General features: G+C 37.1%; 49 protein-coding genes (1 of these 49 running past the window's edge). 14 read left to right on the top strand and 35 right to left on the bottom strand.

All coding sequences use genetic code 11. From position 1 onward, the window contains the following. Positions 1-207 carry the beginning of a bifunctional glutamate N-acetyltransferase/amino-acid acetyltransferase ArgJ gene (gene argJ, locus ACFIJS_RS02025; protein ID WP_375649425.1) on the bottom strand. The gene continues 1,026 nt to the left of window position 1, outside the view, so 207 of the gene's 1,233 nt are visible here — the first part of the coding sequence; it begins with the start codon at positions 205-207; the stop codon falls past the left edge of the window. Between the two features lie 129 nt (positions 208-336). Continuing rightward, positions 337-1,290 (bottom strand): peptidylprolyl isomerase, encoded by a 954-nt coding sequence (locus ACFIJS_RS02020; RefSeq protein WP_375649422.1) that lies wholly within the window; start codon positions 1,288-1,290, stop codon positions 337-339. 433 nt (positions 1,291-1,723) lie between these two features. On the opposite strand from ACFIJS_RS02020, the gene secA reads away from it, so the two are divergent. The 4 genes from secA (at position 1,724) to prmC (ending at position 7,026) form a co-directional block, all read left to right on the top strand. After that, positions 1,724-4,441: a preprotein translocase subunit SecA gene (gene secA / locus ACFIJS_RS02015; RefSeq protein WP_375649420.1), complete on the top strand. Its 2,718-nt coding sequence runs from the start codon at positions 1,724-1,726 to the stop codon at positions 4,439-4,441. After that, complete coding sequence (locus tag ACFIJS_RS02010) at positions 4,380-4,871, top strand: Fur family transcriptional regulator (RefSeq protein WP_375649418.1); 492 nt, start codon at positions 4,380-4,382, stop codon at positions 4,869-4,871. Before secA ends, ACFIJS_RS02010 begins: the two co-directional genes overlap by 62 nt. A gap of 215 nt (positions 4,872-5,086) precedes the next feature. Beyond that, complete coding sequence (gene prfA, locus ACFIJS_RS02005) at positions 5,087-6,163, top strand: peptide chain release factor 1 (protein WP_375649416.1); 1,077 nt, start codon at positions 5,087-5,089, stop codon at positions 6,161-6,163. Continuing rightward, positions 6,160-7,026: a peptide chain release factor N(5)-glutamine methyltransferase gene (gene prmC / locus ACFIJS_RS02000; RefSeq protein WP_375649413.1), complete on the top strand. Its 867-nt coding sequence runs from the start codon at positions 6,160-6,162 to the stop codon at positions 7,024-7,026. The genes prfA and prmC overlap by 4 nt, the downstream gene beginning before the upstream one ends. Here the strand turns inward: prmC and nrdF are convergent. The 4 genes from nrdF to nrdH are packed head-to-tail and all read right to left on the bottom strand — an operon-like array spanning position 7,023 to position 10,763. Beyond that, entirely contained in the window at positions 7,023-7,997 is a 975-nt protein-coding gene (gene nrdF, locus ACFIJS_RS01995) for a class 1b ribonucleoside-diphosphate reductase subunit beta (RefSeq protein ID WP_012754609.1), read from the bottom strand. The two genes, prmC and nrdF, sit on opposite strands and share 4 nt — an antisense overlap. A gap of 11 nt (positions 7,998-8,008) precedes the next feature. Next, positions 8,009-10,159: a class 1b ribonucleoside-diphosphate reductase subunit alpha gene (gene nrdE / locus ACFIJS_RS01990; RefSeq protein WP_375649411.1), complete on the bottom strand. Its 2,151-nt coding sequence runs from the start codon at positions 10,157-10,159 to the stop codon at positions 8,009-8,011. After that, complete coding sequence (gene nrdI / locus ACFIJS_RS01985; protein WP_375649409.1) at positions 10,141-10,539, bottom strand: class Ib ribonucleoside-diphosphate reductase assembly flavoprotein NrdI; 399 nt, start codon at positions 10,537-10,539, stop codon at positions 10,141-10,143. The genes nrdE and nrdI overlap by 19 nt, the downstream gene beginning before the upstream one ends. Next, positions 10,539-10,763, bottom strand: a complete 225-nt coding sequence (nrdH, locus tag ACFIJS_RS01980; protein WP_375649406.1) for a glutaredoxin-like protein NrdH — start codon at positions 10,761-10,763, stop codon at positions 10,539-10,541. Before nrdH ends, nrdI begins: the two co-directional genes overlap by 1 nt. Before the next feature lie 682 nt (positions 10,764-11,445). Between nrdH and ACFIJS_RS01975 the strand changes: the two genes are divergently transcribed. The 3 genes from ACFIJS_RS01975 to ACFIJS_RS01965 are packed head-to-tail and all read left to right on the top strand — an operon-like array spanning position 11,446 to position 13,999. Continuing rightward, positions 11,446-12,198, top strand: coding sequence for an ABC transporter ATP-binding protein (locus ACFIJS_RS01975; RefSeq protein WP_375649404.1), 753 nt, complete (start codon positions 11,446-11,448; stop codon positions 12,196-12,198). 3 nt (positions 12,199-12,201) lie between these two features. Next, positions 12,202-13,071, top strand: coding sequence for a metal ABC transporter permease (locus ACFIJS_RS01970; RefSeq protein ID WP_375649402.1), 870 nt, complete (start codon positions 12,202-12,204; stop codon positions 13,069-13,071). Between the two features lie 10 nt (positions 13,072-13,081). Next, the gene (locus tag ACFIJS_RS01965; RefSeq protein WP_375649400.1) at positions 13,082-13,999 is read left to right on the top strand and encodes a metal ABC transporter solute-binding protein, Zn/Mn family; all 918 of its coding nucleotides are present in this window, start codon (positions 13,082-13,084) and stop codon (positions 13,997-13,999) included. 1,665 nt (positions 14,000-15,664) lie between these two features. Here the strand turns inward: ACFIJS_RS01965 and ACFIJS_RS01960 are convergent. The 7 genes from ACFIJS_RS01960 to ACFIJS_RS01930 form a co-directional block, all read right to left on the bottom strand. After that, positions 15,665-16,711, bottom strand: a complete 1,047-nt coding sequence (locus tag ACFIJS_RS01960; RefSeq protein ID WP_375649397.1) for a sn-glycerol-3-phosphate import ATP-binding protein UgpC — start codon at positions 16,709-16,711, stop codon at positions 15,665-15,667. A gap of 2 nt (positions 16,712-16,713) precedes the next feature. After that, positions 16,714-17,565 carry a sn-glycerol-3-phosphate ABC transporter permease UgpE gene (ugpE, locus tag ACFIJS_RS01955; RefSeq protein ID WP_375649395.1) on the bottom strand — a complete coding sequence of 284 codons (852 nt, stop codon included), beginning with the start codon at positions 17,563-17,565 and terminating at the stop codon, positions 16,714-16,716. A 10-nt stretch (positions 17,566-17,575) separates the two neighbouring features. Then, positions 17,576-18,460: a sn-glycerol-3-phosphate ABC transporter permease UgpA gene (ugpA, locus tag ACFIJS_RS01950; RefSeq protein ID WP_375649392.1), complete on the bottom strand. Its 885-nt coding sequence runs from the start codon at positions 18,458-18,460 to the stop codon at positions 17,576-17,578. Positions 18,461-18,555: 95 nt separating this feature from the next. After that, positions 18,556-19,890, bottom strand: coding sequence for a sn-glycerol-3-phosphate ABC transporter substrate-binding protein UgpB (gene ugpB, locus ACFIJS_RS01945; RefSeq protein ID WP_375649390.1), 1,335 nt, complete (start codon positions 19,888-19,890; stop codon positions 18,556-18,558). A gap of 967 nt (positions 19,891-20,857) precedes the next feature. Beyond that, positions 20,858-21,580: a glycerophosphodiester phosphodiesterase gene (locus ACFIJS_RS01940; protein WP_375649388.1), complete on the bottom strand. Its 723-nt coding sequence runs from the start codon at positions 21,578-21,580 to the stop codon at positions 20,858-20,860. Between the two features lie 170 nt (positions 21,581-21,750). Next, positions 21,751-23,307 (bottom strand): glutamine-hydrolyzing GMP synthase, encoded by a 1,557-nt coding sequence (gene guaA / locus ACFIJS_RS01935; RefSeq protein WP_375649561.1) that lies wholly within the window; start codon positions 23,305-23,307, stop codon positions 21,751-21,753. A 132-nt stretch (positions 23,308-23,439) separates the two neighbouring features. After that, a complete protein-coding gene (locus ACFIJS_RS01930) occupies positions 23,440-24,726 on the bottom strand; it encodes an RsmB/NOP family class I SAM-dependent RNA methyltransferase (RefSeq protein ID WP_375649385.1) in 1,287 nt (428 codons plus the stop codon). A 514-nt stretch (positions 24,727-25,240) separates the two neighbouring features. Here ACFIJS_RS01930 and ACFIJS_RS01925 point away from each other — a divergent pair. Then, entirely contained in the window at positions 25,241-25,387 is a 147-nt protein-coding gene (locus ACFIJS_RS01925; RefSeq protein ID WP_273722522.1) for a hypothetical protein, read from the top strand. A 180-nt stretch (positions 25,388-25,567) separates the two neighbouring features. On the opposite strand, the gene guaB is transcribed toward ACFIJS_RS01925, so the two are convergent. The 3 genes from guaB to ACFIJS_RS01910 all read right to left on the bottom strand — a co-directional run bounded on the left by guaB (position 25,568) and on the right by ACFIJS_RS01910 (position 30,577). Continuing rightward, positions 25,568-27,067 (bottom strand): IMP dehydrogenase, encoded by a 1,500-nt coding sequence (guaB, locus tag ACFIJS_RS01920; RefSeq protein ID WP_375649383.1) that lies wholly within the window; start codon positions 27,065-27,067, stop codon positions 25,568-25,570. 149 nt (positions 27,068-27,216) lie between these two features. Next, positions 27,217-28,788 carry a phospholipase D family protein gene (locus ACFIJS_RS01915; RefSeq protein ID WP_375649381.1) on the bottom strand — a complete coding sequence of 524 codons (1,572 nt, stop codon included), beginning with the start codon at positions 28,786-28,788 and terminating at the stop codon, positions 27,217-27,219. A gap of 403 nt (positions 28,789-29,191) precedes the next feature. Then, positions 29,192-30,577 (bottom strand): sigma-54-dependent transcriptional regulator, encoded by a 1,386-nt coding sequence (locus tag ACFIJS_RS01910; protein WP_375649379.1) that lies wholly within the window; start codon positions 30,575-30,577, stop codon positions 29,192-29,194. 253 nt (positions 30,578-30,830) lie between these two features. On the opposite strand from ACFIJS_RS01910, the gene ACFIJS_RS01905 reads away from it, so the two are divergent. Continuing rightward, entirely contained in the window at positions 30,831-31,190 is a 360-nt protein-coding gene (locus tag ACFIJS_RS01905) for a hypothetical protein (RefSeq protein ID WP_375649377.1), read from the top strand. Positions 31,191-31,462: 272 nt separating this feature from the next. Here ACFIJS_RS01905 and ACFIJS_RS01900 read toward each other — a convergent pair whose 3' ends face one another. Next, positions 31,463-32,455 (bottom strand): SIS domain-containing protein, encoded by a 993-nt coding sequence (locus tag ACFIJS_RS01900; protein WP_375649375.1) that lies wholly within the window; start codon positions 32,453-32,455, stop codon positions 31,463-31,465. A 39-nt stretch (positions 32,456-32,494) separates the two neighbouring features. After that, on the bottom strand, positions 32,495-33,385 hold the full coding sequence (locus ACFIJS_RS01895) for a UTP--glucose-1-phosphate uridylyltransferase (RefSeq protein WP_375649372.1): 891 nt from the start codon (positions 33,383-33,385) through the stop codon (positions 32,495-32,497). Positions 33,386-33,652: 267 nt separating this feature from the next. On the opposite strand from ACFIJS_RS01895, the gene ACFIJS_RS01890 reads away from it, so the two are divergent. Then, positions 33,653-34,909 carry a lytic murein transglycosylase gene (locus ACFIJS_RS01890; protein WP_375649370.1) on the top strand — a complete coding sequence of 419 codons (1,257 nt, stop codon included), beginning with the start codon at positions 33,653-33,655 and terminating at the stop codon, positions 34,907-34,909. Between the two features lie 14 nt (positions 34,910-34,923). Next, a complete protein-coding gene (locus ACFIJS_RS01885; RefSeq protein ID WP_375649368.1) occupies positions 34,924-36,000 on the top strand; it encodes an SGNH family hydrolase in 1,077 nt (358 codons plus the stop codon). A gap of 163 nt (positions 36,001-36,163) precedes the next feature. Here the strand turns inward: ACFIJS_RS01885 and ACFIJS_RS01880 are convergent, their stop codons facing one another. Next, complete coding sequence (locus tag ACFIJS_RS01880) at positions 36,164-38,188, bottom strand: M3 family metallopeptidase (protein WP_375649365.1); 2,025 nt, start codon at positions 38,186-38,188, stop codon at positions 36,164-36,166. A gap of 384 nt (positions 38,189-38,572) precedes the next feature. On the opposite strand from ACFIJS_RS01880, the gene mgtE reads away from it, so the two are divergent. The 3 genes from mgtE (at position 38,573) to ppa (ending at position 43,643) form a co-directional block, all read left to right on the top strand. Next, complete coding sequence (gene mgtE / locus ACFIJS_RS01875; RefSeq protein ID WP_375624666.1) at positions 38,573-39,949, top strand: magnesium transporter; 1,377 nt, start codon at positions 38,573-38,575, stop codon at positions 39,947-39,949. Positions 39,950-41,217: 1,268 nt separating this feature from the next. Further along, the gene (typA, locus tag ACFIJS_RS01870) at positions 41,218-43,044 is read left to right on the top strand and encodes a translational GTPase TypA (RefSeq protein WP_375649363.1); all 1,827 of its coding nucleotides are present in this window, start codon (positions 41,218-41,220) and stop codon (positions 43,042-43,044) included. 68 nt (positions 43,045-43,112) lie between these two features. Beyond that, positions 43,113-43,643, top strand: coding sequence for an inorganic diphosphatase (gene ppa / locus ACFIJS_RS01865; RefSeq protein ID WP_375649361.1), 531 nt, complete (start codon positions 43,113-43,115; stop codon positions 43,641-43,643). Positions 43,644-43,697: 54 nt separating this feature from the next. On the opposite strand, the gene ACFIJS_RS01860 is transcribed toward ppa, so the two are convergent. From ACFIJS_RS01860 to ACFIJS_RS01785, 16 genes are all read right to left on the bottom strand, one after another. Further along, positions 43,698-44,012, bottom strand: a complete 315-nt coding sequence (locus ACFIJS_RS01860; protein WP_375649360.1) for a DUF167 domain-containing protein — start codon at positions 44,010-44,012, stop codon at positions 43,698-43,700. A 22-nt stretch (positions 44,013-44,034) separates the two neighbouring features. Beyond that, positions 44,035-44,328 carry a YggT family protein gene (locus ACFIJS_RS01855; RefSeq protein ID WP_375649358.1) on the bottom strand — a complete coding sequence of 98 codons (294 nt, stop codon included), beginning with the start codon at positions 44,326-44,328 and terminating at the stop codon, positions 44,035-44,037. A 347-nt stretch (positions 44,329-44,675) separates the two neighbouring features. Then, positions 44,676-45,236: an invasion associated locus B family protein gene (locus ACFIJS_RS01850; RefSeq protein ID WP_375649355.1), complete on the bottom strand. Its 561-nt coding sequence runs from the start codon at positions 45,234-45,236 to the stop codon at positions 44,676-44,678. Between the two features lie 100 nt (positions 45,237-45,336). Continuing rightward, positions 45,337-45,858, bottom strand: coding sequence for an RNA pyrophosphohydrolase (locus ACFIJS_RS01845; RefSeq protein WP_375649353.1), 522 nt, complete (start codon positions 45,856-45,858; stop codon positions 45,337-45,339). 39 nt (positions 45,859-45,897) lie between these two features. Then, positions 45,898-47,208, bottom strand: a complete 1,311-nt coding sequence (locus tag ACFIJS_RS01840) for a S41 family peptidase (protein ID WP_375649351.1) — start codon at positions 47,206-47,208, stop codon at positions 45,898-45,900. After that, positions 47,198-48,478, bottom strand: a complete 1,281-nt coding sequence (locus ACFIJS_RS01835; protein WP_375649348.1) for a murein hydrolase activator EnvC family protein — start codon at positions 48,476-48,478, stop codon at positions 47,198-47,200. The genes ACFIJS_RS01840 and ACFIJS_RS01835 overlap by 11 nt, the downstream gene beginning before the upstream one ends. 96 nt (positions 48,479-48,574) lie before the next feature. After that, entirely contained in the window at positions 48,575-49,057 is a 483-nt protein-coding gene (rlmH, locus tag ACFIJS_RS01830; RefSeq protein WP_375649346.1) for a 23S rRNA (pseudouridine(1915)-N(3))-methyltransferase RlmH, read from the bottom strand. A 1-nt stretch (position 49,058) separates the two neighbouring features. Then, positions 49,059-49,445 carry a ribosome silencing factor gene (gene rsfS / locus ACFIJS_RS01825; RefSeq protein WP_375649344.1) on the bottom strand — a complete coding sequence of 129 codons (387 nt, stop codon included), beginning with the start codon at positions 49,443-49,445 and terminating at the stop codon, positions 49,059-49,061. Between the two features lie 111 nt (positions 49,446-49,556). Continuing rightward, complete coding sequence (locus tag ACFIJS_RS01820) at positions 49,557-50,150, bottom strand: nicotinate-nucleotide adenylyltransferase (protein WP_375649341.1); 594 nt, start codon at positions 50,148-50,150, stop codon at positions 49,557-49,559. A gap of 29 nt (positions 50,151-50,179) precedes the next feature. Beyond that, positions 50,180-51,436 (bottom strand): glutamate-5-semialdehyde dehydrogenase, encoded by a 1,257-nt coding sequence (locus ACFIJS_RS01815; protein WP_375649339.1) that lies wholly within the window; start codon positions 51,434-51,436, stop codon positions 50,180-50,182. 45 nt (positions 51,437-51,481) lie between these two features. Then, positions 51,482-52,621, bottom strand: coding sequence for a glutamate 5-kinase (proB, locus tag ACFIJS_RS01810; protein ID WP_375649336.1), 1,140 nt, complete (start codon positions 52,619-52,621; stop codon positions 51,482-51,484). Between the two features lies 1 nt (position 52,622). After that, on the bottom strand, positions 52,623-53,648 hold the full coding sequence (obgE, locus tag ACFIJS_RS01805; protein ID WP_375649334.1) for a GTPase ObgE: 1,026 nt from the start codon (positions 53,646-53,648) through the stop codon (positions 52,623-52,625). Between the two features lie 171 nt (positions 53,649-53,819). Next, positions 53,820-54,548 carry an RlmE family RNA methyltransferase gene (locus tag ACFIJS_RS01800; protein ID WP_375649331.1) on the bottom strand — a complete coding sequence of 243 codons (729 nt, stop codon included), beginning with the start codon at positions 54,546-54,548 and terminating at the stop codon, positions 53,820-53,822. Positions 54,549-54,577: 29 nt separating this feature from the next. Next, complete coding sequence (locus ACFIJS_RS01795; protein WP_375649328.1) at positions 54,578-55,888, bottom strand: Ppx/GppA phosphatase family protein; 1,311 nt, start codon at positions 55,886-55,888, stop codon at positions 54,578-54,580. Between the two features lie 867 nt (positions 55,889-56,755). Beyond that, entirely contained in the window at positions 56,756-57,358 is a 603-nt protein-coding gene (locus tag ACFIJS_RS01790; protein ID WP_375649326.1) for an invasion associated locus B family protein, read from the bottom strand. Then, positions 57,355-57,671, bottom strand: a 317-nt coding sequence (locus tag ACFIJS_RS01785) for a YadA-like family protein (RefSeq protein WP_375649324.1), incomplete at its 5' end; no start/stop codon positions are given. The genes ACFIJS_RS01790 and ACFIJS_RS01785, both read right to left, overlap by 4 nt.

Raw genomic sequence — 57,671 nt, 5'->3', positions numbered from 1 at the left:
TGCACGACAATGCTCTACAGGGGCAGATGGACATTTTGAACGAGTAAAAACACCGGCTACACTCACTGGCTTATCGAATATGATGAAAAGAAGATCTGTACGATCTTTATATTTAATCCCAGCTTCAGCTGTCGCTATCCGTACACCAGATAAGGGAGAAAGCGCCTGGATCTTGTGAGGCGACAAAGGAGAGATTTTCAAAACCACAATATGCTTTCTATAAAAAAATGAAATGATTGCAGATCAATAACCTCTCATAGAAAACTGCTAGGCTTTTTGAACAAAACTAACCTAGCAAATTATCTATTAAAGAGGCTATCCACTTATTTTTCCTAGCTATTCCGTATCTTCTTCATCCGATGTCTCATCGGGAAGTAGCGTCCCATTTTGATGAAGCGATTCCATGATTTTTGTAACATCAGGATCAGGGTATTTCACATCTATCTTGCTACGCAAATCAACAATCAGTTCTTGATAGCGCTTTTTTATCAGCTGTGTTCGCAACATCTCTTTGACATCATCAAATGCAGGCGGTTGCTTCAAACGACGATCTTCTAATTTAATAATATGCCAACCAAAAGGACTTTCAACGGGTTGTTTAGTGTATTCGCCAATTTTTAAACCAAATGCAGCATCTTCAAAAGGCTTGACCATTTGACCATGGCTAAAATAACCAAGATCACCCCCAACGGCAGCAGAACCATCTGTTGAACTTTTCTTTGCAATCTCTTCAAAATTTTCGCCTTTATTTAAATGCTTAATGATAGCTTCTGCTTCTTTTCTCGTTTTGACCAAAATATGACGCGCTTTAACCTCGTCTTCTTTAGGTAAAGCAGCAACTTCTTGCTTATAAAGGGCTTCCAAATCAGTATCTGAGATTTTGTCAACAATCGCCTGTTTAAAATAAAGCTGTTGAAGAACATTGTCACGCATAACTGCCATACGTTTATCGTAAGCATCTGTCTTATCAAGACCTTTGCTTCTTGCTGCTTTTGCAAGTGCCTGCATATCTAAATAAGCTTTTAGGACCATCATACGGCGTTGTTCATCAGAAAAACGTGCTAAATTAGGATTTATTTCAAGCGCTAAATCATCCAATTGGCCTGCTGTAATATTTTTCCCATCAATAACCGCCATAACATGAGAAGGAGAAACGGCTTTTTCAGAAGCTTTCTCCAAAGTCTTTAAATCATTCGACGGTGAATTCAAACCTTCTTGGGCTCTCACCCCTAAACTTGTACTTGCCAATAAAGTTGATGCTAAAAAAAGCGTGATAAAGTTAAATTTCATAAATATACTCCTTAAAAATGAAGGCAGGTTCAAGATTCCAATTTTCTTTACCATAGTACTTTAATCTTTAAACATAGAGAAATAAATTAGTAATTTTATTTTAAAAAGTATAAAATTGTCCTTTTATCTCAGTTTCTCCAATCCTATCTAATGCAGATGAAGAACATGATAATAGAAAAAATGACATATTGTATCTTAAATGACTTTGTATTGTATCAGTTAAATAGCATACCTAAAGTTGACATAGGGCGCTTAGCCTCTTATCTCTACTTTACAATTAAAGTGAAAAATTGCACACCAGCAAGTATAATGGTACCATCTGCATTTCATGATGTCTCTAATGATATCAGACAGCTTGAAGAAAATGTAGAGTATGGGGAGAGCGTATGAATTACCCAACAAGAGTGACAACAATTAAAAGAAAGGGCCAGAGATGGTCAGTTTAGGTGTTTTTGCCCGTAAGTTTTTTGGTTCAGCTCATGAACGACGTCTCAAAGCGCTCCGCCAAAAAGTTGCACAAATTAATGATTTGGAAGAACAATTCGTAAAATTAAGTGATGAGCAGCTTTGCCAAAAAACAGATGCCTTTCGTAAACGTCTTAGTGAAGGTGAAAGTGTTGATTTGCTCTTACCAGAAGCTTTCGCAACTGTTCGTGAAGCCGCAAAACGTGTTTATGATATGCGTCCTTTTGACGTACAACTTATTGGTGGAATGGTCCTTCACGACTGTGGCATAGCTGAAATGCGTACTGGTGAAGGTAAAACATTAATGGCAACTCTACCAATTTATCTCAATGCATTGGAAGGTAAAGGCGTTCATGTTGTGACAGTAAACGATTATCTCGCCAGTCGTGATGCTGAAACAATGGGAAAAATTTTTAGTTTTCTAGGGCTTACAACAGGCGTGATTCTTCATGATCTCGATAGTGATGCCCGCCGAGAGGCCTATGCATGCGACATCACCTATGCCACAAATAATGAACTAGGTTTTGATTATTTGCGTGATAATATGGCCTTCGATCGTAGTCAAATGGTCCAACGTGGACATCATTACGCTATTGTTGATGAAGTTGATTCGATTCTTATTGATGAAGCCCGTACACCCCTTATTATTTCTGGTCCTCTAGAAGATCGTACTGACTTCTATAACCTTATTGATACATTTATTCCTGCCTTAACTCCAGAAGACTATGAAATAGACGAAAAACAAAAAACAACGACCTTTACCGAAGTCGGTACTGAAAAAATTGAAAAAATGCTCGAACAAGCTGGGCATCTTAAAGGTCAAAATCTTTATGACATAGAAAATGTCGCTATCGTTCATCATGTCAATAATGCTCTAAAAGCTCATAAACTGTTTGCTCGCGATAAAGATTACATTGTTCGCAATGATGAAATCGTTATTATTGACGAATTTACAGGGCGAATGATGCCAGGGCGGCGTTATTCTGAAGGACTTCATCAAGCGTTAGAAGCTAAAGAGCATGTTGCTATTCAACCAGAAAACCAGACACTTGCTTCCATCACTTTCCAAAATTACTTCCGTATGTATAGAAAGTTATCTGGAATGACTGGAACTGCAACAACAGAAGCCGAAGAATTTAGAAATATTTATGGTCTTGACGTTTTCGAAGTCCCTACAAATTTGCCTATACAACGTATTGATGAAGATGATGAAATTTATCGAACAGTAGAAGAGAAATATCGGGCAATTGTGCATGATATCCGTCAAGCACATGAAAAAGAACAGCCTATTCTTGTTGGAACAACCTCTATTGAGAAGTCAGAACAATTGGCAGAGCGTTTGCGAAAAGAAGGCATTACCGATTTTAGAGTCTTAAATGCTCGCTATCACGAACAAGAAGCATACATCATTGCGCAAGCAGGAGTTCCTAGAGCTCTCACCATCGCAACCAACATGGCAGGACGCGGTACGGATATACAGCTTGGTGGTAATGTTGAAATGCGCATCCGACAAGAGTTACAGGATATCCCCGAAGGTCCAGAGCGGACAGCTAAAATTGAAGAAATAAAAAAAGATGTTCAGCAACTTAAAGAAAAAGCTTTAGCGGCTGGGGGGCTTTACGTTATCGCTACTGAACGTCATGAAAGCCGTCGTATTGATAACCAGCTTCGTGGACGTTCTGGTCGCCAAGGCGATCCAGGTCGCTCAAAATTCTTTCTCTCTCTTCAAGATGATCTTATGCGTATCTTTGGCTCCAATCGTATGGATGGTATGCTGCAAAAACTTGGATTGAAAGAAAATGAAGCTATTATCCATCCATGGATTAATAAAGCCCTTGAAAAAGCACAAAAAAAGGTCGAAGCACGAAACTTTGAAATTCGTAAAAATCTGCTAAAATATGATGATGTCATGAATGATCAACGCAAGGTTATTTTTGAACAGCGTATGGAGGTCATGAACGCAGATGACTTATCAGAAATGATCCTTGAAATGCGTAATGAAGTCGTAGAAGATCTCGTAGAGGCTTATATTCCATCAGGGACATATTCTGAAAAATGGGATGTAAAAACTCTCGAAGAAGAGCTTCAACAACTCTTTAATCTTGAGCTTCCAGTGGAAGAATGGACAAAAGAAGATGGAATTGCCGAGGAGCAAATTTTAGAGCGTGTATCAGATGCTGTTACAAAACTTGAAAATGAGCGTACTGAACGTTATTCTCCAGAAGTTATGGCTTATTTTCACAAAGCAGTATTGCTCGAAACTATTGACACGCTATGGCGTGAACATCTAGTGAGTTTAGACCATTTGCGTTCTGTTGTTGGTTTTCGTGGTTATGCGCAGCGGGATCCGCTCAATGAATATAAGACAGAATCATTTGAACTCTTTCAAAATATGTTGAGAAATTTGCGCCGAATTGTCACTTCTAAGCTTATGCGCTTTGAAATCATTCAACAACCCACAAAACCGACCATGCCTGAGCAAACTGATGCTGCTGCTTCTGTCTTTAATAAGCAAAGTCAAGAAAATGCTCCCACCTTATTGACACGATCACAAGAAAATAGATTTGTTAATTCACAAGATCGTGATCCTAACGATATAACCACATGGGGAAAAGTTGGTCGTAATGAGCGTTGTCCTTGCGGTTCAGAGAAAAAATATAAACACTGTCATGGAGCCTTTGTTTGAAAAGCACATTATGAAAATGAATAAAAAGCGAAATTATGAGCAAGAATTGCGCACAGCTGGTTTAAGGGTAACACGTCAACGACGAGTTATTCTTGATATTTTGACTGATACAAATGATCATCCCAATGCATTTGAAATTTTTCAGCGTGCAAACAAAATAGATTCGAGTATTTCACTCTCAACTGTTTATCGAACCATGAAAACATTAGAAGGAAATGGAACAATTCATCGCCATAGCTTTAGTGGTGGTCCATCTCGTTTTGAGCAAGCAGATGGGCAACATCATGATCATCTCATCGATATAGACACAGGAAAAGTTATCGAGTTTCATTCTGATGTTATTGAAAAGCTGCAAGAAGAAATTGCAAAATCTCTTGGTTATGATATTATCCATCATCGGCTTGAACTTTACGGAAAAAAAAACTCTTAAAAAAGTGATTATATATTATTAGATAAAATACCTCAGGCAAATCAAGTTTTATAAAAATTTACCTTTAAAATATAATAGTTTTCATTGGTAAAAATTGCTTTATTACCTTTTTTTGTATGATGCTATACGGTAATTTATTGCCAGTATTATAACAAAAAGTCATTGCAACAAAATATTATAAAAATTGTATTATGAAAAATTAGGCTAATATTATCATGGTTTCTTTGCCACAAGATCGTATGAGACAGCTTGAAAAGCGCTTTGAAATAATTGAAAGCCAAATGACGACTAATCCAAATGCTGAAACATATGTAAAATTAGCTTCTGAATATGCAGAACTACAACCCGTTATTGCCTCTATACGCGCATTAAATGCTCTTTACGGAGAGATTACAGAATTAGAAACAATTATCAACGATAAACAAACAGATATAGAGATGCGTAATCTTGCCCAAGAAGAGCTACCATCGTTATATAAAAAAGTAGAGCAATTTGAAAAAGCACTCCAGATTCTGCTTTTGCCTAAAGATATTGCTGATGAAAAAAATGCTATTGTTGAAATTCGAGCAGGAACGGGTGGATCAGAAGCAGCACTTTTTTCCGGTGATCTTTTCCGCATGTATGAACGTTATGCCCATGCTCACCATTGGAAAGTAGAAGTTATTTCACTCAGTGAGGGAGAAGTTGGCGGATATAAAGAAATTATTGCTACCATCTCAGGAAAAGGTGTCTTTTCTAAATTAAAATATGAATCAGGGGTTCATCGTGTGCAACGCATCCCCGAAACAGAAACCGGTGGACGTATCCATACATCTGCTGCTACCGTTGCAGTCCTTCCAGAGGCTGAAGAAATTGATATTGATATTCGTCCTGAAGATATTCGTATCGACACAATGCGTGCATCTGGAGCAGGAGGACAGCATGTTAATACAACGGATTCAGCTGTTCGTATCATGCATATTCCAACAGGAATTATGGTCGTACAAGCAGAAAAATCACAACATCAAAACCGAGCGCGAGCCCTTCAAATTTTACGGGCACGCTTATTCGATATCGAACGACAAAAAGCGGAAAGTGAACGTTCAGCTTCTCGTAAAAGCCAAGTTGGTTCTGGTGATCGTTCAGAACGTATTCGTACCTATAATTTTCCACAAGGACGTGTCACGGATCACCGTATTAATCTAACCTTGTATAAACTTGATCGCATTCTAGAGGGAGATCTTGATGAGCTTCTTCATGCACTCATCTCAGATCATCAAACAACACTGCTGATGGAAATGGATAATAATTGAGCAAATATTCTTTTAAGAATGTCATCCAACAAATGCAAGAAAAATTGCGCACGAAAGGAATTACTGAAGCCGATCTCGATGCGAAAATACTCGTTGAATGGGTAACAGGAATAAATGCTGCTGAAAGAATTTCTAAACCAGATATGCATTTGTCTTCTGAGCATATGATACAAATAGAACAGGCTTTACAACGGCGCATTGCAGGCGAACCCGTCTACCGTATTATAGGAGTACGAGAATTTTATGGTATATCTTTTACATTGTCTCAAGAGACGTTAGAACCTCGTCCTGATACAGAAACGCTGATAGATCTTGTTCTCCCTTTTCTCCAAAAACAGGTCGAAAAATTAGGAAGAACAACATTTCTTGATATGGGAACGGGAAGTGGCGCCATTGCCATTGCACTCCTTAAACACATTCCCCAATCCTATGCGGTGGCAGTCGATATTTCTGAAGATGCCCTTAAAACAGCGAAAAAAAATGCAAAAAATGCTGAAGTAGCACACCGCTTCACACCTCTTCTTAGCGACTGGTTTGATTCTGTCACAAATCGCTTTGATTTCATTGTTTCCAATCCACCTTATATTCGCGCAAAAGATATCAAAAAACTCGCAAAAGAAGTGCGCTTACATGACCCATTGCGCGCTCTGATAGGAGGGGAAGATGGATTTGATTTTTATCGAAAACTCGCCTACGACGCAGCCAACTACTTAAAAGAAAACAGCTATGTCGGTGTTGAAATTGGTTATTCTCAAGAAAATGAAGTCTGCAATTTGTTTGAAAAAAATGGTTTTCAATGTTTAGAAGTGCGCAAAGATCTAAGTGGAATACCCCGCGCACTTCTATTTGCATGCAAACATTAAAATTCCCAATCATCATCCGTGGTAGCAACCGCCTTGCCAATGACATAAGAAGAACCTGCCCCTGAAAAAAAGTCATGATTTTCGTCAGAGTTTGGTGATAAAGCTGCCAAAATAGCAGGATTAACACGACAAACCTCAGGGGGGAAAAGAGCTTCAAAACCTAAATTCATTAAAGCCTTGTTAGCATTATAATGAAGAAAAATTTTAACATCTTCTGTCAATCCAAGTGCATCATAAAGATCTTCAGTATATTTGCACTCGATATTATAAAGATCAAAGAGCAGGTTAAAAGCAAAATCTTTAATTTCTTTCTTTTTGGCTTCATCAAGCTTTGCAAAGCCCAATTGGAATTTATAACCTATATAATAACCATGGACTGCTTCATCACGAATGATTAGTCGAATGAGATCTGCTGTATTGGTCAACTTAGCACGACTGGCCCAATACATGGGCAAATAAAAACCAGAATAAAATAAAAAGCTTTCCAGCAAAGTCGAAGCAATTTTTTTCTTAAGTGGATCATTTGCTTCATAACGCTCAAGTACTAATCTAGCCTTTTTTTGCAAATGAATATTTTCTTCTGACCATCTAAACGCATCATCAACTTCTACCGTTGAACAAAGGGTTGAAAAAATAGAGGAATAAGAACGTGCATGAACCGCTTCCATGAAGGCAATATTTGTCAAAACTGCCTCCTCATGCTCTGTTATTGCATCAGCCAGAAGCGAAATGGCTCCGACAGTGTTTTGAATGGTATCTAAAAGCGTTAGTCCTGTAAAAACACGAATTGTCAATTTACGTTCTTCATCCGTTAAGCTTGACCATGAGGGAATATCATTGGAAAGAGGAACCTTCTCAGGTAACCAAAAATTCCCAGTTAAGCGGTTCCATACTTCAAGATCCTTCTCATCATGTAATCTATTCCAATTAACAGCGCACACAACAGGATTTTTGGTTGTAATCTTGGTCATATGATGATCTCCTATAAACTGCACGAAACACAGCCATCAACTTCTGTTCCACTTAATGCCACTTGCCTTAATCGTACATAGTAAATACTCTTTATACCCTTTTTCCAGGCATAAATTTGTGCGCGGTTAATATCACGTGTGGTAGCGGTATCAGGAAAAAATAATGTTAATGAAAGACCTTGATCAACATGCTGTGTTGCAGCAGCATAGGTATCTATAATTTTTTCAGGACCAATCTCATAAGCATCTTGGTAAAAATTCAAATTCGTATTATCCATATAAGGAGCGGGATAATAAACGCGCCCAATTTTTCCCTCTTTGCGAATTTCAATTTTTGAAGCAATGGGATGAATAGAAGAAGTGGCATGATTAATATAGGAAATAGATCCCGTAGGTGGGACTGCCTGCAAATTACGGTTATAAAGCCCATACTCAATAACTAATTTTTTGAGTTCCTGCCAATCCTTTTGATCTGGGATAACAATATTATTCCGTGCAAAAAGCTCTTGCACAAGCGCAAATTGCGGCTTCCATTCTTTTTCAATATATTTTTCGAAAAAACGTCCATCTGCATAAGCTGATTTTTCAAACCCTGCAAACATTTCTTGACGTTCGTGCGCAATTAAATTGGAAGCCCGTATGGCGTGATATGTCACAATATAAAAATAGATATTGGTAAAATCAATCGCTTCTGGAGACCCATAATAGATCTGCTCACGCGCTAGAAACCCGTGCAAATTCATTTGTCCCAAACCAATCGCATGACTTTCAGCATTGCCTTTCGCAATGGAAGGCACACAGGCAATATTGCTCATATCCGAAACCGCAGTAAGAGCACGAACAGCAGATTCCACGGTCTGTCCGAAATCAGGACTTTCCATTGCTTTGGCAATATTCATGGATCCAAGATTACAGGATATATCACTTCCAATCGTGCGATAAGTTAAATCTGTCTCCAGTTCACTCGCCTCACTCACCTGCAAAATTTCTGAACATAAATTGCTCATACTTATACGCCCAGCTATCGGATTCGATCGATTAGCAGTATCCTCAAATAAAATATAGGGATAACCCGACTCAAATTGAATTTCCGCTAATGTCTGAAAAAAAACGCGTGCACTTATTTTATTTTTACGAATCTTTGCATTATCAACAAAAGAACGATAATGCTCTGTTAAAGAAATATCGCTAAACGGCTTACCTGTCACACGCTCGATATCATAAGATGAGAAGAGATACATATCCTCATTATTCCGTGCAAGCTCAAAAGTAATATCAGGAATAACGACACCAAGCGAAAGTGTTTTGATTCTAACTTTTTCATCAGCATTTTCACGCTTTGTATCCAAAAACTTCATAATATCTAAATGATGGGCATGCAAATAAACAGCTCCAGCCCCCTGTCGTGCCCCAAGCTGATTGGCGTAAGAAAAAGAATCTTCCAAGAGTTTCATCACTGGTAAGACTCCTGAGGATTGATTTTCTATTTGCTTAATTGGTGCCCCAGCTTCCCGCAAATTTGTTAAACAAAGCGCCACACCTCCACCACGTTTTGAAAGCTGCAAAGCCGAATTAACCGAACGACCTATCGATTCCATATTATCTTCAACACGTAGCAAAAAACACGAAACCAATTCACCACGTTGTTTTTTCCCAGCATTTAAAAATGTCGGTGTTGCCGGTTGAAAACGCCCTGTAATAATTTCATCCACAAAACTTTCAGCAAGAGCTTTATTCCCTTGTGCCAAATATAAAGCTACAAGACAGACGCGATCTTCATAACGTTCAAGATAACGTTTCCCATCAAAAGTCTTTAACGTATAGCTGGTATAGTACTTAAATGCGCCTAAAAAGGTAGGAAAACGAAACTTAAATGCATAAGCACGTTTAAAAAGCTTTTTAATAAAAGAAAAATCATAAAGCTCAAATAAAGCTTTTTCATAATAACCTTCTTCTATTAAGTAATCTATTTTTTCCTTCAAGTTATGAAAAAAAACTGTATTTTGATTAACATGCTGAAGAAAATATTGCCGTGCGGCAAGCCGATCCATATCAAATTGAATATGACCATTTTCATTATAAAGATTAAGCATTGCATTCAGCGCATGATAATCAGTAATCTGATCTGATTTCTGCGAGTGCCCTATACCAATTGTTTCCAAAATCTTTCCAATCCCTTTTTTACATAAATAACGTCTTCATCAGTTCCACGCAGCTCAAAACGATAAAGGCAAGGTATACAACATTTTTCAGCAATGATTTTACTTGCTAAATTATAATAGCGACCAAAATTACGATTCCCACCGCCAATGACACCACGAATTAATTTTCGGTTCTCAGCTTCATTAAGAAAATGAATAACGGCTTTCGGCACTGCTCCTCTTCCTTCACCATCTGCATATGTAGGAACAACCAGTACATAAGGTTCACCAACCAATGCAGAAGGCTTTCTTTTATCAATTTTGAAGAGTCGTTGATCAAGCTGCGAGACAAAATGTTCTGTATTACCCGTTGCACTCGAATAATAAACAATAAGCCCCATTAAGCACAAAGACCACTAATCATATCGGGTCTAAAACCAGACCAATGATTTTCACCACAAACAACGACAGGAACCTGGCGATACCCCAGAGATTGAACAAAACTGTATGCTTGTTTATCACAAGAAATATCAACAACACGATAATGAATGCCTTTTGCATCAAAAGCGCGGCGTGTAGCATCACATTGGACACAAGATGGTTTGCTATAAATAGTGATCGACATTTTCTTCAACTTTCATAATTCCAAACAATCAACCCTAAAAGGTCAATCTAATAATTTTATAGGTACTCAAGAATAACAAAAAACAGAAATCGTACGCAAAACATGTGGTTATTTTCAAATAGTACACAGCTTCCTGAACATAATAAAATTTCTCATCAAATAACTTCAAAGACTATGATGAGAATAAGCGATTATTCTATAACTTAAATGGCCAAACCACCCCAGTTATAAACAATCTTTTGCTTGCATTAAAATTCCCTCCTGCTGTCTAAAAAACTAACGTTCTAAACTACCGTTTTTCAAGAGCTCTGTTTTACTCTTTTACGGCAAAAATCAATTACAAAAACGAAAGGGAATCCTCCCAAAAGAGATCCTTCAGCAAAAATATTGCTATACCCTTGGTCAATAAACTCTTTACAATAATGGAAATAACTTAGATACCAAACGAAACACACTAACACCCTCTCTTGTGCTTATTTAGAATCACCAATCATTTTGATACTATATATAGTATATACTCTCTCTCTTTCGTCAAGGTGAATTCAATTATTATTTTTAATTTTCCACGATCTTCCCACTAAAATTTTCAGTCCTCAAAACTATGTAATAATGTAACATTTTATTGACAAACGTTATATTATTACATAATTTCCAAAATAATAAGAAACGATGGTAAAAAAATATGGATCTACACTTCAATAAGACAACATTAGGCTATAGGAATAGAATAGCAATAAAGAACTTTTCAGCAAAGTTAAAAGCTGGTTCATTGGTCGCAATAACAGGTGATAATGGCGCTGGAAAATCGACACTGCTAAAAGCCATCGCCGGATTGATTAAACCTCTTAAGGGAAAAATTACAAAACCAAAAAAAAGCCGCATTGCTTATCTTGCTCAGCAATGTGATGTAGATCAAACATTTCCAATTGATGTGAAAACGCTTGTAAAAACAGGATTGTGGTCTTTTTGTGGATTATGGAAAAACCAGCGCCCTTATGATTCTAAGATTCAAAATGCGCTTGAAATGGTTGGGCTTACAGAACTGGCGCCCCGTTCGCTTGAAACATTATCAGGTGGACAATTACAACGCGCTCTTTTTGCACGTATCATTGTGCAAGATGCCAATATTATTTTGCTTGATGAACCTTTCAATGGTGTAGATAATAATACCCAAAAAGACCTTCTTGCACTGATCACATACTGGCAACAGCAAGGACGCACAGTTCTCACAGCACTCCATAATCCTTTCATCGTACAAGAATTTTTCCCCCAAATGATTCAAATTAATCAACAAAACGCCTTTTATAGAGAAACAACACAGTTTTTAAACAACACCATTCATCACGTTATGCCACCTCTCACATTCAATTCTTTTCCTATTAGCGCACAAAAACAAAATCTTCCCATCAATGATCCTCTCTTTCTTAGGTTATAAGACGTGTATGCATTTTTTCTTGCTCCCTTTGTTGATTTCCAATTTATGCAAAACGCCCTTATCGGTTCTATTTTCCTGTCTATTAGCGCTTGTCCTGTTGGTGTGTTTTTGATGCTCCGTGGAATGAGCTTGACAGGGGATGCTATCTCTCATGCCATTCTTCCTGGTGTTGCAACTGCTTTTCTGATTTGTGGCTTTTCCCTCATATCTATGACACTTGGGGGCATCTTCGCTGGTATTATTGTTGCTTTAGCAACCATTTTAATTTCACGAAATAGCTTTCAGAAAGAAGATGCATCTATGACTGTCTTTTATCTTATTGCACTCGCAGTAGGTGTCATTATTATCTCATTGAAAGACTCAACAATTGAGCTGCTTCATCTCTTATTCGGATCGGTTCTTGCACTTGATGCACAAGCCCTTTGGTTAATCACTACTATAATGCTGATTACACTATGCAGCCTTTGTATTTTTTGGCGTGCACTCGTTTTAGAAAGCTTTGACCCCCTCTTTTTTAAATCACTCTCTCCATTGAGTAAATATATTCATATTTCATTGCTTGGACTTGTGGTGTTGAATCTGGTTGGAGGCTTTCAATCACTAGGAACATTACTTTCCGTTGGCATTATGATGATTCCAGCTATTACAGCCCGTTTTTGGTTTTCACGCCTAGTCCCTATTTGCGCGCTTTCCACACTTTTTGGAATCATTTCTAGCGTATGTGGTCTCCTGCTTTCTTTTCATCTTTCACTTCCCTCCGGTCCTGCTATCATCATTGCCGCAGGATTTATTTATCTTTTTTCCTGCTTGATAAGTCCACGTGGCTTTATTGTAACATGGTTTCCTCACCTCTTTTATACCTCCTCACTTTAAGGAAAAAAATGTGCCTAAGTTTGCTCAAAAATTTGTTCTTCTTGGAGCTTTATTGCTTGCCCTTTCTCCATTTTCTGCTTCTGCACACAATAAAATCAAAGTTGTTGCGAGCTTTTCTATTCTCGCAGATCTCGTAAAAAATGTAGGAGACAACCATATTTCTATGACCACTTTTGTAGGTCCCAATGCGAATACCCACGCTTATGAACCTACCCCCCATGATGCTCAAGCTCTTAGGAATGCTCAAATTATTTTCATCAACGGACTTCATTTGGAAGGATTCATTGATCGCCTCATTACAGCAAGCGGTACAAAAGCACTTCTTGTCGAAGTTAGCGCTAACATTCCCTCCCTCAAAATGAAAAATCAAGAACATAATACCCTTCACCACAACAGCGTTATTGATCCACACGCTTGGCAAACAATTCCCAATGTCAAAATCTATGTCAAAAATATCGCTGCTGCTTTTTGTAAAATCGATCCACAATCCTGCACCAGCTACAAAAAAAATGCTGAAACCTACATCCAAAAGCTTAAAATAGCACAAGATATCCTGAAAACAAAAATTGCTACCATTCCTAAAGATAAACGTATCATTATCACATCTCATGATGCCTTTGGCTATTTTGCCAAGGAATATGGCTTTACTATCCTTGCCCCTCAAAGTGCTTCAAAAGAAGCTGAAGCAACCGCAGCCGATATTGCTAAACTTATCAAACAAATTAAAGCGAATAAAGCAGCTGCACTATTCGTTGAAAATATCTCTAATCCCCGTCTCATAAAACAGATTGCAAAAGAAACAGGTTTAAAAATTGGTGGAACACTTTATTCTGATGCATTGTCAAACAAAAATGGCCCTGCAGCAACTTATCTTGATATGATGGAACATAATGTGAATACCATCATTGATGCCATCACAAAACATTAAGATCTTCTACAAAAGAGATAAAAAAGAGTTCATAAAATCGTAAGTCTATGATTATGTTACTAATGATACCTAACATCTATAATTGATAACACTGATATGAAATAAAGTTACTTTTACAGAGAGGCTTATACTCAATAGATGCTAAGATAGATAAAATATGACTTATTGCCTTATGGTGCCCAAACCGTCAGCGGCATCATTCTATTTTCTTATGATGATGGCCCCAGCTTGCGTTTTTATAAGCATAAAGATAGCGATCCACAATGGATTTTATGTTATACTACTCATAAACAACTGCGTGAAAAAATAGTTGGAATAACCTTACAAAATATTTTCTGTTTTGTATGAGAGATACAATTCTATTCAAAGAACGCAATAAAAAATGTATCCGGCAATGCGTAATCTCCATTATGTAAGAGACATTGGCTCAGATGTTTTTGAAAATCGCAATACTAAATTAAAAGATGATGCTAAAGATAGAAACTATTTTTATCTTTATGCTTTCATATTCCTCCTAAATTAAGCTATCTCCTCATTTTAGAAATTACATAAGAAGATAAGTTTATTCTACTCTGATATACAAAAACTCAATAGAGCACTGAACCGTCTTCATATTTGTCTCAAATATACTGCTGTATACAGTTTAGGTTGATTTATAAGCAACAAAAAAGCACGCGCTTTATAAGAAAGCAATATCATAAAACCATTAATAGACTGGCAATATATTGAAAAAATAACCAGCTTTTATAAAATACTTTGCAAAACAATAATAAACCGTCTTTGTCCCTGCTGATTCTTATAGGTGTTTGCACCAATCCCTTATATCATATTCATAAAGATCTGTTTGAGGATGATCTATAGGCAATTTTAAACTCAAGAATATAGAAAGCGATGGAATGTTACAGATGTGTTTCATCTGCTTTTGTCATTAAAAGTAATAAAATTGTAAAATAAGCGCACCTCCTATCTTTCAATGATTTCTTTTGCAATTGATCGGATACCCTCGCTGAGAATTGCACAGTGATTTACATGAGAAAAAATAAACTTGCAGCATACGCGCATAGGTTTCTCTTTAATTTATGTGATTGATAGAAAAAACAAATACTTCTCTATAGGAGCTCTAAAACCATTTTAGATCATATGGGCAGCGGTAAAATAGAATGTGCCTATTCTCGTACAGACTATTTAGAATAACGTCGTATTTTGTGGAACAAATAGATTTTTTATGTTAGGGATCAAAGCTAAGATATGGAGCCCGTTTCCCCTCATCTGTGAATCATTTTTCTTTCTATTCCTCTCATTTACTTTTTATAAAATACATAAATTATTACATCAAGAAATATATGATAATATATTGTTTTTTATAAAAAATTACAAATGAGAAAAATATAGTTAATAAATGGTTATTCTATATTGATATTTTTATAATGAAAATAATGTTTGAAAATAATATTCTTCTTACAGATCGTGAAAATGCAAATTTTCTTCACATAAATGTTTTGATATTCTCAGCGTCATAGGACAATGGATCATTACCAAAACTTTTAAAATTTTGTTTTTAAACCCATCGGTTACAACCTGATTTTGCAAATGTAATCGAGAAAATCAAAACGCAACATTATCATGACACAGCATAAAAGAAAGTCTTGTCACATCAATTAATGCTTACTTATTATTTGAGCGCTTTCCAGTGTTTTTGTTAAAAGTATGAAAATTCTGATGAGCGACAGTGAAACTTAGTTTTTGACCATAGTCGTGTGTTAAGCGTTCTTTTATTTCAATCGTAAAGATGATACCATTCCAACGCGTTAAAACATGGCAACCTGTTCCAATAGGCTTGATAAGCTCAATTTTTGTGTGAAAGACAGGTCCTTTATCTGGATGTTCGCCCAATAAGATTATTTCAGGTCTGAATGCTAAAAGATCAGTTTCTTCGCCATAAGAAAATGAATGCCCTAAGTTTTGTTCTAAGATATGGCGATCAAGAAAATTCATAGGAGGAGAACCAATAAAATCAGCAACAAATGTTGTTGCTGGAGTGTCGTAAATTTCCATTGGTGTTCCAATTTGCTCGATAGCTCCTTTATTCAAAACGACTATTCTATCAGCTAATGTCATAGCTTCTAGTTGATCATGAGTAACATAGAGACTAGTTATTCCTAATGAACGCTGTAGTGTTTTTATTTCAATACACATTTGCGCCCGTAATTTTGCATCAAGATTTGAAAGAGGTTCATCAAAGAGAAAAACACGGGGTTGACGTACAATCACACGCCCCATTGCAACACGCTGACGTTGTCCTCCTGATAATTGTCGTGGCTTACGATCAAGAAACGATTCTATCTCCAAAAGTTTTGCAGCATGTGCAATGCGTTTTTTAATTTCTTCTTTAGGGGTTTTCCGATTTTTAAGACCATATTCTAAGTTTCCACGAACTGTCATATGGGGATAAAGGGCATAATTTTGAAAAACCATAGCAATATCACGATCAGCTGGTTCACAATCATTGATACGTTCGTTATCAATACATAATTCACCTGAGGTAACTTGTTCAAGTCCTGCTATAATACGTAATAAGGTTGATTTTCCGCACCCTGAAGGACCGACAAGAACAAGAAGTTCTTTATCAACAACAGTTAAGTTTAAATCATCAATGACCAGAATGCCGTTGTCATACCGTTTTTTTATATTTGATAACTGGATTATGGCCATAATTACTTCTCCGTTTCAATAAGGCCTTTAATAAAAAGCCGCTGCATGAAGATAACAACAAGAACAGGGGGAACCATGGCAACAACCGATACTGCCATGAGTATATTCCATTGAGGATCATGTTGAAGTGATTCGACAATAAGCTGTTTTAAAATAATAAGAATCGTTTGATGATTTTGATCCGTTGTGATGATAAGAGGCCAGAGATATTGTATCCATCCATAAATGAACATAATGATAAATAAAGCAGCGATATTGCTTTTACTAAGAGGAAGAAGAATATCCTTAAAAAATTTAACTGGGCCTGCACCATCAACACGTGCCGCCTCTAAGAGTTCATCTGGAATAGTCAAAAAAAACTGGCGGAATAAAAATGTAGCGGTTGCAGATGCAATAAGTGGAATAATCATTCCACTATAGGTGTTGATCATCCCCAATTTCGCAACAACCTCAAAGGTTGGAAGAATACGAACTTCGACAGGGAGCATCAATGTAACAAAAATAAGAACAAAAGCAGTTTTTCGGAAGGGAAAACGCATGTACACAATTGCATAAGCAGACAAAAGTGAAATAATAATTTTTCCAATACTAATCCCAAGGGCCATAATAAGTGAATTCATTAAGAGTGGCCAGAGGTTGGGCAGACCGAGTTGTGCAAGGCCATCACCAAAGATTGTTTTATAATTTTCCAAAGCATATTTCCCAGGTAAAAGAGGAAGTGTTCCTGAGTTGAATGCTGCTGAACTATGGGTTGATGCAATGATAGCAACATAAACTGGAAAGCAAATAATGATAATGCCAACAATGAGAGTAATATGGGTTAGAAATTTCAAAACAGGGCGATTTTCAACCATAATTTTCTTCCTAATATTGTACCCGGCGCTCAATCCAGCGAAACTGGATAAAGGTTAAGACAATAACCATCAGCATCAATATTGTTGATTGTGCTGCTGATGCACCGATTATTTGATTTCTAAAGCCATCGTCATATATTTTATAGACGAGGATACTCGTTGCACGCGCAGGACCTCCAGAAGTTGTATTATCAATAATACCAAAAGTATCAAACATAACATAATTGACATTGACAATAAGAAGGAAAAACGTCGTTGGTGAAATTTGCGGAAAGACCACAGTCCAAAATCGTTTAAAGGGACCAGCACCATCAATGGCAGCTGCTTCTATTTGAGACCGCGGAACAGACTGAAGACCTGTAAGAAAAAAGAGAAAATTGTAAGAAATTTGTTTCCAACTAGCCGCAATGACAATAAGAATCATTGCGTGAGTGCCGTTAATACGATAATTCCATAGCACCCCTATTTTTTCGAGAAGAAAAGGGATAATTCCGATGGTGGGATGAAAGATAAACAGCCATAATATACCTGCCAATACTGGAGCAACAGCATAGGGCCAGAGCAAAAGCATTATATAAGCCTTTTTTGCACGGATGACACGATCAACACAGACAGCTAAGAGAAGTGATATTGTCATTGAAACGACAGTAACGGAGATAGAAAATACTGCGGTTGTAAGAAGTGATTGCAGATAAGTAGGATCAGAAAGAACGGTTAGATAATTTTCAAAACCAATAAAGGTTGTTGTAAAACCAAAAGGGTCTTCGCGCTCAAAAGATGATTTTATTGCTTGAGCAGCAGGCCAAAAGAAAAACAAAAAAGTCACAAGAAGCTGAGGGAAAAGCAGTCCGTAAGAAAGTAGACTATTTTTAAAATATGCATGTTTTTCTTGCATTCGTAGGGCTCTTTAAATGTCGAGACTTTAAAAAGATAAACAAAAAGGACTCAACTGTTTTTGTTGAGTCTTTAATGTTGAACAATAAAACGAAATTAATGATTAGATTTTTCAAATTCACGCAAGAGTCTATTTCCACGTTCAACGGTCTCATCTAAACCATCTTTCGGTGTTTTTGAACCACTAAGAACAGCTTCCAACTCTTGATCAAGAATGGCACGAATTTGTGGTAAATTACCAAATCTTATCCCTTTCGAGTTAACTGTCGGTGGATTAAGATTAATCTGTTTGATAGCTATATCCGCACCTGGCGTTTTTTCATAGAAATGTTGTTTTTTGCTCAATTCATAAGTCGCTTTTGTGGTTGGAAGATAACCTGTTTCCTGATGCCATTTTGCTTGATTTTCTGTTTTTGAAAGAAATTTAAGAAAAGCGGCTGCTCCTGCATATTCCTTTGGGCTATGTCCCTTAAACGCCCAAATAGAAGCTCCCCCAATAACTGAATTTTGTGGTGTTCCTTCTGTATCCTTATAGTATGGCAGCATACCAACTCCCACATTAAACTGAGCTTCAGAAACAATTCCAGCATGTGATCCTGAAGATTGCAAAAAAATTGCACAATTTTGTGCCATAAACATTGGTGTTGAATCTAATGCACCTGCTGGACCACCATAACGGAAAATACCTTGATCAGACCACTTTTTCAGGTCAGTCCACATACGCACTTGTAAAGGTCCATTCAATGTAAGCTCTGAATCAAGTCCTTTAAAGCCATTTTCCTTCGTTCCAAAAGGAACATTATGCAACGCTGAAAAATTTTCTATACCAATCCATTGAGCAGCATAAGCCATTGTAAAACCACAAGTCGCCGCTTTAGTCTCAAGAATTTTTTTAGAAAAGTTTTCTATATCTTGCCACGTTTTAGGAGGCTGTTCTGGATCAAGCCCTGCTTTTTTAAAGATATCTTTGTTGTAATAAAGAATAGGAGTTGAAATATTGAATGGCATAGAGACGATACGTCCCTGTTTATCGGAGTAATAACCACTAATAGCAGGGAAATAATCTGTAAGATCAAATTCTTGCTTTGTATCAGCCATAAGTTGATAAAATGGATAGATCGCGCCTTTTGCAGCCATCATAGTCCCAGTACCAACGTCATAAATTTGGGCAAGCACTGGCTGTTTCTTTCCACGAAATGCTGCAATGAGTGAAATCAACCCCTCTTCATATTCGCCGCGAAATGAAGGAACAACTTTATACTCAGATTGACTTGCATTAAAATCATTAATGAGACTTTCAGTTTGCTTCCCTAATTCACCACTCATAGAATGCCAAAAGCTGATTTTTGTCTGCGCAAAACTTGCTGTTATTCTCGCTGTGGACATTATGATAGCAACCGTGGCCGCTATGGAAAGATAAAAACGACTCATGGTTCACCCTTTCTGAAGTGATGGAATACAAACTACCCCTAAATTTATAGTATTACACATGAACATGCTATGACAGTTTTATTTCAGAAATATACTCTCTCATTTAAACAGGAACTACCAAAAGGTCAAATAAATTTGTTGAAATTTATTCGTTTTCTTCTATAAGCTTCCTTATGTATTAACTAGATACGCGTTTGTAACTATATGAAAAAAGTGAGATGGCTTAAATAAGCAAAGTCAATTGGTAAAAAGATATAGATCGTAAATGTTATTCAATGACTATTTTAATATCTGGATTTACTTTTTTTAAAAGAATTGTTTATTCTTTTGCTACTTGGCTTATAATTTTCGGCTTATAAATTTAACACGATGTTGCTACTGAATTTAACGAAGAGACAAATAGAATTTTTCTTAAAATTAAGAAAATCATTTTGAATCGCTTAATAATCTCCTTTCCTGTAGTGAGATCACGCCCCTTATGCAAAACAAAATGACATGGTATTACCAATTTCCATGCTGTTAAAAAATCTTTTAATATATCTACATTTCATGATAGCTATTATAAAATAAGCCATAAAGCCTCTCCACTAAAGTATATAAGACTTTTTGTATGCCATCATTTTTACACTTCATAAAAGTGCAAAACAACACCGCCGTATGAGACCCTAATGCTTCAACAAGTCCTGCATTTGAAATACGTTAAATAAATATTTTTATTCTTTTCTCAATAATTTTTTATCCACACACCAACCCTGCTTGTAATGTGCAAACGAATAATTTTGATTGATTCATTGCAAAAAGACTTGGAATAAGAGAATCTTACGTATTCAGGTCTCTTAGTCACATAAATAAACTATTAATTATCATTATAAATCAATGTATTATTGTTATATATTTGATAATTTTTCTTTTTTCCATTACGCTCGCTTTATGAGGATATATAGCTCCTTTTGTGTTGATGTATTTTTTACCTTTGTGCACACAATTGCAATGCGAGATCAGGTTGATCTGTCGTAATATAATTTACAGGCATATCAAGCCAATGTGATAACCGAGCTTTTCCATTAATTGTCCATACCCCTACAGTAAAACTAGCCTCAAGAGCTGATTCAATAAAGTCCTGTGAAACAATAGAGCCATCTAAACTTAGATCAGAATAACCTAATTGCTTCCATTCAGAAAAATGACGGTACATATCACCTTCAAAATTATCAACACATGGACCAGATGGTATTCCTGCTTCAATAAAAGGATGCAGGATAAAAGGATCAAAACTAATTGCAGAAACCCGTTCTGATAAATTTCGACTTTTTATTAGCGCAAGCGCTTTTTTGGATAATATTGTTTCACGTTCCACTTCACCACATGTCTTGATTTCAAGATGCAATGCAACATTCGTTGGTGCTAAAAGATCAAGCACCTCTTCTAATAAGGGAGGTGCTTCTTGGCTTCCTTTTACGCAAAGTTGTTTGCGTGTTTCATTATCAATGTCGTGAATATACCCTTTTTTTCCAACCAATTGGTCCAGACGGAAGTCGTGAAAGACAACCACTTCACCACTTTTCAGCAAATGAACGTCGCATTCAACTTCATCAACACCTAATGCTATAGCATTATTAAATGCCGAAAGGGTATTTTCAGGATAAAGATGAGCTCCACCACGGTGTGCAACAATTTTTTTCTCAGACATGCAAAATTCCACACTTCTCAATTTTAAACGATATTGACGTACAGATTGCCAGATAAAGGCTTATATCATATGAAAATACACAATCATTTTTAAATGATTTTTTCTACACTTTTCGAATATCAAACCCTAAGTCATATTTTATTCTTAAAAAGACTTATCCTTCATTTTAATTATTCCCATTCAATAGTACTAGGAGGCTTTGAAGTTACATCATATACAACACGATTAATCCCTCTAACTTCGTTAATAATACGTGCTGCCGTCTTACTTAAAAACACCATATCATAGGGATAAAAGTCAGCAGTCATTCCATCTACAGATGTGACGGCGCGAAGGGCACAAACAAATTCATAAGTGCGACCATCCCCCATCACGCCAACAGTTTGAACAGGAAGAAGAACAGCAAAAGCTTGCCAAATTTCGTCATAAAGACCGGCTTTACGGATTTCCTCAAGATAGATAGCATCTGCTTCACGTAAAATTTCTAATTTTTCACGGGTCACAATACCTGGACAACGAATTGCAAGACCGGGACCTGGAAAAGGATGGCGACCAATAAACTGCTCTGGTAATCCTAACTCTCGCCCTAGCAAGCGAACCTCATCCTTAAAGAGCTCACGCAACGGTTCTACAAGTTTCATATTCATCTGTTCTGGTAGCCCGCCCACATTATGATGGCTTTTAATGGTTACCGTCTCACCAATAGCAGACACACTCTCAATAACATCTGGATAAAGTGTTCCTTGTGCTAAAAACTCTGCACCTCCTATTTTTTTAGTTTCTTTTTCAAAAACTTCAATAAAAAGGCGACCGATTGTTTTGCGCTTTTTTTCTGGATCTATCTCACCTTCTAAAGCATTAAGAAATATATCGGCAGCATTAACGTGAATAAGCTCTATATTATAATGATCACGAAAGAGCCTGAGAACTTCTTCAGCTTCATTCTTGCGCATCAGCCCATGGTCTACCAAAATGCATGTCAGTTGATCTCCTATGGCTTCATGAAGGAGTACCGCTACAACAGATGAATCCACTCCCCCTGAAAGACCACAAATCACACGACTTTTCCCAACTTTTTGTCGTATCGTAGCAATTGCCTGCTCACGATAAGAAGCCATTGACCAACTACCTTTAATAGCAGATATTTTATGAATAAAATTTTGCAAAAGTTTTGTACCATCTGGTGTATGGATAACTTCAGGATGAAACTGTACCGCATAAAAATGTCTTTTCTCATTAGCAATAGCCGCATAGGGAGCTCCTTTTGAGGTTCCTATGACACGAAAACCTTCTGGTAAAGCTGCCACACGGTCACCATGGCTCATCCATACTTGATAACGAGAACCTTTTTCCCACACTCCATCAAAAAGGACACTCTCTTCTTGCACTTCCAAAAAAGCACGCCCAAATTCACGCTCATGTCCAGCTTCAACCTTTCCTCCAAGCTGAACACACATGACTTGTTCACCATAGCAAATACCCAGAATCGGAATACCCGCCTCAAAAATTTTCATTGGAGCACGCGGAGAGCCCTCATCAATAACGGAATAAGGACTCCCTGATAAAATAATAGCTTTAGGTTTTATGCGGCGCACAGCTTCTAAAGCCAATTGAAAAGGAGCAATTTCACAATATACCCCCATTGCTCGTACCCGTCGTGCAATAAGTTGTGTAACTTGTGAACCAAAGTCAATAATAAGAACAGTGTCTGGATGTGATATGCTCATAGAAAACCAATCAACAATTGTAAAAGAAAACTCATGGGAGTTATGATTCAATCTTTCTCTTTTCACAAGCCTGTTTTCTTAAGAAAAAGATTATTCTCGTAAAATTTATGATAAAAAATGCAAAAATATGGATCAATGTTTTTTTTGCAACACAGATAAAAAGAACCCATCTGTTTGTGTTGTGGCCGGCGACAACGTAAGTCCATAATTTGAAAAAACTGGTTGCACAGGAGAAAAACTAAAATGTTTCTGCCAAAGCGCTGGCATATCTATTGGAAAAAAATGAGAATGTTGTTGAAGAAAATGGGAAATTTGTTCTTCATTTTCATCTGTAAAAAGAGAACAGGTAATATAAACTAGGCGCCCATTTGGCTTAAGATAAGCTATTGCTTCATTCAAAATAGCCCTCTGTTCTGTTTGGCGTTTTTTCACCTGTTCTAATGTTAAACGCCATTTCGCATCTGGACGACGACGCCATGTTCCTGTCCCACTACATGGTGCATCTAGTAGAACTCTATCCATCTGACCTGTTAATGGTTTTAATTCTTCTCTTTGCACTCGTATTTGTACATTACGAACACCAGCACGTCTAAGACGATCAAAAATAGGAGCTAGGCGCACTTTATCAAAATCATAAGCATAAATTTGCCCACGATTGTTCATATCGGAAGCTAAAGCTAATGTTTTACCCCCAGCACCTGCACAATAATCTAATACCTGCATACTTTCTTGCGCTTCCACAAGGTGAGCAACAATTTGAGATCCTAAATCCTGTATTTCAAAGTATCCTTTTTGAAAAGATGGTTCCACTTGAACATTGGGATGACGGTTAAACTTTTCAATCGGTGCAATTCTTAAAGCTTGCCCAAACCATGGCAAAGATGTAAGTTTGATTTTTGCTAATTCTTTCAGCACCTTTTCTGGTGTTGCCTTTAGGTTATTTACCCGTAGGTCTAAAGAAGGACGCGTTGCTAACGCAGCCGCTTCAGTGATCCAATTATCACCAAATAGAGGACACAAATGCGCTTGACACCATTGCGGAATATCACCACGAATATAGTCTGGAGCATCCACTAATTGCTGATTTTGCCAAGATTTACGCTGTTTAGCCTCTAATAACTGCGGCGCGAACCGATCTTCTGCCAACTCACCATCAATTTGCTCTAGCGTCATTTTTCCAGAATCTAATAAGGCACCAAAAACGATATCTCGGATATCATCACTCTCCATACGCCATTGTAAAGAATAACGTCGTCTTAAAACATCATAAACGATTGTACCAATAGCTGCACGATCACCTGCTCCAGCAAAACGATGAGAAAGCCCCCAATCCTTTAAAGCTTCTCCTACTGGGCGATGCTTCATTTCTATCTCTTTGAGAACATCTATTGCTGCTTGCAAACGCCCACCTAATCGCATTCATTTCTCCCATTAAAATAAGAAAATTTTAAATCATCTAAAAAAATAATATTATCTCTTCTTGCCAGTGAAACCTTCTCAAAGGCATAAAAAATTTACATTCAGTATTAAAATGATCTGATCATACTTTTTTATAAGATCCAATTTAGAGTATCTAGATTTTTCCTTTCATCTTCTGCCCATTCGCTTTTTATCCTTCTACCTCTTATACTAAAAGATACATAGCCATCCAGAAAAAACTTATTTCCGCCATGCATTACGAAAAAACCAAACTCTTTATTATTGAGTAAAATAAAATTTACGAGGATTATCTGAATAACAGAAAAAATCAAATATCTCCCATCTTTTGATGGCTATCCTTCTGAAAAAATAGAAAAAATCTTCTCATAAAATTAAACAAGCTCATCTTACGTTCACCAAAAAATTAACTTTTTAGAAAATGCTTGGAACCACTATTTGGCATGACCGTTTTTACTCTACTGGCAACTGCCAGACAATTTAAAAGGAGAAAATAATGACTTACAATAATGGAAAAACAACTTCATCTAAAAGCCGTCATAACACAATGCCCTCAAACAACGGAAAGAAATCCGTCCAGAGTGATCAGACAAACACTCGCCAACGTGCGTCAAAAACAGGACGGAAGACAACAAAAAGTTAATTCTAATTTTATATAACTTATTTCATATAGTCTTAACAGAAAGAATTAGAGTTTTGACCTCTAATTCTTTCCTTTTTGGGATTATTTACATCAAATCACAAACAGAAAAAAGCGCGGTCTCTTTTTCTTGTTTTCGGAAGATTTTATATTTATGCGATATGACATTAGGCTCTGATATCTTTAAACTGGCCCACGATAGTTTGGACTCTCCCGTGTGATAGAAACATCATGCGTATGACTTTCATGGAGTCCCGCATTAGTAATACGTACAAATGTTGCTTTTTCACGAAACTCTACGAGATCTTTTGCTCCAACATACCCCATCGAAGCACGAAGTCCACCAGCAAGCTGATGTAGAACTGATGCTATAGAACCTTTATAAGCCACCTGCCCCTCCACACCTTCAGGAACCAACTTAAGTTCATCACGAACATCATCTTGAAAATAGCGATCTGCCGATCCTCGTGCCATAGCACCAACAGATCCCATACCACGATAAGCTTTAAAAGATCGCCCTTGATAAAGATAAACTTCACCAGGGCTTTCTTCTGTACCTGCTAAAAGAGATCCAATCATCGCTGCACAAGCCCCACCAGCTAAAGCTTTAGCAAAATCACCTGATGCTTTGATTCCACCATCTGCAATGATCGGAATACCCGCTTTTTCAGCAACTTCTGCAGCATTCATAATGGCTGCAAGTTGAGGAACACCGACACCAGCAACAATACGCGTTGTGCAAATAGAGCCAGGACCAATACCAACTTTTACCGCATCTGCACCACTGTCAATCAATGCCTGCGTTGCTTGAGCGGTTGCTACGTTCCCAGCAATAACAGCTGGAGAGGAAGCCATCTTTTTAATTCGTTCAACAGTTTCTAGCACATGTTGAGAATGTCCATGCGCTGTATCAATGACCAACACATCAACACCTGCGTCGATGAGGCGTTCAGCACGCTCAATCCCACCATTCCCAACACTACTGGCCGCTGCAGCACGCAAGCGCCCTTGAGAATCTTTAGCAGCATTTGGATTTAATTTTGCTTTTTCAATATCCTTAACTGTTATCAATCCGACACAACGATTTTGTTCATCTACAACTAATAATTTTTCAATACGATGATGATGTAAAAGATATTTTGCTTCATTAAGTTGGACATTTTCACGCACTGTGATCAAATTTTCATGCGTCATTAATTCATAAATTTTTTGTTTTGGATCCGATGCGAAACGGACATCTCTATTGGTCAAAATGCCAACAAGTCGTCCCACTGTCTCACCTTTAACGCTATTTTCAACAACCGGAATACCTGAAATACCATGAGAGCGCATCAAAGATTTCGCTTCTTCAAGTGTTGCTTCTGGTCCAATTGTGACTGGATTAACAACCATACCAGATTCAAACTTTTTTACTTGGCGGACTTCTTCTGCCTGCTCTGCAGAGGACATATTACGATGAATAACCCCAAGACCACCAGCTTGAGCCATAGCAATTGCCAAACGCGATTCTGTTACCGTATCCATTGCAGCAGAAAGCAATGGCAAATTGAGCTTAATATCCGCTGCAATGCGCGTACTGAGATCCACTTGGCTAGGCATAACAAGAGAATGACCGGGCTGTAAAAGTACATCATCAAAAGTCAGTGCCAATGCGCCTGTCCCCGTTTCAACAATCTTTGCCATAGCAAAATTCCTTTTATAATAAAACACCGCAAGGAGCTTTAAAATACAACTGCGGTTCTCATACATGGTAGATTGGCAAAAAATTATGCCATGCTACAAACAAAATGAAAAGAAAAATAAATATTTTTTTAAGTGTGGTTTATAAAAATTTACAATTGTGATTCAATAGGTAACCAACTTATTATTTTTGCAAATGCGCGACGCCAAAAATTGCTTTCTGGCTCATGGTCAATGCTATATTTTTTTTCATTTTCAATAAAATCCCAATAAATACGATTATTATCACCAAGACGCAGATGATAGCTCATTTCCCCTGTGGTTTCTTCAGAAAACAACAAATCTAATCTTGCTGTAATGGGAGCACATTCAAAAAGAATGCCCATTTCTGTATTTAATGATGCTGATCTGGGATCAAAATTTAAAGATCCAATAAAAGCTGTTTTACGATCAATTAAAAAAGCTTTGGCATGTAAACTTGCCTTACTCGATCGAAACAATCGTAACCCATGGGTGTTACCCTCCGCTTTTAATTCATAAAGCTTAACACCACTTTTCAAAAGCTCCTTACGATACGGTACATACCCACCATGCACCAATGCTACATCAGTAGCTGCTAAAGAATTCGTCAGAATTTTGACATCAACACCCTTTGAAACCAAATTACTAAAATTCTGCGTACCAACCTTACCAGGAACAAAATAAGGTGACGTAATTTGAACCGTTTTTTGGGCATTTCCAATAACCTTTGAAAGTGCCTTCATAAGCCAATTTCTTGCTTGTTTACGCAATGCTTTTTCCGGGGGGTCAGAAAGAACAACAACTTTATTTGCCAAAAATAACCGCTTTCCTGTCTCCATAAAACAATCAAAACTAATATGCTTTTTGACATAATCTAAATAAACTTTTGCAACCTTGGAATCGCGAAATTCTCGTAATTTATCCTTCCAATAGCGAAAATCGCTTGCACTTTTAGGAATAACCAAAGTATGAATCGGCAAAACCACAGCACTATTCCAAAAGTCATCAAAAATAGCTTCTACCTTTTTAACAGAGGGTCCGATTAACATCAAATCTAAATCTCGAAAATGCGATTTCTCACCAGCATCAAAATAAGAATCTGCAAGATTACGCCCTCCTACAAAAGCGATTCTCCCATCAACAATAAAAGCTTTATTATGCATTCTACGTGTAACAGTAATCGCCCGTAATATAATCTCTAAACCACGGCGTAATCCACCTTTACGCGATCGCCCTGGATTAAACATTCTTACCTCAATATAAGGATGTTTATCTAGCGCAATATAAGCTGGATCACGTGCTTGAGCGTTAATATCATCCAAAAGAAGTCGTACCCGAACACCCCGATCCGCTGCCTCAACTATTTCACTTAATAATAGACGCCCCGTTAAATCATCATCCCAAATATAATACATCAGATCAAGGCTACGCCCAGCCTCTGCAGCTCCTTTTGCACGAACACAAAACGCATCCAAATTGCTGATAATGAGGGAAAGGGCATCTTTATCAATCCCCAATCCATTTTCTTCCTCAGCTAATTGACTGACGATACGATCAAGCTTAGTTTCATCTTTCTGAAGAGGTAACGCATAAGAACATTGCCCCCTAGCACTTTTCACAAAACGCCCATAGGTGTAGATTGCCAACATAGATGCAATAAAAAAAAAGAGGACAAAACTAATAACAATCTGTAAAAGAGTCAAAGAGGACAAACTTTCTATTTTAAGCTATCACATCATCAGTAATGCAAACGATAATACTAATCACTTTATCTTAATCGTGTAGCAGATAAAATGCCACTTCTTGCTTAAGAGAGTATAAATTTAATATTGATGATACAAAAATTTTAGCGGTAGTATTTAAAAATTTTTAAAAATGCCTCTCTGCTTTAATAAATGTAAACTTAACTAAAATTGTATAAATTGAAACAAACGATTAAAATAGTCACATAAAATTTATATTTGGTTTAAATCTACAAAATCATCCTCTATAGATAAATTTTACAATAAATGATTGTTTTCTTAAGCCTCCCCCACGGACTTTATCAAAATCCACTCTATTTTTTTGAAACTCATGCTTGTCATGAAGAGATATTTGTTATGAATTTTACTTTCGTTCTTGATTTCTTATTGCTCTCAATTCTTCCATTTTTCTATAAAGTGTAGAGCGACCAATATGGAGGCGGCGTGCAATCTCACTCATATGTCCTTTATAATGTTTAACCGCTTTCTCGATAATATCATGTTCCATCTCTGCAAAAGTACGCACATGCCCATCAGTATTCAAAAATTTTATCGATTCTTGTTCATTATCTTCTTGCATATTACCCTCAATGATATTGGGAACATTCATTAATGAATTTCCCATCAATTGCGGAAAATCTCGAACAGTTAATAACGGTCCTTCACTGAGTAGAATCGCACGAAATAAAAAGTTTTCAAGCTCATTTCTATTGCCAGGCCAATCATACTGCATAAGCAAGGAAAGAGCCGATCCTGCTAAACCATGGACATGTGATCGCCCTGTTTCTGTGATAATGCGATCAATCAAACGTTGTGTGATCTCCGGAAAATCATCCCTTAATTCTCGTAAAGCAGGGACGCTAATAGATAAGTGAGAAAATTGTTCAAACAAACTATGCAAAAAAAAGTTCTCTTTAACCAAGTCCTTTAAACGCGATGTTGAAATAGCAATGATCCGGAAAGGAAAAAAATCTCCTTTTGTATCCCTTTCCCTTTCTTTAAGGTAATGAGCAAACCGTTTTTGCTGTATAGGCTCAAGTCGATCAATATCACAAAGGCAAAGTGTCCCTTTTTCAAGAGAAGAAACCAATGGTAGGAATTCTTTAAACCACTGCTGATTTTCTTCTTCTGGATCAACGATGGCTGAACATTGAAAGCGAATAAAAACACCCTCCGAGAATAATCCCTCATGATGAATAATCCGAGCTAACGTCTCACGTCCTGTTCCAACTTCCCCCTCTATCAACAAATTCTGTAAAGAAGTTGCTGCTTGTCTTGATTGTTCTAATACTATCTGCATAGCTCTACTTTTTATGCAAAGATCAGAAAACCGTAAATGATTCTCTTTTTTTCGCCGAATATCTCGAACCTCATGCTCCAAAGCAGAAATAAGAGCAAGAATATCCAAAGTAACTCTTACGCGTAATAATGTTACTGGATGGATCCAATAATCAATAGCTCCAGCTGTTAAAGCTTTCTGGAGTAAATTCTGATTCTCTTGTTGTGCTATAACGACAATAGGAACAGAAACACCAGCAACTCTAATCATTTTAATCAAATCGCTCACATTCAAATCACTCATAACGACATCAAGGAGCGCAAGAACAATGTTTTTACGCCTATGTAAAAGATCAATCGTACGGAGACCATTTTCTGCTTCAATGACACGGTAACCAAAACCTCGCAGCATAGCAGAAAGTTCTATACGTTTTCCATAATCTTCACTCGCAACAAGAATGGGACCAACCATAATGTCAATAATCTCCTTTGAGACTACTCAGCCGCTTAATATAAAAATTGTTGTAAACCATAAGAAATATCTCACCTCTTGTGTTTCACTTACGAACTTCATCAAGCTGTTAATTAAATACAACATTAAGGCATTTTTTTCCATTTTTTTGCTTTTTCATTGATTTTCATCAAATTTTTCATATTGACTTATGGGGTAATTTAATAATGTTATAGAAACTAGAGAGCAAAATAATCTAAATAGAGTGCAATAAATGAAACATACCTATCATATTTTATGTCTTACAATCACCGCCTTGCTGTTAAGTGCCTGTAGCTTTTCGCAATATTATAACTCAAATATGCCAACTGAAATTGATGGAAAATGGGTTGATGAGAATGGTATTATTTCTTCTTTCCACAATGGTATTTTTGAAACACGTGCAGCAGATACAGAAGAAAAACTATCAGAAGGAGTATATAATTATCTCAATGCCCAAAATATAGAAATTGAAATACGCTCTATTCTCCGTGGAACAATTTCTAGAGTCAATTGTACAGTGTCATACGACGCTACGCAACTTCTCTGCACCTCACATACAGGAGCACAATTTTTCCTTAAGCGAAAATCTTAAACAAAGTACAAGGGAAGCCTCTCTTAAAAACAGAGGGAGCGCATACATCAGGGGGCGACCCTTTCTCCTCCTGATAGAAAATTCTCTCTAAAATACGCAAAGAAACTGATATAATCTTCACCCTGAAAATTTTCTAAACATTATGAAATGCGTAAAATAATCATTTTCTTCCACAAAACATCAGTAAAGCCACCTCACAATAAAATTGTGACTTTGTATCATTCAATCTATTTTAACCTAAAATAACATTTTATTTGATAGGGAACTTTAATCTAAGCAGCGCCAATGCGCAAAAGATCATGAAAATGAACAATTCCTATCGGTTTTTTATCTTCAACCACGAAAAATGCACCAATATGATGATCATTAATAAAAGCTGTTGCTGCACCAACAAGTGTATTTGGCCTTACAACTTTAGGAGCTTTGGTCATCACCTCGTCAACATTAAATGTTGATAAATTAAAATGAATGTTACGTGCAAGATCACCATCGGTTACAATTCCGATTAGTTCACCTTCTTGATTCACAACACCAACACAACCAAAATGTTTTTCCACCAAAACATTCATCGCTTCAGTCATAGATGTCCCCTGCATAACCAAAGGAATATTATCACCCTCATGCATAATATCACACACGTATTTAAGGCTTGCGCCAAGAGAACCACCAGGATGATATATTTTGAAATCCGTTGCGGTAAAACCACGCATTTCTAAAAGAGAAACCGCTAATGCATCTCCCATTGCCAATTGCATAATTGTTGAAGTTGTAGGAGCTAAACCATGGGGGCAAGCCTCTTCTATCTTTGGTAATAATAAAATAATATCAGCTTGTCGTCCTAATACAGAGTACTCATTTGATGTCATCGCAATAAGAGGGATACGAAACCGCGCCGCATAACTCATAATACCACTTAACTCTTGAGTTTCACCAGACCATGATAAAGCGAGAATAACATCATCAGATCCAATCATACCAAGATCACCATGATTGGCTTCTGCAGCGTGAACGAAAAAGGCAGGCGTTCCAGTTGAGGCTAAGGTTGCTGCAATTTTTGTCCCTATATGACCACTTTTTCCAAGACCAGTAATGACCACATGTCCACGAGCCTTTCTAATAGTTTGAACAGCCGCTTCAAAAGAAGAAGAAAGAGTTCCCAGAAGAGCTTTTTCAAGGGCTTCAAGCCCCTGCTTTTCACTGGCAAGTGTTTTAAGCGCTGATGCAACAGCACCTTGCAAAGCCATATGAGGAGACGGTATTATCATAATCAAATTCGATCAATAAAATTAAACGAAAGATCTATATTATTTTTCAACATTAATGGTTTCCAGTAAATTTTTCAATGAGGCAGAAACGTGGCTGTGCATATCAGCGCGTGCCAAAGAAAATGCAACGTTGGCTTCAATGAAACCAGCTTTAGAACCGCAATCAAAAGTACGCCCTTCTACTTGCAAACCCCAAAAATCTTGTTCATTTGAAAGCCGTATCATAGCATCTGTTAATTGAATTTCATTTCCTGTTCCTCGTTCTTGAGTGGAAAGAATATTAAAAATTTCTGGCTGCAAAATATAACGTCCATTGATGTACAAATTTGATGGTGCCGTTCCTAGCACTGGTTTCTCTACCATTTTTGTGATTTTAAAACCATTTGCAATCTGTTTACCTTTGCCAACTATACCGTATTTATGTACTTCCTCAAGATCACATTCCTGAACTGCAATAATATTTCCTCCGCCCACCTTTTCATAAAGACTAATCATCTCAGAAAGACATCCCTTTTTGGCTTGAATCAGCATATCGGGTAATAACAAAGCAAAAGGTTCCCCTGCAACTAATTCACGCGCACACCAAAGAGCATGCCCTAATCCCAAAGGTTGCTGTTGTCGAGTGAAAGAAGTTGACCCTGGTAATGGCTGTAAACGGTATAAGTGTGCAAGATCTTCTTTCTTTCCACATTCAGCAAGTGTCGTGTATAATTCAACTTGCGCATCAAAATAATCCTCAATGACTGTTTTATTACGTCCAGTCACAAAAATAAAATGCTCAATACCAGCCTCCCTCGCCTCATCCACAACGTACTGAATAACAGGTTTATCAACAACTGTTAGCATTTCTTTAGGAATCGTTTTTGTCGCAGGAAGAAAACGCGTACCAAGACCTGCTACTGGAAATACTGCTTTCCGGATTTTACGCACACTCACCCTCCTCAATGAATTCATATAACTATTTTGTTTTATTTATCATATGTTTTTACGAAATGGTAAAAAAGATATCTTATTGTTTTGATTATCATCATAATGGGCAATCAAAAATATAAAAGAGAGTATGAGAATTTATTGAAAGGATTAAAACAAATTATTTATTTCAATTTTCTCCTCTTCTTGATCATATTATTGATTAAACGAAATACAAAATAAAGTTATTGCACATTTAATAAATTGAATATTAATGGGGATTTCAAAATGCAAAAAACAGAATTAAAGACTTTCTCTTTTTTAGAGAAGTCAATAACTTGGAGAACTCTTCTCACTGGCTCTGCCGTTATTTTTTCTGCTTTTTTAATGTTTTTTGTATCCCTTTCATATGCTGATAGCGGATTTAAACACTGGATTAAAGAATTTAAAAAAATAGCTATTGCTCACAATATTACCCCTTCTACGTTTCATATAGCGTTTAAAGGTGTTAATACCATTGATCCAGAAGTTCTAAAAAGCGCTGCATACCAACCGGAATTTGTTGCTCCTTCATGGAACTATTTTGATAATCGTGTCCATGATATTGCAATTGTGGAAGGACGGCGCCAAACTCAAAAATGGAACAAATGGCTTCTTCAAATTGAAAAACGTTTTGGTGTTGACCGCAATATTCTTCTTGCTATTTGGTCAATGGAAAGCAACTATGGAAAAATTTTAGCCAATAAAAGTGTAATGCGTGATACCATTCGCTCTCTTGCAACTCTAGCCTATGCTGATAAAAAACGTGCAAAATATGCATATACACAGCTGATTGCTGCTATGAAAATTCTACAAAGTGGCGAAATTAAACGCTCTCAACTCACTGGATCTTGGGCCGGTGCATTGGGGCATACACAATTTATTCCAAGCAGTTATCTCGCTTATGCAGTTGATATGGACCAAGATGGACGGCGTGATATCTGGAACTCTGTTCCAGATGCTCTGGCTACTGCTGCTAACCTTCTCCACAAAAATGGCTGGCAACCTAATCTTATTTGGGGAGTAGAGGTAAAAGTGCCGCAGGGGAAAAACCTTCCTGAAGGGTGGTATTCCTTTGAACAATGGAAAAAATTAGGTGTAAAACATGCAAATGGGCATCCTCTTCCTACATTAGCTGAACAAGCAATATTAAAATATCCAGATGGAGCAAAAGGACCTATATTTTTAGTCACAAAAAATTTCTTTGTTCTGAAACATTACAATAATGCAGATCGTTATGCGTTTGCTATTGCTCTTCTTGCTGATCGCATCGCTGGACATCCTGGATTAGTACATGATTGGCAAAGACCTTTTCACCCTCTTACTTTCCAAGAATGTAAAGAACTGCAATCTCGCTTAAGTGCACTGGGCTATTACAAAGGGAATGTTGATGGAAAAATCGGAACAGCTTCTCGCAAAGCAATTAAAGCCTTTCAACTGCGTCGCGGTCTAAAAGCAAATGGATATCCATCATCTCAAGTGCTTTTTCTCCTTCGCAAACAATAATGGAGACTAAGGTTTTGTCTTTTTTTCGCCTGATATACTTAACATTATTACTGTTTTCACTTTCTATGGTGGAGATCATACAGCCATCCCCAAGTAAAGCAACGAACTTCTTCAAATGGTTATCACAACATAACAAACAAACGCAACAACCACTGAAAATTATAGAACAAAAAATAGACAAGCCACAAAAAAAGATCGTAACACAAAAAAACATACAAAAGCTAAAAAATGAGAATGCAAAGCGCATTCTTGTCATAGGGGATTTTACAGCTTCTGCTGTTGCCGATGCACTTAAGAAGTTTTTTATAAATAATAGCGATATCGTTATCATGAACAACACAATGCCAGCTTCCGGCTTAGTTCGAACGGATTATTATTCTTGGCAAAGCAATATTTCTAAACTCATTGATCAAAATAACCCCGATGTTATTATCATGATGATCGGTGCAAATGATAATCAACCAATCACACACTCTTATAGCACAATTAACACAGATCAATCAGAATGGATGCACATCTACAAACAAAGAATTATCAAAATTATTGAAAGTCTTCATGCCTCTAGAAAATCATGGATATGGATAAGTCAACCTGCCTTTAGAAATGACCTTTTGACACAAAAAATGAAAATTTTTAATGCACTTTATAAACAAGAAACAGAAACAGCAGGAGGATATTTCCTCGATATCTGGAGCGGCTTTAGTGATGAAGAAGGGAATTTTTCTTTTTCAGGCTATGATATTAATGGAAAAATAACCAAATTACGTACCAATAATGGCATACATTTCACCTCTGAAGGAAAGAAAAAACTTGCCTCTTATTTAGAAAAACCATTGAAAAATATTTTAAATTTTTATGCCTTTTCTCATGAAAATCCTTACTCAACCGATCAAGCTATTCAAAAACTTATACAAGAATCAGAGAATAAAGAGCGGAGTAATATTATGCGTCAGCCTCCAATCAGCCTCGATGATATGGCACAACAAAATACTCACCTTTTAGGCAAAAGAAAGTCAAGTTTTATAAAAAAATCATGGTTTCCACCAAATGGGTATCAAAAAGATCGAGCTGATAATTTTTCTTTCCCCTAATGTCTATATTAAAATACAAAATCTAATTTTCTCCATAAATAAAAGCGAATAAGATAAAAAACTCTGTTTACAGAGCTATAATGATGAGAAAATTTGCATAAATCGCAACTGCATCTTTCGAATAAGAATGAAAACGGCATGGTATTAACCATACCGTTATATCTTATAGTCCACGTTTGTTAATCATTGCCTCTGGTAAAGGCATCCGTCCCCGAAAAGCTTTATAAAGCTCCTCTGGATCACGACTTCCCCCAGTAGAGTAAATAAAACGTTTCAACTTATCAGCAAGCTCTGAATTAAAAACATCTCCCGTTTCTTCAAAAGCCTGAAAAGCATCGGCATCAAGGACTTCCGACCACATATAAGAATAGTAACTAGCGGCGTAACCATCACCTGAAAATATATGCGTAAAATGTGGAGGACGATGGCGCATAATAATTGTATCAAGCATTTGCAGCTTTTCTAATTCTTGGCGTTCAAACACTGTTGGATCAGTTACCTTTTGTCCTTTATGAAAAGCCATATCTACGAGAGCTGATGAAGTAAATTCAACTGCAGCAAAACCAGCATTAAATGTCTGTGCTGACAAAACCTTATCCATTAATGCTTGCGGCATAGGATGTCCTGTTTTTACATGCGTAGCATAAGTCTGTAAAATCTCTGGGACAGTTAACCAATGTTCGTAAAGTTGAGAAGGCAGCTCAACAAAATCACGCGAAACCGATGTTCCTGACACAGATGTCCATGTGACATCAGAAAGCAAACCATGCAATGCATGCCCAAATTCGTGGAAAAGCGTACGCGCATCATCAAGTGATAAAAGAGCAACCTTCCCTTTGGGTGGTTTAGCAAAATTACAAACATTGTAGATAATAGGCTTTTGTCCGCCATCCAATTTATGTTGTGATTGCAAACTACTCATCCACGCACCGGAGCGTTTTGAAGAACGCGCAAAATAATCACCAATAAAATGCCCAAGTAAACTTCCATCAGACTTTTTTACTTCCCACAAACGTGCATCAGGATGCCAAAGTGTAACAGCATTTTTTTCTTCAAATGTAATGCCAAAGAGTTTTTCTGCTACCCCAAAAGCCGCTTTAATCATACGATCAAGCTGAAAATAATATTTAATCTCAGCGCTATCGAAAAAAAGTTTTTCAGTGCGAAATTTTTCAGCATAATAACGCCAATCCCAAGCAGCTAAAGGTTCATTGCTGCCCTGATTGTTGGCAAAATTTTGTAATTCAATTTGCTCAGTAGAAGCTTTCACTCTTGCGCGCTCCCATACAGACATAAGCAAATCCATAACGGAATCAACACTTTTAGCCATGGTGTTATCGAGTTTCAAATCTGCGAAAGATTTATATCCCAATAATTTAGCCTGCTCATCTCGAAGCGCAACAATCTCTACAATAATTGATTTATTATCATTCTTGTTATCATTTTCACCACGTTTAGCCCAAGCTTGGAATGAAACCTCACGTAAATCACGACGATTAGAGAATTTTAAAAAAGGTTCAACAATCGAACGTGCTAGTGTTAATGCATACGCTTCTTCATTACCTCTTTCACACGCAATTTCCTTCATTGAAGCAATGAGATCTTGCGGTAAACCAGACAAGTCTGTTTCGTTTAAAAACAGAATCCATTCAGCTTCATCATTTAAGACATTTTGTCCAAAAGTAGCATTTAAAAAAGCAAGTCTTTCATTAATTTCCAAAAGCCGTTTCTTAGCTTTTTCATCGAGTTTTGCCCCATGACAAACAAACTTTTTCCACCATAATTCAAGAACACGTGTTGTTTCACTCTCAAACATGCCCAGCTGCGACTGTTTATAAAGCACATCTATTTTCGCAAATATCCGCGCATCCATCATCATTTTTGAAGAATAACGAGAAAGTTTTACAACGAACTCTTGCTCTAGCTGTTGAATTAATACATTCGTATGAGCACTGGTGCGCAAGAAAAATATTGAACAAACACGATCAAGCGCTTTACCACAAAGCTCAAAAGGCTGCAAAAAATTCTCAAGCGTTGGTGGTTCTTGCACCATCGCAATCGCCTCTAGTTCTTCTTCGGCTTCTTGAAGTGCCTGTTCAAAAGCGGGTTTAAAATCTTCATCACTTATAGAAGAAAAATCAGGAAGACCTGAAAATCCCTTCCAGTCCAGCACTGCTGCTTTTGTCATAATACTTTATGTCTCCATTATAAATTTAAGCTGTAACAATTATCTTTACGACACAAATTGATAATATACTAAAACTATTTCGTGAGTTTCAAAACGCTATTGAATAAAAAACTTGGAAATCGTAAAATTACATTAAAGAAATGATGGTAAAAATCAGAACTGATTTTTATATTTACGCCTTTATATTATCCTCAAATTAAGCTGTATTCTCGTTTTAGTGATTCAGAAAATTGTTTATAAGTTATAATTTACCCTTGACTTTACTTCAAATATTAACAATTGGGAATATAGTTGGGGAGTTTTTTAATCTTCCATAAACTTTTGTTTTTATCTCATCTATTATCTAGATTTACAATTCTCCAACTCTTCAGGAGGTACTTTATCATGACTGAAATCAAAACGACCTTCGACTTCAAAAATTTTTCTCCTGAAGCTCTCGCTGAAAAGTTAAAGAACCAGCATTTTGCAGACTCTATTGATATCATCAATGACCTCGATATCATGGAACGTGTAACTATTCTTAGTCTTCTGCCTCTTGATTATGTTATCGAACTTTTTGATAAACCAGAGCTTGAGCAACCTGCTGCCATCCTAGAACTTCTCCCTATAAATCGTGCTGTTGAAATTCTTGATGGCATGTCTGCTGATGCTGCTGCAGACGTCTTTCAAGAAATGGATAAAGAAACCCGCACACGACTTTATGCCTTGCTTAAACCCTTAACGCGTGCTGAACTTAAAAAACTTACCAGTTATCCTGATCATACAGCAGGGGCACTGATGACAACAGAGTTTATAGCCGTTCCTTCAAACTGGACCATACAAAAAACTTTGGATCACATTCGTGAGGTCGAGCGGACACGTGAAACAGTTTATACCAGCTATGTAATTGACCCTAAAACAGGTATTCTTCTCAAAGCTGTTTCACTGCGTAACCTTATTCTTGCTTCACCTGATGAACAAATTCTTAATGTCCCTACCCATGACTCGCCCATTACAATATCGCCCTTCACACATCATGAAGATATCGCACGCCTTTTCCAGCGCCATGATCTTCTCTCTGTGCCTGTCGTTGATGAAAGTAACCATGTCATTGGCATTGTAACCGTCGATGACGTGCTTGATACTATGGTTGATGAGATGAATGAAGATGCCTATAAATTTGGGGGTATGGAAGCGCTTAATAAGCCCTATATGCAAATTAAATTTCCTGAAATGATGAAAAAACGTGGCGGATGGCTCGCTTTACTCTTTATCGGTGAAATGCTGACAGCAAGCGCTATGCAACATTTCGAAACAGAACTCGAAAAAGCGATTATTCTTACACTATTTATACCTCTCATTATGAGCTCAGGAGGAAATTCCGGCTCACAGGCTACATCCCTTATTATCCGTGCATTGGCTTTACGTGAACTCACCTTGAAAGACTGGTGGAAAGTGTTCATTCGTGAAATTCCAACGGGACTATCCCTTGGTCTCTTACTGGGAATTATTGGCATTACGCGCATTGCTCTTTGGCAACAATTCGGTATCTACGACTATGGGCAACATTGGATTGCTGTTTCAACAACAGTGGGTACAGCTTTAGTCGGAATCGTTACCTTTGGTTCTCTTTCTGGATCTATGCTGCCTTTTATTCTTAAAGGTTTAAAATTTGATCCAGCAAGTGCTTCTGCTCCTTTCGTGGCAACTTTAGTAGATGTCATGGGCATTATAATCTATTTTTCTGTAGCTTCCCTCATTTTGTCAGGAACTCTTCTTTAAACATGTAAAGCGAAAACTCTTTCTTCTGAAAAGATCTTATCATGTAACCTAAGATCTTTCCAGAAGAGAATAAGCTCTATTAATTTATTTTCTAGCGCACCGCTTCATAGATAATTTATTATTTTTTATTGAATAACAGCTCTGAATCTCGTAAATTTATCTCATCATAAAGCGTCTCATATTAAATCAATTAAAATCATCTTCTTGCCTATCACAAACGAGATTGGTGTATGGCTAAAAACTATTCAAGAAAAAAATTAAATACTTCTTATACTCTCTCTCATATCAAAAACTGTCGCAATATTGACAGCTGAGAAAGAATAATAATGATGATGCTCTATAGGTTTATATTTCTTCACAAAGACGTTGATAGTATACTATTCGCGTATCTTACACCATTTATGAGCCCTATTATGGAATGGATGTAATGTCCGTTAAGAAATCTCTCTTAAGTACATGAATATGCAACAACAAGTGTATTCTGTTTAAAGCGTTCTGTTTGGCATGAAAAGCATACTCCTATTAGAGAATGCGATAAACAAAATTAGTGAGGCAATGCATTATCTCCATGGTTTAAAAGATATTGCTTAGATGCTTTTGAAATCATAAAATTGGCTTAACGGCAAAGATGGGAATTTTCTTTTTATGCCTTCATATTTTTTCTAAATAAGACTGTATTCCGGTTTCATAAATAAATCACACAGATATAACTCTTGCCCCAATCTGGCATACAAACGCTAGAACTTCTTATAAAATGCTTAATCGTCTCAATATTTACCTCAAATACACGGTTGCATTAGATCTGGATTTTGATGGACAAGTTATAGAATAAGAAACAGCTTTATTCGAATAAAAATGTCGTACAGCTGTCAATAAATTGGCTATGGATTAAGAGATATTCTGGATTTTTATCAATCTCTTGCAAAACAACAACAATAATACAGCTAGCTTTATACTTACTTATTTTTACAAGCGTTCATATAAATTCCTTGCGTCATATTGATAAAAATCAAATTGACGGTGATTTTTATGGACAATTATTAGCTCGAGAATAGAACATACATACTATAAAAAAATCCTTTTACGAAGCTCTAGAAATTGAAGCTTAATAGAGCCTTAAAGACTTAGATGAATAGTTTTGCCATAAAAATATTACCTCCATCTTCCAAAATTATAAAAAAACATGTAAAAGGTTTTGTAATAGTCAGGCAAAGAATGTAAAGACTTTGCCTCGAATGAAATTTCATTAAACGAAAAGAAGAAAATTTATGCAATTGCGTAACATTGCCATCATTGCCCACGTTGACCATGGGAAAACAACGCTTGTAGACGGACTTCTCAAGCAATCAGGAAACTTCCGTGATAATCAGCGTACAAGCGAACGTATGATGGATTCAAACGATATTGAAAAAGAACGTGGAATTACAATCCTAGCAAAAATGACATCTGTTGTTTGGAAGGATAATCGAATTAATATCGTTGATACACCAGGACACGCCGACTTTGGTGGAGAAGTTGAACGCATTCTAAATATGGTTGATGGAGTCATTGTACTTGTTGATGCTGCCGAAGGACCAATGCCACAAACAAAATTTGTCGTTGGCAAAGCATTGAAAGTGGGATTGCGCCCTATTGTTGCGATTAATAAAATTGACCGACCTGATGCACGCGTTGATGAAGTCATTAATGAGGTTTTTGACCTTTTCGCTGCTCTTGATGCAACCGATGAACAGCTTGATTTTCCTATTCTTTATGGATCTGGACGCGATGGATGGATGGCTGAAGCCCCCGAGGGACCAAAAGATCAGGGATTAGGTCCTTTATTTGATCTTGTGACGCAGCATGTCCCTTCTCCTAGTGTAGCAGAAGGACCGTTTCGTATGATTGGAACTATTCTTGAAGCGGATCCGTTTTTGGGACGAATTATTACAGGGCGGATTCATTCTGGCTCTCTAAAACCCAATCAAAATGTCAAGGTTCTTGGACAAGATGGAAAACTTTTAGAAACTGGGCGTATTTCAAAGATTTTAGCATTTCGTGGCTTAGAACGGCAACCTATTGAAGAAGGAAGTGCTGGTGATATTGTTGCGATTGCAGGTCTACAAAAAGGTACTGTTGCTGATACTTTCTGTGATCCTACTGTTAATGAATCCCTTACTGCCCAACCAATTGATCCCCCTACTGTTACTATGAGTTTTCTCGTCAACGATAGTCCCCTTGCTGGAACTGAAGGCGATAAAGTAACAAGTCGTGTCATTCGTGACCGATTGTTAAAAGAAGCAGAAGGTAATGTCGCTCTTAAAATTGAAGAATCAGCCGATAAAGATTCTTTCTACGTTTCAGGACGAGGAGAATTACAACTTGCAGTTCTCATTGAAAATATGCGCCGTGAAGGATTTGAGCTTAGTGTTTCACGTCCACGTGTTGTTATGCAAAAAGATGAAAATGGAATAACTCTTGAGCCAATCGAAGAAGTTGTTATCGATGTTGATGAAGAATATTCCGGTACTGTTGTACAGAAAATTTCTGAACGTAAGGGCGAAATGGTGGAATTACGTCCTTCGGGGGGTAATCGGGTCCGACTTGTTTTTTATGCGCCAACTAGAGGACTCATTGGTTATCAATCTGAACTTTTAACGGACACACGTGGTACAGCAATTATGAATCGCCTCTTCCATGCTTATGAACCTTATAAAGGAGACATTGCCGGTCGTGTTAATGGTGTTATGATTTCAAATGACAACGGTGAAGCTGTCGCTTATGCTCTTTTTAATCTTGAAGATCGTGGACCTATGATCATCGATGCAGGTGTGAAAGTCTATCAAGGTATGATTATTGGTATCCACTCACGAGATAATGACTTAGAAGTTAATGTGTTAAAAGGAAAAAAACTCACCAATATGCGCGCTTCCGGAAAAGATGAAGCTGTAAAGCTAACGCCTCCCATTAAAATGACATTAGAACGTGCCTTATCGTGGATACAAGATGATGAACTTGTGGAGGTAACCCCTAAAAATATTCGTCTCCGCAAACTCTATCTTGATCCTAATGAACGTAAACGTTTTGAAAAAACACGTGCATCAATTTTAAGCTAATTTCATAATCTCTTTGGTAAAAGATTTAATTGTATTAAGCCTCACTATATCCCAGAAAGGATGTCTCTATGAATATTAAGGAAATACCCGTAGGCCAAAATCCACCAGAAGATATTAACGTTATCGTAGAAGTCTCCCTTGGTGGTCAACCAACAAAATATGAGATGGATAAAAAGTCGGGCGCATTATTTGTTGACCGTTTTCTTCATACATCAATGGTTTATCCTGGGAATTACGGTTTTGTCCCTCATACGCTTTCAGATGATGGTGATCCTATTGATGTCCTTATCTGTAATACCCGTCCACTTATGCCTGGTTGTGTTATCAATGTTCGCCCCATCGGAGCTCTGATGATGGAAGATGATGGCGGTAAAGATGAAAAAATTATTGCCATTCCCACTCCAAAATTAACAAAACGCTATATCAATATTCATGACTATACAGATCTGCCCGAGATTACACTCAAACAAATTGAACATTTCTTCAAGCATTACAAAGATCTGGAACCTGGAAAATGGGCTAAAATTGAAGGATGGCGTGATAAAAACTTTGCTCATGAATTAATTAAGCAAGCTGTTGAGCGCAATAAAAAAATATAACGATTTTAATAAAATAAAGCCTGTTTTTTTAATAGGCTTTATTATTTATTTTTTCTACGAAATGCAATCTCTAAAGGATTGCCATATCTGCTTTAGCTCTTCTAAATGTGTTGAAAAATAGAGTTGTTTGTAGCGAGATATTGCGCCGTTTTTTAGAGAAATAGAAGAAGATGGTATTCTCCACTGCTTCGCAAGAAATTTAATGAGAGCTTTATTCGCTTTTCCATCTTCAGGAACAGTACGAAGGCGTATAACCAGATATTGTTTTTTACCATCCCTACATTCAACCCCTATTATTTTGTCAACGGAGGATTTGGGAATGAGATATACAAACAAAATCAAGTTAGTTTTATCAACTTGATAAAACATGTATTCGCCCCAAGTAATATTTCTATAAATACATGTTTGCGTAAACGCGCCACATGAAAGTACGAATAAAATAAATAATAATGAACACTACAATAGGTGAAATATCAATTGTTCCGAAATTTGGTAAAATTTGCCGGATACGGCTTAGAACGGGGTTTGTAAGACGATGTAGAAAGCTTCCTATCAAAACAACAAAGCGATTGCGCGAATTTATGATATTAAAAACATAAAGCCAAGACAAAATGGCACTAGCGATTAAAATATAAATATAAATATCAAAAATCAAATCAATCGTTCGAAGCAATGCATAAATCATGCGTTATCCCTTTCAATCAAGAAAACAGAAGAGCGTATAGAAAACCTTCATTAAAGCAGGTCTGTGTATCAAAAAATGATTTTATATTTCAATACTCTTTTTTCTTGAATAAAAACCAGACATCTAAATTCTTCATCTCTCTATTTAATGACGATGCAGCTAAAAACAAATATCAAAATTAAAAATAGCACATGAAAATAGAAGAAACAGCAAAAAATCCGAGAACTTAAAAAAAACTCTGAATAGTCCTTATAGGATTAATCTTAAATCTCATCGTTTTAATTATTAATATATAAACAACGAACAAACTAAAAACGGCCTTTAAAAGGCCGCTTTTATTTTTAGAATCATTTCTGCAAAGTAGTCAAACGGTTAAGAGCGTTGCTAAAACCATTAAGCTGAATAAATAAATCATTCAAGGCTGGTTCACCTGCAGCAGCAATTGTCATCGCCAACTTTAACTGTTTTCCAGCACGTAAAGCTGCTACGTAATTTTTGTCAAAAACGACTGGAACCACGCAACCTGCTGGTACACAAGTCCGAATACCAGTTTCGATAACAGCTTTTCCTTCATCGACTTGTAAACGAACAGGCTTAGAAACCAAAATGCCAAACGGAACAGTTAAATTACCAGATACAACACCCTCAGCATTGAGAATAAGGTTCATAGCCACAACAACACGCCCCTGCTCATTCGCTTCTTGACGGTGCATAAAACAAATTCTTTTTCCTTCTTGTATACCACAGTTAATAGTCCACAAACCGTAGGTTTCAGTCAAAGAAGAAGCTCCATTTGGCAATGTTGCTGCCGCATCTTTTGATGCAGGAGGCTTTGAATTTGTTGCAAATGCAACAGATGAAATACTCAAGAGAGTAAAAACTATAAGTAAATTAAATAACTTTTTCATTTTATATTCCTGTTCTTTACATAAAAGAGAAACATGTTTATTATTTATAAATAATATAAAGCATCTTAATAAAAAAAGCTTTCTCATAATCATATAGCTTTTATAATGACCTAAGGCTACCTCGAAATTCGCTGACAACTTTCATATAAACATGCTTTTTAAAAAAAACAGCAATCAACGGAAGGGTTTCTAGATCAATCCATTTCCATTGATCGAATTCCGCTTTATTGCCATCTGGTGGCGGATTAATCGCAATTTCAGAAAGCTTTCCTGTAAACTGGAAAGCAAACCACTTTTGTATTTGCCCACGATATTTATTGCTTAATGTGCACTCAATAAGTTCTTGTGGAAAATCATAGTGGAACCAATTTTGTGCTTCTTTAATCAACTTTACAGATCGAATACCCGTTTCTTCATAAAGTTCACGATATGCTGCATCTAATGGTTTTTCATCTTCATCAATCCCTCCTTGAGGAAGCTGCCAACGACGAGATATTTCAATATCTGCATGAATGGGCGTCATTAAACGACGCCCAACCCAAACTTTACCTTCATGATTAAAGACAACAATCCCAACACATTTGCGATATGGAAGAGTCTTCAAATTAATACCTGCATCCATTTAATATTCCTCAAAATCGCAAGCTATAGATATCATTTCTCACTTTAACACATCCTTATTGGGATCTGGTGGAAATGCTGCATGTGCCATTTCACCTCGTAACAGTTTATAAGCCTCATTCAATTGAATATCATCTTTAGGGTCTTTCGGAACAAAAGCAGCTGAACCAGATCCTTTATTACTCTCTCGTTTTCCTTTGATATGTCCTTTTAATGCCGACTCACCAACTTTTATATCATAACCCTTATATTTTTCAGGGAGTGGTTGCTCTACAATAATATCAGGCGTGATCCCTGTTCCTTGAATAGAAGTGCCAGATGGCGTGTAATAAAGTGCTGTTGTTAAGCGTAAAGCTCCATTTTCACCCAAAGGAATAATTGTTTGAACAGATCCTTTACCAAAAGACTGCGTTCCTAAAATTGTTGCACGACGATGATCTTGTAATGCACCCGCAACAATTTCAGAAGCACTTGCCGAACCACCATTAATAAGGACAATGAGCGGTTTTCCATTGATGACATCACCTGGCTTCGCATCAAATCTTGTCACATCACTCTTTTTGCGCCCACGAGTCGACACAATTTCACCTTTATTCAGAAAAGCACTCGAAACATTAACAGCTTGATCTAAAAGCCCACCAGGATTAAGCCGCAAATCAAGCACGTAACCTTTTAGCTTATCTTCAGGAATTTTAGATTGGATATCTTTAATTGCCGCCAGAAGATTACCCAATGTCTGCTCAGAAAACTGGATAACTCTTAAATATCCAATGTCGCCCTCAACCCGATATTTCACCGCTTTTACCTTGATAATATCACGAACAATCTTCACTTCAAATGGCTTATCAACGCCAGAACGAATAATTGTTAAGGTAATTGGTGTTCCAGGAGCACCTCGCATCTTATTAACAGCTTCATTCAATGTTTGACCATTCGTTTGTACATCATCAATTTTTGAAATAAGGTCTCCTGCTAGAATACCTGCTTTTGAAGCAGGAGTATCATCCATTGGTGAAACAACTTTAATTAAGTTTTTTTCCATAGTAACCTCAATACCAAGACCTCCGAACTCTCCTTTCGTAGAATCCCGCATATCCTTGGCTTCTTCAGCGTTCAAATAAGATGAATGAGGGTCCAGTGATGTGAGCATACCATTGATAGCATTTTCAATAAGCTTTTTATCATCTGGAACTGTAACGTATTGCATACGCACGCGCTCAAAAACATCGCCAAATATAGCTAGCTTTTTATATGCATTATCTTCATTATTCGCAGCAACAGACTGCACCATAATCATTGAACAGGCGCCGAGCAATACCCCAGCGACCAAAAGAATAACTTTACGAATCATTTTGGCTCCTTCTTATTTTTTCAGTCTGCCACCAAGGAGTTGGATTTACAGGTTTTCCCTGCTTTCTAAACTCAATGTAAAGCATTGGAGAAATTTTTCCTATATCCAATGCAACACTATTTGAAATAAATTGCATCTCCATTATACCCAGAGGCTCACCTGAAAGAACAAACTGCCCCTGTTTTACATTAATTCTCGACATTCCAGTAAGAATGATATGATAACCATTTCCAACATTGAGAATGATTAACTGTCCGTAAGAACGAAATGGCCCAGCAAAAGCAACAAAAGCATCCACAGGTGATATAACAACAGCTCCTGACTCTGTTTCTATCGTTTCACCAAAGCGCGTAATCTGCGAGTTTTTGTTAAAATGATGTATTCTTTTTCCTGAAACAGGAAAAAGTAACGAACCTTTTCGGCTTTCAAAATTGGACTGTTCTAACAATTGCAAACTTTTCCGTACCTGTACTGATGCATCAGGGCTAAGTTTTGACTGACGATCGAGCTCTAAAATCAATTCTTCCAAAGACTGCGCTTTTTTAGCAAGAGCAATATTTTTTTGTTGCTGTTCTGTAAGTTCTTTTTCTGATTTTTTTTGTAGTTTGTTTTTTTTGTCTAATAAAAGCTCTAGACGTTTTCGCTGCTCTGCTTGATTTTGCAGTTTTGTCTTTAATGCCGTATATTCCGTAATAATGGAATTACTCAAATTGGTCAACTCCTTGAGTTTCTCTGTTAAATCTCGTGTTTTCTCTTCCATCTGAGGAATAACAGTCCCTAATAAAACAGAACTACGTATAGAAGCCAACGCGTCCTCTGGCTGTATCATAAGAGCAGGAGGCGGATTCAATCCCATACGTTCCAAAATTGCAAGAACTTCCGCAAATTCAGCACGACGATTTTTTAAACTTTGATAGACTTGTACCCGCTTTTCTATCATTTTTTTAAGCTTTTCTTCTCTTTTAGCAATATCATCTGCTACTGTACGTTCTTCTTTAGCCGCCTTTATGAGTGCATCACTCAAAACACGTTGATCTTTTTTTAAATTCTCAACTTGATGCGTAAGAAAAGCAACACGCTCACGCGAAAGTGAAATATTTTGGCGAATTTCTCCCAATTCTTTATGTGCTTCCGTACTCCTCATTGTATCTTCCGCATGCGATACAGAAAAGCAAAAGAACATACTCAAGAGCAGAATGACAAATATCACGCATTCCCCATATAAATATAGCATCTTTCTATGAAGAAGCTTTTTCATTTGCCCAACCATGACATCTCATCGTATACATTAGAGATGCTTTAAATGGTGTCAGCTAAAACAATATTAATAAATATATAAATAAGTGCTAAAAATTGCACAAAAATATTAAAAACGATGGTACGGATGATTATTTTCAATTGTTACAGCGCGGTAAAGTTGTTCTGTAAGAAGAATACGTGCAATTTTATGTGGCCATGTCATCAAACCAAAAGATAAAAGAAAATCAGCACGCTTCCTTATTTGTTCATTATGCCCATCAGGTCCTCCCAAAGCAATGACGACATCTCGCATGCCTTCATCACGATAACATCTCAATTTTTCAGAAAAAGAAGTTGAGGGAATCGATTCTCCACGCTCATCTAACACAATTAATCGACATTTTTCAGGTAAAAATTCAATAAGTCTTCCCCCCTCTTCCTCCATACGTTGACACGCTGTTTGAGCACGACTTTCTGGTATCTCTTGTAACTTTTTTAAATGAAAGCCTACAGCTCCAGAAATTTTAGAAAAACGATCCAAATAATGCTGAACTAATTTTTGCTCCGCTCCACTTTTCATACGACCAACCGCAAAAATAGAAATTTGCATTTTAATGATCTCCTAAGAAAAGCAAAGCTGTATCGTTTAAATCCGGAAACATCCATATTTTTTCTAAATTATAAAAAAGACGAATTTCTGGACGAAAAAGATGAATGATAATATCACCTGTATCAATCAATACCCAGTCACCTCCAGCAAGCCCTTCTACACGCGCAAGCCTCTGCCCACTATCTTTCCAAGTGTGTAATAAATGATCAGCAACAGAAGATACATGACGCTGCGAATTTGCTGAAGCTATGACCATATAATCAGCTAAAGATGACTTCCCTCGAATATCAATAGCAACAATATCTTCTGCCTTTGTATCTTCTAAACTCTTGAGAATAACTTCAAGACTCTCACTAACAGAAAGAACTTTTTTTTCTTTTGAAAACATAATATCGTAAAAGTGTTTGTGTGCAACGTTTTTCAGATCAATATCCTTTCTTATAGTTGTGGAATCTAAAAAAGAGATTTCTCTAAAGAGAAGCAGAATCTTATAAAATGTTCAAGAAAAATCATTCTTCTTCAAACGAAGGTTTGTTGAAGATTGAAAAGACAAAGGTCCGTGCAAATAAGTCCAAACTGGTGGCTTGATAAAAGGTAATCGCTTACTTTCTCTCTCATCCAAACGAAAACGGCGATAAATATGTGCCATAGGAGAAGAAAGCGCCGACCGATTGCCTAAAGGACGATCAATAATCGCAATAGGAAGCATAGAGACTATATCATGCCATCGATACCAATGATGTATCGTCGTAAAACTATCTGCCCCCATAATCCATACAAAATTTACGCCACTGTAATGGGTAAGAATATGAAAAATCGTATCTACTGATACTTTGCTCCCTATAGCCTGTTCAAAACCTGTTAAGCGAATTTTCGGATGGTCAATAAGTTTAAAACTTAATTGCATTCTCTCCTCTAAAGAGAGCAACTGTGTACAATCTTTTAAAGGATTTCCTGGAGTGATCATCCACCATAACTGATCAAGATGCAACCGCCGAATGGCAATTTTTGCAACAAGAAGATGCCCCGCATGCGGTGGATTAAAGGAACCACCAAAAAGACCCACAACATTGGATCTTTCAACATGTGGCATACAATTTTTCCATGGAAAAAATGGTGTTCTCAAGCTCTAACCTGACCATTTCCTTTAACATGATATTGAAATGAAGTTAGCTGTTCAACACCTATCGGGCCACGTGCATGCATTTTTCCTGTTGCGATACCAATTTCCATTCCAAAACCAAATTCACCTCCATCAGCAAATTGCGTAGATGCATTATGCAGCAAAATAGCTGAATCTAAATGATTAAAAAATTTCTCTACCACTTCCATATCCTTAGCAATAATCGATTCGGTATGTCCTGATGAATAACGTTTGATATGGGCAATGGCTCCCTCAACACCTTCAACTGTTTTAACAGAAAGAATAGCATCAAGATATTCATGCGACCAATCTTCTTCAGAAGCTAATTTGACATCTGGCATAAGAAAAACAATATCTTCTGTAGCACGAATTTCACACCTCTTCTCCTGTAAAGCAGTTAAAACAGGAAGAAACTTTTTTAATGCCTGGCTGTCAATGAGAACTGTTTCAACAGCACCGCATATCCCTGTCCGCCGCAACTTTGCATTCAGTACAATATCACATGCCATATTTAAATCTGCTGATTTATCAATATAAATATGACAAAGTCCCTCTAAATGTGCAAAAATTGGAACACGTGCATCAGACTGAACGCGGGCAACAAGGCTCTTTCCCCCACGAGGCACAATCACATCAATCGCTCCATCCAATCCTTTGAGCATTTCCCCAACGGCAGCGCGATCTGTCGTTCCAACCATTTGGATAGCATCTTTGGATAAACCAGAGCGCTCTAAACCTTGTACCAAAGCTAAATGAAGAGCATTAGAAGAATGAAAACTATCCGAACCACCGCGCAAAATCGCAGCATTGCCTGCTTTTAAGCACAAAGAACTCGCATCAACTGTAACATTTGGACGACTTTCATAAATAATGCCAATCACACCAAGAGGTGTACGAATACGGCTGATATGAAGCCCATTTGGACGTGTCCATTCACTCATCACTTGTCCAACAGGATCAGGCAAACAAGCAACTTGGCGGACACTATCTATGATTGCACGCAAACGTCCTTCATCTAATCTTAGCCGATCAATCATTGCAGCTTTCAAATTATTCTGAGCAGCCTTTTCTAAATCTTGACAATTCGCCCGTAAAATTTCATCTGACTGAGCCTCTAGACTTAAAGCGATCATTTCCAATGCATTGTTCTTTTGCTCAGAAGAAGCAACAGCCAACGCTGCAGCGGCATAGCGTGCTTTTTGCCCCATGTCCTTCATTTGTTCTTCTAAAGTCATCGTATCATCCACTCTGCCAAAACAATAAAAACAAAAGTAACTTTTTTAAACAGAATTGGTCAAGCAACGTAAAATCATATCATTACGATGCACCATAGCAGAGCGCGCCTCATACCCAAGAATAGATTCAATTTCTTCGCTTTTACATCCTATAATGCGTACAGCCTCATCTTTGCCATAGCTTACAAGTCCACGCGCAATCTCAACCCCATTTGTATCAACAATTGCAACCGTATCCCCACGATGGAAATTTCCCTCAACGGCAATAACCCCTGCAGCTAATAATGATTTTCCTGATTCAAGAGCCTTAATGGCTCCTTGATCAATCGTCAAAACACCAGATGGATCTAAATGACCAGAAATCCATGTTTTCCAAGCACTAACAGATTTCTCACCAGCCGCAAAAAAACTCTTGCGTTCACCTTTGTCAATTGCAGCAAGGGGATTCATACGCTTGCCTGAGGTAATAATCATCGCCGTTCCAGCAGCATTAGCTATCTTTCCAGCATCAAGCTTGGTCTTCATTCCTCCTCGTGAAAACTCTGAAGCAGCAACATCTGCCATTTTTTCGATATCATGCGTAATGGATGCAACAAAAGGTATAAATTCAGCCGTTGGATCACCATAGGGAGACTTTGTATAAAGACCATCAATATCAGATAAAAGTATTAAAAGATCTGCCCCCATCATTGTTGCCACACGTGCAGCTAAACGATCATTATCACCATAACGAATTTCATTTGTCGCAACAGTATCATTCTCATTAATAACAGGTACTGCTCTAAAACGTAAAAGTACATTAATCGTTGCACGTGCATTGAGATAACGCCTTCGCTCTTCCGTATCAAATAAAGTGAGCAAAATTTGGCCTGTTTTGAGCCCATGTTGAGCAAGCGCATCACCATAGGTTTTTGCTAACTCAATTTGCCCCAAAGCAGCACATGCCTGGCTTTCTTCCAATTTCAAAGCCCCCTTAGGAAGCTGTAACAATGTCCTTCCTAAAGCAATAGCACCTGAAGACACCAACAATATCTCTACACCTTTTTTGTGCAATTCAACAACATCACTAATCAAGCTTTTAAGCCATTCAACCCGTAAACCTGCCTGAGGATCAACCAAAAGGGCAGATCCAATCTTGACCACAATACGTTTATAGTGTGTAAGTTTTTGCGATCCAACAGCCATCTCAATCAACCTTGCTATCCCCACTGATCTCCTCTTTGCGTGACATTTCAATAATATGTGCACCAGCACGCAGCACATTTTCTAAACCTTCGCGGCTAACCGCAGAAAACATCATAACAGGTTGATCTGCTGCTCTTTGCAAAGCTTCCTGTTTCGTTTTACGCTCTTCAATCGTCAGAGTATCTATCTGGCTTAAAGCGACAATTTCAGTCTTATCACTTAGATTATTTCTATATGCCTCAAGTTCATGACGCACAATCTGATATGCCCTTGCTACATCTTCTTCTTGAGCAGAAACCAAATGAAATAAAACACGACAACGTTCTACATGCCCTAAAAAACGATCTCCGATTCCTACGCCTTCATGTGCCCCTTCAATCAAGCCAGGAATATCAGCTAAAACAAATTCACGACCATCAATACGTACAACACCAAGATGAGGATGTAGAGTGGTAAAAGGATAATCTGCAACTTTTGGTTTTGCAGCCGTTACAGAAGCTAAAAAAGTTGATTTTCCAGCATTGGGTAAACCAACAAGCCCAGCATCAGCAATTAACTTCAAACGAAGCCATACTGCGCGCTCTTCTCCAGCCAAACCTGGATTTGCACGACGCGGTGCCCGATTTGTTGATGTTGTAAAATGAAGATTACCAAAACCGCCATTCCCTCCTTTTGCAAGACGATAGCGCTGTCCCACTTCCGTTAAATCACAGATTAACGTTGCATTATCTTCTTCAAAAACTTGCGTCCCAACCGGAACTTTAAGGATGACATCATCACCCTTTTCACCCGTCATATTACGCCCCTTGCCATGCCCCCCTGTTTTTGCTTTAAAATGCTGTTGGTAGCGATAATCAATCAGCGTGTTAAGCCCATCAACAACAAGAGCCCAAACATCACCACCCCGTCCTCCATTCCCCCCATCAGGCCCCCCAAATTCTATGAATTTTTCACGACGAAATGATACTGCTCCAGCACCTCCATTACCAGAACGAATATAAACTTTAGCTTGATCAAGAAATTTCATTGGAAGCACTCACTGAGGAATCAATCTCTCTACCTCTATAGGTAATACATTAGTTTTACCAGTTTTTCATCATTGATAACAGAAAAACTGTCAATATCGCTGATAACTCTTTGAGAAAAAATCATTACATCTAAATAGGCTAAGTAAAGTTAAGTCTTCTAAAAGAAGGCGCTATTCTTGTATTTTTGTTTTTCCCTTAAATTCAAGTGCTAGAAGATAAAGCTCTACTGATTCTGATCGGCTTGCGGGTGGTTTAACATGATAGACTTTTTTAAAATGCTGTTTTAGTATCGTAAGAAGAGTGCTTTCTGCTCCTCCTTGAAAAGCCTTTGCTAAAAAATGTCCCCTAGGCTTAAGAACCGAAAGAGCAAAATCAGCCGCAACTTCACATAAATAAATCGTTCTTAAATGATCCGTCTGACGATGACCTGTTGTTGGCGCTGCCATATCAGAAAGAACCACATCCGGTTTTGTCCCTAAAGTTTCAATTAATTTCTGCGATGCATCTGTATGCAAAAAATCCATTTCCAACATGGCAACTCTAGGCAATGGATCAACATGTAAATAATCAATACCAACAACGCTAGGATCTTCATCACTTGACCCTACTATACGCTCAGCCACCTGACACCAGCCCCCAGGTGCTGCTCCTAGATCAATAACCTTTAGACCTTTTTTCAAAAACCTATAACGTTCATTAATTTCAATGAGTTTATAAGCCGAACGCGAACGATAACCATCTAATTTTGATTGATGTACATAAGGATCATTCAGATGCCTCTCTAACCATCGTCGTGATGAAGCTTTAATGGTTCCTGCTTTCTTTTTTACGCGCTGATATAATTCATGTGACCCTGAACCTCCATAGCCACCACTCGGTGTTTTTGTTGTTTTTTTCATCGTTATTCATTGTCTCCATATTTAATTCTCTAACGCTTGAAATCTCTGCTCTTTCTATGACGACACCATACCCCATCGCGTAACATCATCTCTATCAAAATTCCTTCCCTTAATCCACGATCAGCAACTCTTAAACGCTGACTTGGCCAAACTTCTCGAATAACATCTAAAATTGCACAGCCAGCTAAAACTAAATCTGCCCTCTCGCGCCCAATAAAAGGACTTATGACACGTTTTTCTATATCCCATGATAATAGGCGTTGTGTCATAAGAGTAATGTCTGCATCATTCATCCAAATGCCATCCACTTTTTTCCTATCATAACGCTCTAAATTAAGATACATTCCTGCTAAAGTCGTAACTGTACCGGAGGGTCCCAAAAGGTGAAACTTCGAACCTTGCGCTAACTCTCCTAATTTATGACGATCTGAAAAATTATTTAACAATCCTCGCACATAGCTTTTCATTTTTTCAAAATCGTCTAAGCTAATATCATTCCCTCCAAAACGTTCAGCAAGCGTAACAACACCAACAGGAAGAGAAGTCCAAGCGATAATTTGTCTAGATAAACGAAAAGAACGCTTTTGAGAAACATCAAGTAGCACAATTTCTGATGATCCTCCTCCAATATCAAAAAGCACAATAGCGTCAGTATTTGGTTCAACAAGTGTACTACACCCTGTAACAGCAAAACGCGCTTCTGTTTGCCGATCAACAATTTCCAATTCAAGACCTGTCTCCTCCAAAACACGCTGAATAAAATGTCTACCATTTTCTGCAGAACGACAAGCTTCCGTTGCAATCAAGCGATAATGCTTAATATGCCTTTGTTTTAGCTTTAAATGACAAATCTTTAATGCTTCAATTGCACGATCCATAGCTTGTGTATTAAGAAAACCGTTATTTATTAAACCTTCTCCCAATCGGACAATACGAGAAAAAGCATCAACAACACGAAAATATCCAGGTTTACTGGGAGATGCGATAAGAAGACGACAATTATTCGTTCCGAGATCAAGTGCCGCATAAAGAGGTGAAGATTTTACTGGAGAGAACCGTCGAAGAAAAGGTGCTTTGAGTTTTTTTGTTCTTTGAGCACCTATCATTATCTGACTATGAAACTCAAAAGCTGTCTCAGATTGAACAAAAACCTGTTTCTGTTCATAATGTTTTTTTCTCTGTTGTCTCTTTATATCAACAAGAACAGAGTATGCCTCTGTTCGTGACAATGCAGAACGATTATTTGTATTACTACCGCACTGATCATATAACTGATCTTCTTTGATATCGTATATTTCTCCTCGCTTTAACTCTTTTGAACCATAATTTAACGGAGTCATTTCTCTTATCCCTTGAGCGTTCCCCCAATAAATAAACGTGAAAACCCTTCTGCTCATTCCTAAATAAAGCAATAACGCAGCATCAAATGATAAATACAAGAAATCATTCTTCTCTTTATGAACTTAAAACTATAAATTAATCGTTTACGTTCACATCAATTTTTATAAATTATGCTCTTTTCTTCATACCATTTACACGGAACACACCTCTATTGTAACAAATCTACACTATCGTACTGTTTGCTGACTCTTAAGATCACCACAACCTATACATTAGTACAGTTTATAAGAAAAAAATTTTCTTTTTTTCAATCTCGTTATCCACACACGAGCCTTGTTTGTTATATGCAATGAAATGGCTTTGATTATGCTGGAATAAAAGTTCCATAGTACTACAAAATGCAATTACAATAGCTGTTATTTTGTGAAAACCAATGAAAACTATCGTTCAATAAATTCTCTAGGATTATAAATTTATCTATTATTATAAATAATTGGAAAATATTAATGCTTAATCACACCGCTCTAAAAATCCATTTAAAGCTTTAAAAAAGAATTTAGCCTACTCATTATTTTAAGGAAGCCGTCTTTTTAATTATTTTAAATTGAGTATTTCTAATCTTTTTTACTTTTAATAATTAACGAAATCACTCTTTAATCTTTATGGAAAATACTAACTTGATTTTCTAATATACATAAAGAACCTATTGTCACTTTATATTCATAAAACTCTCACTCTTTTCAAGAAATCACCTCGATATCATATTATATAAAACTTCTTACTTATTTGACCTTATAATTTACACTCAAAAATATAATACAACGATTTATGAAAAAATGACTCTTGTTAAAAATACTTGATGGATTCTAAGGACGTAACGAATTAAGTGCCGCATTTAACCCTTTAAATGGTACAGTAAAAGAAAATACCTTTCCTTCTTTAATTTTATAGGAAATACGTACTTCATTGTCCTGCTCTATTTGTTTAGTCAAAACCAACCCTACAGGCGATTGTGCCAAACAAACGGTTTCATTACATTGCGTATAATGAATAAGAACAGGTTTTTTAACACCTTTTACAAACATTTGAATCGGAATATTTATATCAGAATTTGGCAATGTTCGAAAAAGCATCACTGCTTGACCACTTGTCGTAGAAACAAGAGACCAACTAAAAATGGTATTTCCTTCTTGATCATGAACAGTCTGTGTCACATTACATATACCTTGCTTATGTTTAAGCTTTTGTTTTTCGTCACAAATCAAAGTCCAGTCATAAAACTGCATAATAATTCGACGTGTTTCGCCAGGTTCTCCCTTAGGTATCGATAAGTGCGGTGGATGCACTGTATAAATATTATTGTTCTCTCTAGCAAAGCTTTCGCTCTTGCCTATTAAGGCAAGAGCAAACAGAACCTTTACTAACATACTTCTCGTTTTTACAATAATAGCCATTTTTTCTATTATCATCTCAACCTCAGAGTAATTCCTGCACCTACCCCCCAGTGGCCTCCAGCACTCGTAATAGATACATTCGAGCGAATATTTCCATCTTCAGATGTATAACCAGTTCCAATGGCAAAGGCGGATTGTCCACGCCATGCCCCGCTACCAAATGAAATACTTAAAGATCCTGGTATATCATAGTAACGTAAGTTGGACACCGCTAGACCAATAGCTGCTGCTTGTCTTGCTTCTTTGCGAATATCCTCAATGGCATAATTCAAAGTCTCAAACTTCATATCTGTATAAGTCTTCGCCTCATTAACACCATCATTGACAA

The organism is Bartonella sp. OT172YNZD (assembly GCF_042193725.1).
GTDB classification, from domain to species: domain Bacteria; phylum Pseudomonadota; class Alphaproteobacteria; order Rhizobiales; family Rhizobiaceae; genus Bartonella; species Bartonella grahamii_A.
Note: the sequence above shows the minus strand (reverse complement) of the source record. Positions and strands in the feature narration are given on the sequence as shown.

Excerpts from the sequence above, each read along its gene's own strand:
- ACFIJS_RS01940 (WP_375649388.1), bottom strand. The coding sequence starts at position 21,580 with ATGTCTGAGAAAAAAATTGTTGCACACCGTGGTGGAGCTCATCTTTAT.
- ACFIJS_RS02020 (WP_375649422.1), bottom strand. The coding sequence starts at position 1,290 with ATGAAATTTAACTTTATCACGCTTTTTTTAGCATCAACTTTATTGGCA.
- ACFIJS_RS01845 (WP_375649353.1), bottom strand. The coding sequence starts at position 45,858 with ATGGATGCAGGTATTAATTTGAAGACTCTTCCATATCGCAAATGTGTT.
- ACFIJS_RS01905 (WP_375649377.1), top strand. The coding sequence starts at position 30,831 with ATGAAACATACCTATCATATTTTATGTCTTACAATCACCGCCTTGCTG.
- rsfS (WP_375649344.1), bottom strand. The coding sequence starts at position 49,445 with ATGTTTTCAAAAGAAAAAAAAGTTCTTTCTGTTAGTGAGAGTCTTGAA.
- ppa (WP_375649361.1), top strand. The coding sequence starts at position 43,113 with ATGAATATTAAGGAAATACCCGTAGGCCAAAATCCACCAGAAGATATT.
- ugpB (WP_375649390.1), bottom strand. The coding sequence starts at position 19,890 with ATGAGTCGTTTTTATCTTTCCATAGCGGCCACGGTTGCTATCATAATG.
- guaA (WP_375649561.1), bottom strand. The coding sequence starts at position 23,307 with ATGAGCATATCACATCCAGACACTGTTCTTATTATTGACTTTGGTTCA.
- ACFIJS_RS01910 (WP_375649379.1), bottom strand. The coding sequence starts at position 30,577 with ATGGTTGGTCCCATTCTTGTTGCGAGTGAAGATTATGGAAAACGTATA.
- ACFIJS_RS01820 (WP_375649341.1), bottom strand. The coding sequence starts at position 50,150 with ATGCCACATGTTGAAAGATCCAATGTTGTGGGTCTTTTTGGTGGTTCC.
- ACFIJS_RS01880 (WP_375649365.1), bottom strand. The coding sequence starts at position 38,188 with ATGACAAAAGCAGCAGTGCTGGACTGGAAGGGATTTTCAGGTCTTCCT.
- ACFIJS_RS01855 (WP_375649358.1), bottom strand. The coding sequence starts at position 44,328 with ATGATTTATGCATTGCTTCGAACGATTGATTTGATTTTTGATATTTAT.
- ugpA (WP_375649392.1), bottom strand. The coding sequence starts at position 18,460 with ATGCAAGAAAAACATGCATATTTTAAAAATAGTCTACTTTCTTACGGA.
- ACFIJS_RS01960 (WP_375649397.1), bottom strand. The coding sequence starts at position 16,711 with ATGGCCATAATCCAGTTATCAAATATAAAAAAACGGTATGACAACGGC.
- ACFIJS_RS01840 (WP_375649351.1), bottom strand. The coding sequence starts at position 47,208 with ATGATTCGTAAAGTTATTCTTTTGGTCGCTGGGGTATTGCTCGGCGCC.
- ACFIJS_RS01835 (WP_375649348.1), bottom strand. The coding sequence starts at position 48,478 with ATGGTTGGGCAAATGAAAAAGCTTCTTCATAGAAAGATGCTATATTTA.
- ACFIJS_RS01795 (WP_375649328.1), bottom strand. The coding sequence starts at position 55,888 with ATGACTCCGTTAAATTATGGTTCAAAAGAGTTAAAGCGAGGAGAAATA.
- proB (WP_375649336.1), bottom strand. The coding sequence starts at position 52,621 with ATGGCTGTTGGATCGCAAAAACTTACACACTATAAACGTATTGTGGTC.
- nrdH (WP_375649406.1), bottom strand. The coding sequence starts at position 10,763 with ATGTCGATCACTATTTATAGCAAACCATCTTGTGTCCAATGTGATGCT.
- ACFIJS_RS01850 (WP_375649355.1), bottom strand. The coding sequence starts at position 45,236 with ATGAAAAAGTTATTTAATTTACTTATAGTTTTTACTCTCTTGAGTATT.
- prfA (WP_375649416.1), top strand. The coding sequence starts at position 5,087 with ATGGTTTCTTTGCCACAAGATCGTATGAGACAGCTTGAAAAGCGCTTT.
- ACFIJS_RS01860 (WP_375649360.1), bottom strand. The coding sequence starts at position 44,012 with ATGTTTTATCAAGTTGATAAAACTAACTTGATTTTGTTTGTATATCTC.
- mgtE (WP_375624666.1), top strand. The coding sequence starts at position 38,573 with ATGACTGAAATCAAAACGACCTTCGACTTCAAAAATTTTTCTCCTGAA.
- nrdI (WP_375649409.1), bottom strand. The coding sequence starts at position 10,539 with ATGGGGCTTATTGTTTATTATTCGAGTGCAACGGGTAATACAGAACAT.
- ACFIJS_RS02010 (WP_375649418.1), top strand. The coding sequence starts at position 4,380 with ATGAGCGTTGTCCTTGCGGTTCAGAGAAAAAATATAAACACTGTCATG.
- ACFIJS_RS01800 (WP_375649331.1), bottom strand. The coding sequence starts at position 54,548 with ATGAAAAAAACAACAAAAACACCGAGTGGTGGCTATGGAGGTTCAGGG.
- ACFIJS_RS01790 (WP_375649326.1), bottom strand. The coding sequence starts at position 57,358 with ATGATAATAGAAAAAATGGCTATTATTGTAAAAACGAGAAGTATGTTA.
- ACFIJS_RS01930 (WP_375649385.1), bottom strand. The coding sequence starts at position 24,726 with ATGCGATTAGGTGGGCGTTTGCAAGCAGCAATAGATGTTCTCAAAGAG.
- obgE (WP_375649334.1), bottom strand. The coding sequence starts at position 53,648 with ATGAAATTTCTTGATCAAGCTAAAGTTTATATTCGTTCTGGTAATGGA.
- ACFIJS_RS01900 (WP_375649375.1), bottom strand. The coding sequence starts at position 32,455 with ATGATAATACCGTCTCCTCATATGGCTTTGCAAGGTGCTGTTGCATCA.
- ugpE (WP_375649395.1), bottom strand. The coding sequence starts at position 17,565 with ATGGTTGAAAATCGCCCTGTTTTGAAATTTCTAACCCATATTACTCTC.
- guaB (WP_375649383.1), bottom strand. The coding sequence starts at position 27,067 with ATGGCAAAGATTGTTGAAACGGGGACAGGCGCATTGGCACTGACTTTT.
- ACFIJS_RS01975 (WP_375649404.1), top strand. The coding sequence starts at position 11,446 with ATGGATCTACACTTCAATAAGACAACATTAGGCTATAGGAATAGAATA.
- ACFIJS_RS01815 (WP_375649339.1), bottom strand. The coding sequence starts at position 51,436 with ATGACTTTAGAAGAACAAATGAAGGACATGGGGCAAAAAGCACGCTAT.
- secA (WP_375649420.1), top strand. The coding sequence starts at position 1,724 with ATGGTCAGTTTAGGTGTTTTTGCCCGTAAGTTTTTTGGTTCAGCTCAT.
- ACFIJS_RS01925 (WP_273722522.1), top strand. The coding sequence starts at position 25,241 with ATGACTTACAATAATGGAAAAACAACTTCATCTAAAAGCCGTCATAAC.
- typA (WP_375649363.1), top strand. The coding sequence starts at position 41,218 with ATGCAATTGCGTAACATTGCCATCATTGCCCACGTTGACCATGGGAAA.
- nrdF (WP_012754609.1), bottom strand. The coding sequence starts at position 7,997 with ATGACCAAGATTACAACCAAAAATCCTGTTGTGTGCGCTGTTAATTGG.
- ACFIJS_RS01890 (WP_375649370.1), top strand. The coding sequence starts at position 33,653 with ATGCAAAAAACAGAATTAAAGACTTTCTCTTTTTTAGAGAAGTCAATA.
- rlmH (WP_375649346.1), bottom strand. The coding sequence starts at position 49,057 with ATGCAAATTTCTATTTTTGCGGTTGGTCGTATGAAAAGTGGAGCGGAG.